This is a genomic window from Clostridium sp. Cult1 (assembly GCF_021655095.1).
Lineage (GTDB): Bacteria > Bacillota > Clostridia > Tissierellales > Tepidimicrobiaceae > Schnuerera.
This window is the reverse complement of the sequence record NZ_PPXW01000001.1, coordinates 2376104-2417353: the sequence shown is the minus strand read 5'-3', so window position 1 is coordinate 2417353 and position 41250 is coordinate 2376104. Positions and strand designations below refer to the sequence as shown.

At 32.8% G+C, this 41250-nt stretch carries 37 protein-coding genes and 1 riboswitch (1 of these 38 running past the window's edge); of the genes, 5 read left to right on the top strand and 32 right to left on the bottom strand.

Annotated features, from left to right (window positions below):
* The 12 genes from C3E89_RS12035 to C3E89_RS11980 all read right to left on the bottom strand — a co-directional run.
* Window positions 1-598: DNA glycosylase (locus C3E89_RS12035; protein WP_236913186.1), on the bottom strand; the 598-nt coding region annotated here is incomplete at its 3' end.
* 123 nt (window positions 599-721) lie between these two features.
* On the bottom strand, window positions 722-1987 hold the full coding sequence (locus tag C3E89_RS12030; RefSeq protein WP_236913185.1) for a Glu/Leu/Phe/Val family dehydrogenase: 1266 nt from the start codon (window positions 1985-1987) through the stop codon (window positions 722-724).
* Between the two features lie 160 nt (window positions 1988-2147).
* The gene (gene buk / locus C3E89_RS12025) at window positions 2148-3215 is read right to left on the bottom strand and encodes a butyrate kinase (RefSeq protein ID WP_236913184.1); all 1068 of its coding nucleotides are present in this window, start codon (window positions 3213-3215) and stop codon (window positions 2148-2150) included.
* Between the two features lie 37 nt (window positions 3216-3252).
* The gene (gene hisC / locus C3E89_RS12020; protein WP_236913183.1) at window positions 3253-4347 is read right to left on the bottom strand and encodes a histidinol-phosphate transaminase; all 1095 of its coding nucleotides are present in this window, start codon (window positions 4345-4347) and stop codon (window positions 3253-3255) included.
* Between the two features lie 44 nt (window positions 4348-4391).
* Window positions 4392-5294 carry a bifunctional enoyl-CoA hydratase/phosphate acetyltransferase gene (locus tag C3E89_RS12015; RefSeq protein ID WP_236913182.1) on the bottom strand — a complete coding sequence of 301 codons (903 nt, stop codon included), beginning with the start codon at window positions 5292-5294 and terminating at the stop codon, window positions 4392-4394.
* An 80-nt stretch (window positions 5295-5374) separates the two neighbouring features.
* Window positions 5375-5965 (bottom strand): indolepyruvate oxidoreductase subunit beta, encoded by a 591-nt coding sequence (locus C3E89_RS12010; protein WP_236913181.1) that lies wholly within the window; start codon window positions 5963-5965, stop codon window positions 5375-5377.
* Between the two features lies 1 nt (window position 5966).
* Window positions 5967-7745: an indolepyruvate ferredoxin oxidoreductase subunit alpha gene (gene iorA / locus C3E89_RS12005; protein ID WP_236913180.1), complete on the bottom strand. Its 1779-nt coding sequence runs from the start codon at window positions 7743-7745 to the stop codon at window positions 5967-5969.
* A gap of 266 nt (window positions 7746-8011) precedes the next feature.
* Window positions 8012-10069: a sigma-54 interaction domain-containing protein gene (locus C3E89_RS12000; RefSeq protein WP_236913179.1), complete on the bottom strand. Its 2058-nt coding sequence runs from the start codon at window positions 10067-10069 to the stop codon at window positions 8012-8014.
* 119 nt (window positions 10070-10188) lie between these two features.
* Window positions 10189-11400, bottom strand: coding sequence for an electron transfer flavoprotein subunit alpha (locus tag C3E89_RS11995; protein WP_236913178.1), 1212 nt, complete (start codon window positions 11398-11400; stop codon window positions 10189-10191).
* Between the two features lie 27 nt (window positions 11401-11427).
* The gene (locus tag C3E89_RS11990; protein WP_236913177.1) at window positions 11428-12219 is read right to left on the bottom strand and encodes an electron transfer flavoprotein subunit beta/FixA family protein; all 792 of its coding nucleotides are present in this window, start codon (window positions 12217-12219) and stop codon (window positions 11428-11430) included.
* Between the two features lie 21 nt (window positions 12220-12240).
* The gene (locus C3E89_RS11985) at window positions 12241-13380 is read right to left on the bottom strand and encodes an acyl-CoA dehydrogenase (RefSeq protein ID WP_236913176.1); all 1140 of its coding nucleotides are present in this window, start codon (window positions 13378-13380) and stop codon (window positions 12241-12243) included.
* Window positions 13381-13615: 235 nt separating this feature from the next.
* Window positions 13616-14263, bottom strand: coding sequence for a redox-sensing transcriptional repressor Rex (locus tag C3E89_RS11980; RefSeq protein WP_236913175.1), 648 nt, complete (start codon window positions 14261-14263; stop codon window positions 13616-13618).
* A gap of 160 nt (window positions 14264-14423) precedes the next feature.
* On the opposite strand from C3E89_RS11980, the gene C3E89_RS11975 reads away from it, so the two are divergent.
* Window positions 14424-14639 (top strand): hypothetical protein, encoded by a 216-nt coding sequence (locus tag C3E89_RS11975; protein ID WP_236913174.1) that lies wholly within the window; start codon window positions 14424-14426, stop codon window positions 14637-14639.
* A gap of 75 nt (window positions 14640-14714) precedes the next feature.
* Window positions 14715-16622 (top strand): ABC-F family ATP-binding cassette domain-containing protein, encoded by a 1908-nt coding sequence (locus tag C3E89_RS11970; RefSeq protein ID WP_236913173.1) that lies wholly within the window; start codon window positions 14715-14717, stop codon window positions 16620-16622.
* A gap of 161 nt (window positions 16623-16783) precedes the next feature.
* Here the strand turns inward: C3E89_RS11970 and tsaD are convergent, their stop codons facing one another.
* The 18 genes from tsaD to C3E89_RS11880 form a co-directional block, all read right to left on the bottom strand.
* The gene (gene tsaD, locus C3E89_RS11965; RefSeq protein WP_236913172.1) at window positions 16784-17803 is read right to left on the bottom strand and encodes a tRNA (adenosine(37)-N6)-threonylcarbamoyltransferase complex transferase subunit TsaD; all 1020 of its coding nucleotides are present in this window, start codon (window positions 17801-17803) and stop codon (window positions 16784-16786) included.
* Window positions 17804-17815: 12 nt separating this feature from the next.
* The gene (gene rimI / locus C3E89_RS11960; protein WP_236913171.1) at window positions 17816-18265 is read right to left on the bottom strand and encodes a ribosomal protein S18-alanine N-acetyltransferase; all 450 of its coding nucleotides are present in this window, start codon (window positions 18263-18265) and stop codon (window positions 17816-17818) included.
* A 2-nt stretch (window positions 18266-18267) separates the two neighbouring features.
* Window positions 18268-18966, bottom strand: a complete 699-nt coding sequence (gene tsaB / locus C3E89_RS11955) for a tRNA (adenosine(37)-N6)-threonylcarbamoyltransferase complex dimerization subunit type 1 TsaB (RefSeq protein WP_236913170.1) — start codon at window positions 18964-18966, stop codon at window positions 18268-18270.
* Window positions 18963-19424 carry a tRNA (adenosine(37)-N6)-threonylcarbamoyltransferase complex ATPase subunit type 1 TsaE gene (gene tsaE, locus C3E89_RS11950; protein WP_236913169.1) on the bottom strand — a complete coding sequence of 154 codons (462 nt, stop codon included), beginning with the start codon at window positions 19422-19424 and terminating at the stop codon, window positions 18963-18965. Before tsaE ends, tsaB begins: the two co-directional genes overlap by 4 nt.
* A 268-nt stretch (window positions 19425-19692) precedes the next feature.
* On the bottom strand, window positions 19693-20298 hold the full coding sequence (locus C3E89_RS11945) for an ECF transporter S component (protein WP_236913168.1): 606 nt from the start codon (window positions 20296-20298) through the stop codon (window positions 19693-19695).
* A 107-nt stretch (window positions 20299-20405) separates the two neighbouring features.
* Window positions 20406-20524: riboswitch (FMN riboswitch) on the bottom strand.
* A 64-nt stretch (window positions 20525-20588) separates the two neighbouring features.
* The gene (locus C3E89_RS11940) at window positions 20589-21710 is read right to left on the bottom strand and encodes an ATP-NAD kinase family protein (RefSeq protein ID WP_236913167.1); all 1122 of its coding nucleotides are present in this window, start codon (window positions 21708-21710) and stop codon (window positions 20589-20591) included.
* A gap of 4 nt (window positions 21711-21714) precedes the next feature.
* Complete coding sequence (locus C3E89_RS11935; protein ID WP_236913166.1) at window positions 21715-22875, bottom strand: amidohydrolase; 1161 nt, start codon at window positions 22873-22875, stop codon at window positions 21715-21717.
* Between the two features lie 52 nt (window positions 22876-22927).
* Complete coding sequence (locus C3E89_RS11930; protein ID WP_236913165.1) at window positions 22928-24271, bottom strand: sensor histidine kinase; 1344 nt, start codon at window positions 24269-24271, stop codon at window positions 22928-22930.
* 16 nt (window positions 24272-24287) lie between these two features.
* Entirely contained in the window at window positions 24288-26387 is a 2100-nt protein-coding gene (locus C3E89_RS11925) for a Tex family protein (RefSeq protein ID WP_236913164.1), read from the bottom strand.
* 118 nt (window positions 26388-26505) lie between these two features.
* Window positions 26506-27610 (bottom strand): peptide chain release factor 2 gene (gene prfB / locus C3E89_RS11920; RefSeq protein WP_236913163.1). Its coding sequence is split into 2 segments (ribosomal slippage): window positions 26506-27534 and window positions 27536-27610, totalling 1104 coding nucleotides; the frame shifts between segments, so codons are not numbered across the junction.
* A gap of 136 nt (window positions 27611-27746) precedes the next feature.
* Window positions 27747-30470: a preprotein translocase subunit SecA gene (gene secA / locus C3E89_RS11915; protein ID WP_236913162.1), complete on the bottom strand. Its 2724-nt coding sequence runs from the start codon at window positions 30468-30470 to the stop codon at window positions 27747-27749.
* A 95-nt stretch (window positions 30471-30565) separates the two neighbouring features.
* A complete protein-coding gene (locus C3E89_RS11910; protein ID WP_236913161.1) occupies window positions 30566-31084 on the bottom strand; it encodes a DUF5317 family protein in 519 nt (172 codons plus the stop codon).
* A gap of 82 nt (window positions 31085-31166) precedes the next feature.
* Window positions 31167-31697, bottom strand: coding sequence for a ribosome hibernation-promoting factor, HPF/YfiA family (hpf, locus tag C3E89_RS11905; protein WP_236913160.1), 531 nt, complete (start codon window positions 31695-31697; stop codon window positions 31167-31169).
* A gap of 464 nt (window positions 31698-32161) precedes the next feature.
* Window positions 32162-32632 carry a flagellar export chaperone FlgN gene (flgN, locus tag C3E89_RS11900; protein WP_236913159.1) on the bottom strand — a complete coding sequence of 157 codons (471 nt, stop codon included), beginning with the start codon at window positions 32630-32632 and terminating at the stop codon, window positions 32162-32164.
* 3 nt (window positions 32633-32635) lie between these two features.
* Window positions 32636-33031 (bottom strand): flagellar export chaperone FliS, encoded by a 396-nt coding sequence (fliS, locus tag C3E89_RS11895; protein WP_236913158.1) that lies wholly within the window; start codon window positions 33029-33031, stop codon window positions 32636-32638.
* 18 nt (window positions 33032-33049) lie between these two features.
* Window positions 33050-34672, bottom strand: a complete 1623-nt coding sequence (gene fliD, locus C3E89_RS11890; RefSeq protein WP_236913157.1) for a flagellar filament capping protein FliD — start codon at window positions 34670-34672, stop codon at window positions 33050-33052.
* Between the two features lie 11 nt (window positions 34673-34683).
* On the bottom strand, window positions 34684-35049 hold the full coding sequence (locus tag C3E89_RS11885; RefSeq protein ID WP_236913156.1) for a flagellar protein FlaG: 366 nt from the start codon (window positions 35047-35049) through the stop codon (window positions 34684-34686).
* Window positions 35050-35099: 50 nt separating this feature from the next.
* A complete protein-coding gene (locus tag C3E89_RS11880) occupies window positions 35100-35780 on the bottom strand; it encodes a TVP38/TMEM64 family protein (RefSeq protein WP_236913155.1) in 681 nt (226 codons plus the stop codon).
* Window positions 35781-35911: 131 nt separating this feature from the next.
* Here C3E89_RS11880 and C3E89_RS11875 point away from each other — a divergent pair, with 131 nt between their 5' ends.
* Complete coding sequence (locus tag C3E89_RS11875) at window positions 35912-36808, top strand: FUSC family protein (RefSeq protein ID WP_236913154.1); 897 nt, start codon at window positions 35912-35914, stop codon at window positions 36806-36808.
* Window positions 36809-36878: 70 nt separating this feature from the next.
* Here the strand turns inward: C3E89_RS11875 and C3E89_RS11870 are convergent, their stop codons facing one another.
* Together C3E89_RS11870 and C3E89_RS11865 are read right to left on the bottom strand one after the other, a co-directional pair.
* On the bottom strand, window positions 36879-38576 hold the full coding sequence (locus tag C3E89_RS11870) for a M3 family oligoendopeptidase (RefSeq protein ID WP_236913153.1): 1698 nt from the start codon (window positions 38574-38576) through the stop codon (window positions 36879-36881).
* 68 nt (window positions 38577-38644) lie between these two features.
* Window positions 38645-39574 carry a DMT family transporter gene (locus tag C3E89_RS11865; protein WP_236913152.1) on the bottom strand — a complete coding sequence of 310 codons (930 nt, stop codon included), beginning with the start codon at window positions 39572-39574 and terminating at the stop codon, window positions 38645-38647.
* 187 nt (window positions 39575-39761) lie between these two features.
* Between C3E89_RS11865 and C3E89_RS11860 the strand changes: the two genes are divergently transcribed.
* Both C3E89_RS11860 and C3E89_RS11855 read left to right on the top strand, forming a co-directional pair.
* The gene (locus C3E89_RS11860) at window positions 39762-40901 is read left to right on the top strand and encodes a DUF3798 domain-containing protein (protein ID WP_236913151.1); all 1140 of its coding nucleotides are present in this window, start codon (window positions 39762-39764) and stop codon (window positions 40899-40901) included.
* A 52-nt stretch (window positions 40902-40953) separates the two neighbouring features.
* Window positions 40954-41250 carry the 5' end (the start) of a sugar ABC transporter ATP-binding protein gene (locus C3E89_RS11855; RefSeq protein ID WP_236913150.1) on the top strand. The gene runs 1287 nt beyond the window's last position, so the window shows 297 of its 1584 coding nt (coding positions 1-297); it begins with the start codon at window positions 40954-40956; its stop codon lies off the right edge, out of view.

Genomic DNA, 41250 nt, shown 5'->3' with positions numbered 1-41250 from the left:
CTAAGTCTATTTCTTTATTTTTAATCATTTTAGAAGTATTCACAATGTATTTAGCCCTATAACCTACCTTACAATTATCTTCTAACTCCTTTTCATCTATGCTAGCTAAAATTTCTGAACTAGGGAAGGAAAAATACTCCTTTTCATTATATGAGCCTATAGATTCTCCATACTTTTGACTGATTAACTCTATGGATCTTTTTATCCTTGGTATTTGATTATTGGCGGATATTATGAAGGATATGGTTGTTTCATAAGGTTCTTGATTCAGTATCCTTATACCTTCGCCAAATTTAATAGCTTCATTAAGTATTGGGTCTTTAGATAATTCTTTTTTTATCTCTCCATAATCTCTACCTAAATCAAAATAATCATACCATATGTTTTCAAAATCTTCCATATTGGTATTAGAAAATATAATATCCTTTCCATCTCTTTTTACATTAATTACTTTGCTTTTGTGGATAGCTGTATAACTATCATCTTCCTCCACATGCCATCTAAAGGCCTGACCACATTCAAAAATATGTTTAGGTTCAAAATCCATCATGTTTTTTATTACTATTTGATTGTCTTTTTCTATTGCATTGTAATTCATCTTACTTCACCTCCGCCTTAATTATTATACCCCAAATAATTTAATTAAGACAGTGGACGAGGGGACAGGTGCTTTGTCCATAAAAAATGGGACGGCTATAACCGTCCCCACTGTCCAATTTTATTAATACCATCCTCTTAATTTCATTACGTCAGCTACTTTTTTAACTGAAATCATATAAGCAGCTTCTCTTATTGTAACGTCCTTTTCTTGTTTTAGAGCCCATATATCTTTAAAGGCATTAACCATTGCAATTTCTTGTTTTTCTTCTACTTCTTTTTCTTCCCAATAGTATCCATATAAATTTTGTACCCATTCAAAATAGGATACTGTTACTCCACCTGCATTTGTTAAAATATCTGGTGTAACAGGGATTCCTCTTCTTTCTAATACTTTATCAGCATCTGGTGTAATTGGACCATTAGCTGCTTCACATACTAGTTTAGCGTTAATCTTTTCTGCTACTTCAACTGTTACAGCATTTTCTAAAGCTGCAGGTATAAGTATATCTACATCTAATCCCCAAAATTCATCCAGAGATATTTGTTTAGCTTTTGGATACCCAACTAAATTCTTATGTTCATCCATATAAGCTTTCATATCAGCAAAGTCTAAACCATCTTCATTATATAATGCATAAGTTCCAACAGATGGTGCCCACTCACCAACTGCTACTATTGTAGCCCCTTGGCCTTGAACATTTTTCACTGTATAGCTTCCTACATTTCCAAAACCTTGTACTGCAACTTTGGCACCCTTCATTTCAATTCCAAGTTCTCTAGCTGCTTCCCTAGCAATTACTGAAACACCAAAACCTGTTGCTTCGTTTCTACCTTTTGAGCCGCCCCATTCCACTGGTTTTCCAGTAAGTACTCCAAGATTTGATCCGCCAGTTAATCTATTATATTCATCTACCATCCATGCCATAACTTGTCCATTGCTTCCTACGTCTGGAGCAGGTACATCTATTTTTTCACCTAGATATTTATAAAGCCCACGTATATAACCTCTTGAAAGCCTTTCTAATTCTCCTTTAGATAAAGTCAATGGGTCTACTGTTATTCCACCTTTTCCTCCACCATAAGGAACGCCCATTACTCCACATTTAAATGTCATCCAAACGGATAGGGCTTTTACTTCATCAGGATTTACTCCTGGATGGAACCTAATACCACCCTTACCAGGTCCTATGGCGTCATTATGTACCGCCCTATAACCTTTGAATACTTTCATAGTACCATCGTCCATCTTTACTGGTATTGAAACTTCAATCATTCTTTGAGGTTCCTTTAATATTTCATATACAGCTGGTTCTAAGCCTAAAGCATCACAAGCTGCTTTCACCTGTTTCTGAGCACTTTCCAATGGATTTAAACTTTCTTTTGACATTATACTATACCTCCCTTTATTTAGTCTGTGAAAAGGTTTTCAATTCAACCACTTTATTATGCAAATATTTTAGTTAGTTATTTTATTGCCATATCTATTTTATCATTGGGATAAAATAAGTTCAAGTAGAAACAAATATAATTAAAATTAACTTAAACTTCTATTCAATATATTCTCTAGCTTCTTCTTCCCCCTTTAATACTCGTAGTATTCCATAAGCTAAAGATTCCATTTCATTTTCACCTGGCATTATTTCAACTGGTGCAATATATTGTACCCTCTTTGTTATCCATGAAGTCATCATTTTAGAATATGCAATTCCCCCTGTTAGAATAATCAAATCCACTTTTCCTTCTACTACTGTAGCAAGCTCTCCTATCCCTTTAGCTACTTGATAAGCCATTGCTTCATAGATTAGCTTAGCTTCTTCATCTCCCTCTTCGATCATCTTTTCAACTTCCCTTGCATCTAATGTATTTAGGTAAGCTTTTAACCCTCCATTACCTCTCAACTTTCTATGCATTGTGCTTTTGTCATATTTTCCTAAATAACATAATTCTATAAGTTCCCTACATGGAACCCTACCAGCTCTCTCAGGGGAAAATGGCCCTTCATCATCAGAGATTATATCTACTATACGTCCTTTTTCATGAACATTTAAAGATATTCCCCCACCTAAATGAGCCACAACAATATTCATATCCTTATACATCCTATTATATTTCTTAGCTGCCTTTATAGCCACAGCTCTGGTATTAAGTACATGGCAAGTGCTAGTCCTTGGGATTTCTGGCATACCAGATATCCTTGCTATGTCAATTAATTCATCTGTTCTCACCGAATCGTATATATAGGCTTTAATGCCTGCAGCCTTTGCTATTGCATAAGCAATAGGTGCTCCTAAATTTGAAGCATGTTCCATAGCAGGTCTTTTCTCAAGGGTCTCAAGCATCGTCTCATTTACTATATAGGCTCCAGATTTTACTGGTGGAAGCATACCTCCTCTTCCTACAACAGCTGATAATTCATGGATATCATAACCTTCCTTTTCTAAAAAGGACATTACTAAATCCTTCCTCATCTCATACTGTTCTTGGACATTTCCAAACTTTTCAATAATTTCAATAGGATGTTCTAAGGTCTTAGTGAAAATCTCTTTTTCATCTTCATATAATGCTATTTTTGTAGAAGTTGAGCCTGGATTAATAGCCAATATCTTATAGCTCATTATTGGTCTCCTTTCTTATCTATTAGACTCCATTTAATTATTGAAGTACTTCCTTAAGTACAATTATGAATTTCTCTATTTGCTCTAATGTTCCTGTACTTACTCTTAGCCAAGTATCCCAGCCCCAAATATGACCTGCTTTTATTATTATACCTCTCTTTAATAATTCCTGAGATACTAGCTTTGAATCCCTTTTTACATTTACAAATATAAAATTAGCATTTGATTTTATATATTCAAGGCCAAGACTTTCAAAGCATTCTTCCATCATGCTTAAACATTTATAGTTTAATTCAACTGTTTTGTTAATATGCTCCTCATCCCTTAATGCTCCAATAGCTGCAGCCTGTGCAAGTCTATTTACATTGAAAGTACCTTTAATCTTACTCATTTCAGTAGCAATTTCCTTTGATGTAAGTACATAGCCTACACGTATTCCTGCAATTCCTGTTACCTTTGAGAAGGTTCGTAGTATAATAGTATTTGGTCTTTTCTTCAATATCTCCAATGTTTCAGGATAATCAGGATTCACTTTAGCAAAATCATAATATGCTTCATCAAATATTATAACTACATCATCTGGGACATTTTCCACAAGGTATTCAACTTCATCCTTTGTCATTATATTTCCTAAAGGATTGTTTGGATTACAAACATATATTAATTTAGTCTTATCGTTTATCCTTTCAATATATCCTTTAAAATCTTGTTTATAGTTATCCATAGAAACAGTTACATTTTTTCCACCCATATGTTCTACCCAGATTCCTAGAATAGTAAAGGTGGTACTTGATGTTACAAGCTCATCCCCTGGATTTATGAAAGCTTCTGCAACCATTTGTAATATTTGCTCTCCACCATTTCCTACAACAATATTCTCTACTTCTAAGCCGTGCTTACTAGCTAATTCCCTTCTTAATTCCATAGCTCCTGGATCAGGATATATATTTATATTATTTAGCTCCTTCTTAATTGCTTCAACAGCCTTTGGTGATGGCCCTAATTGATTTTCGTTGGAAGCCAGTTTTACAACTTCATCTATTCCATATTCCCGTTGGACTTCTTCTATGGGTTTTCCCGGTACATATGGCTTTAACTTGGACAATTCATTTCTAAATAGACTTTTAGTCATACTATCATTCTCCTTTATAGATTTATATTAAAAACTTATAGTCTTTAAACAGCTGCTGCTGACAATACTAAAGATAGATATTTTTCTTCTGTAGAAGCTCCTCTAGATGTTAGCACAATGGGAACTTGGGCTCCAACTATAAGTCCTGCCATTTTAGAATTTCCTGAATATATAAGGGATTTGGCTAATACATTGCCTGATGTCATATTGGGAGTAATTAATATATCTACATCCCCTGCTACAGGACTGTTAAAACCTTTTATCTCTGCTGATTGTCTATTCATAGCCAAATCATAGGATATAGGTCCTTCAATAACACAATCTTTAATTTGTCCCTTTTCGTTCATCTGCTTTAACTCATCTGCATCCACTGTCTCTTGCATTTTTGGATTAACCTTTTCTACAGCAGATAAAATACCTACTTTAGGTTTTTCATAGCCAAGAGCTGTTAAAATGCCTACTGCATTTTCTATTATCTGCTTTTTCTCTTCTTTATCTGGATACATAACCATACCTCCATCGGTAATAACCAATAGTTTATGGTAGGTTGGTACCTCTAAAATAGCAAAATGAGACATAAGGTTTCCTGTCCTAATCCCCTTCTCTTTATGAACTACAGCCTTTAAAAGATCTGCAGTTTGTATCTTCCCCTTCATTATAAAATCTGCCCTATTCATCTTTACCAATTCTACCCCTTTATAGGCAGCAGCTACTTCATCTTCTACATCTATAATGGATTCATCCTCTAGGGAATAATTTTTTGTGTCTAATATTTTCTTAATTCTATCCTTATTTCCTATTAATATAGGATCTAATATATTATCTTCTTTAGCCTTAAAGACTGCTTCCAAAGTATGTTGATCTTCAGCAACTACTACAGCAACCTTTCTCTTCTTATCAAAATTCCAAACCTTTCTTATCAATTCATCAAAATTTCTAATTACCATAACAACTCTCCCCATATGAAATTATTGTAAAAGCAATTGCTCAGCAAAAGGATATCCCTCTTACTGAACAATCTTCAAATCTAGGCATTCATCAATTCTACTGAATCCATTCCAGCGTGAAAAGCCTTTATATTTATATCTACAAATTTTTCTTTTACAGTATCTTTAATAACCTTCTCCCAATCTATATGGGTTAGATCCATAGCTTTAATTAATGCACCAAATAGTACCACATTCATAACTTTTGTATTACCTAGCTCCTCAGCAATTTTTCCTGCATTTATTACGCTAGCATTTGCTTTATTTTCAATTATATTGATTACTCCTTTTGGATAATCCTGTTTTCCTGCAAGTATTGGTGCTGAAGGTATTTCATAATCGTTTACTACAACCTTGCCATTAGGCTTTAAGTACTCTAACCACCTTAGTGCCTCCATGGATTCAAAGGAAACTAATATATCTGCTTCTCCTTTACCTATAATAGGTGAAAAAACCTTATTTCCATACCTTACCTGGGTAGAAACACTGCCTCCTCTTTGAGCCATACCGTGGATTTCAGACATTTTAACATCATATCCGGCTTCAAGGAGACCTGTTGACAATATTTTACTTGCTAAAATCGTTCCCTGTCCACCTACTCCTACTAATAATATACTTTTTACATCTGCCATCCTATTCACCTACCTTCTCTATCGCTTTAACCGGACATACTTGCATACATAATTCGCAACCTACACATTGTACATCATCAATATTTGATTTCTTATTTTCTTTATCAAAATGTATTGCTGGACATCCAGTATTAACACATATTCTACATCCAATACATTTTTCTCTATCTACTTCACATACTCCCGATAGCTGTCCAAATTCTTCTTTATCATATTCAGAATATTTCTTAAGGGCACAAGGCCATCTTGAAATAATTACTGAAGGTTCATCTAAATCAAAGGCCCAGTCGAAGGCTTCTTTCATTTCATCTACCCTTAATGGATTAACGGTTTTAATATTCTTAACCCCTAAAGCTTCAACTATTTTGGGAATATCCGCCATATCAGTAATTTCTCCTTGAAGGGTATATCCAGTACCAGGATTATCCTGATGGCCTGTCATACCAGTTACTCTATTATCCAAAATACAGGTAATGGTATTTCCCTTATTATATACCACATCTAGAAGACTAGTCATACCAGAATGGAAGAAAGTAGAATCACCAATAACGCTTACTACTCTCATTTCGTCATTATATTTGTCGATTACCCGTTTAGCACCATGGCCTAAACTGACACTCGCTCCCATACATATAGTTGTATCCATTGCGTTTAATGGAGCTGCTCCCCCTAGAGTATAGCAACCTATGTCTCCAGAGATCATAACATTCTTTCTTTTGCTCAATTGATAGAAGAATCCCCTATGAGGACAACCTGCACAAAGAGTTGGAGGTCTATTTACAACAATGGATTTATCATAATCTATAGTCTCTCTATCCTTCTCTAGTAAAGATTTTTCAACTATTTCTGGATTTAGTTCCCAAATATTAGGGATCTTATCTTTTCCTATACAATCTATACCAGCTGCTTTAATTTGTTCCTCCATGAAAGGCTCCAATTCCTCTACTACATAAAGGATTTCTACTTCTTCAGCAAACTTTCTAATTTTCTCCATTGGAAGAGGAAAAGTGAAGCCTAGCTTTAAATAGGATGCCTTATTTCCAAATATCTCCCTAGCATACTGATAAGCTACTCCTGCAGAAATTACTCCCATTTTTTTATCATTCCACTCAATATAGTTTAGATCAGTTTCATTAGAAAACTTTTCTAGTCTTTTAAGTCTTTCTTCTACTTCTACATGTAATTGTTTAGCAACTGCAGGGGCTACATAGTATTTTTGCAAATCCTTTTTATAGGGTTTTAAAGGTACTTCCTTCCTTTCTCCTACTTTCACTACTGATTTACTATGGCATATTCTAGTAGTTAGTCTCATTAAAACCAAAGTATCAAACTCTTCACTTATTTCCATGGCAGCTTTAACCATGTCCTTAGCTTCCTGACTATCACTTGGTTCTATCATAGCTACCTTTCCAAATTTAGCATAATATCTGTTATCCTGCTCATTTTGTGATGAATGAAGGCCTGGATCATCAGCAGTAATTAGTACCATTCCTCCATTTACTCCTGTATAACCGATAGTAAAAAAAGGATCAGCAGCCACATTTAATCCTACGTGTTTCATAGCAGCAAGGGATCTAGCTCCATATATGGAAGCACCTAAAGCAGATTCCAATGCAACTTTTTCATTTGGTGCCCATTCTGCAATTATTTCTTCTTTATAGGGGGCAATATTTTCTAATATTTCCGTACTTGGTGTTCCAGGATATGCAGCAGCATAATGAATCCCTGCTTCATAAGCCCCTAGGGCTATAGCTTCGTTTCCTGTTAACAGCTTTTTCATATTATTTCCTCCTCCTTCTTGATTATATTATTTACCCATTTTGAAATAACTGAATGCATATAAAATTAGTTCAAGATATAATAATTGCAAAATTTATGCCACTATTTTATATTTTCAAAATTACAATAATTATTGAAAATATGATTATATATATTGAATGGAACAAGGTAATTCGTTAAAAGTATTCCACAAGTTAAAATTTTTACAGATGAACTCATTGTCCAATTATAATAAATGGGTTAAAAGGGGTGACCTTTATACCCCTTTTAACCCATTCTTAAATACTCCAATGCCCGTATGCCTTCTTTTGTTATTACTGTCCCAGTTCTTCCCTTTGATACCTTTACCATGAATAATTTTTCAAGTTCTGCCAGCATTGTCCTTATTTCCTGCTCACTTAGAAATATTCCCTTTGATTTTGCTATTCGGTGAATACTTCTTCTTCCAAGTCTTCTATTATCTATATAAGCCTTTTGTAGTTCCTCTAATATAAAAATATATTTTCTTATATCATTGCCTGTAGTTTCAATAAATTTCATTATTATCCCGCCTTTTCCTCCTATATCTAGCTCATCCTCCATTTCTAGATCATAGCTAAAAGGCAGATCTTTAGCCTTTATTATTTTGGAATCCAAATTAACAAAATACTCAACATAATTTCTTAACTCCCTTACATTTCCTTCCCAATTATGGCTTAGTAATAACTCTTTTGCTTTTTCAGTTAAGGTGAAATTACTATTGAACTGTTTTTGTACCTCTTCTATCAGGAATAATATATCTTCTCTTCTTTCCCTTAAAGGTGGAATATTTAAGGGAAGTACATTTAATCTATAATATAGATCCTGTCTAAACTCTCCCCTTTTTACCATACTTTTTAAATCTCTATTGGTGGCAGCTACTATTCTAATATCTACATTTATTATTCTGTCACCGCCAATTCTTACTACTTCCCTTTCCTGCAAAACCCTTAGCAGTTTTACTTGAAGATTCATTGGCATCTCAGCAATTTCATCTAAAAATAGAGTTCCATTATGGGCTAATTCAAATAACCCCGGTTTTCCGCCTTTCCGAGCTCCAGTAAAGGCTCCTTCTTCATATCCAAACAATTCACTTTCCAAAAGGCTTTCAGGAAAGGCACCACAATTGACGGGGACGAATTGATATCTATTTCTCGGGGAGTTATTGTGAATTGCCTGAGCAAATAGCTCTTTTCCCGTTCCTGTTTCTCCTGTAATTAGAATTGAGGAATTAGATTTTGCCATCCTTTTAGCAATATCCTTACATTTATTGATAGCATTGCTTTTCCCTATAATATGGTTAAAATCATACCTTGCCTTATAACCTTTACCTACCAACTTTTTCCGCAACATATGCTGTTTGTTTTCCGTATCCCTATATTTTCTTATTATAGCAACGGCTCCATATAGTTTTTCTGAATGTATGAGTGGATTTACAGTTACAATAACATCTTCCCCTTTTATTTTTATAATTTTTTCTTCCACTGGTTTTAAAGATTGAAGGGTAAAATTAAAGGGAATTTGAGTGAACAGCTCTATTCCGTTTTTACTAATAACATGTTCCTCTTTTAATTCTAATATCTTTTTTGCGTGATCATTGTATAAAAATATAGTTCCATTAGTATTAATCCCAATTACTCCTGCATCGATAACTTCTAGTAGTATATCCAACTGACTTTCTCGACTATTAGATTGTCCTAAAATTTCGGCTAAACCAAAGTTAGCAGTCTTAACCTCTTTATAACTTGTACCTATATCCTTTCTATTTAGCATATACATTAGATTGAATTTCATTCCAATATCTATTATTGTGTTAAAGTCTAATAGGCTGTTTCCTATATTTATTATTTTTTTTGCCGAATTAGGTAGATAGTTAGATTGTCCCAGTATAATTATAGTCTTATCTTCAATATCCTCTTCTACTGACCAATAGGATTTCAAATCAATATGGCTTCCACCTAACTGGTAAATTACAGAAATCATTTGCTCTGTCATTTCCGAACTTTCATCAATTAATATTACTTCTGTCCCTTCTTCAATATCCATTATTTTTTCTAATCCTGATTTAGATATGGTTCTGTTGGCAAATATTAAATCCGTACCTTTTTTTATATATTCCTTTACCTTTTTAAACATATCATAAGATGGAATCAATATTACATCTGCATCTATATTCTTATGAATTTTTATATCATCTATGGTTATTTTGTTGACGATAATATTGTCTGAAAACAGACTTTTTATTTGAGCATAGTAAGCATTTATAGATTCTATGCTATAACTTATAATGGTTAGAGTTTTCTTCATATAATCTCTCCATATTCTATATTCTTTATATATTTAATTTTATAATAATTAGACTCATCATGCAATTATCTATAATTTTAAAGGATGTAGAGAATTCTCTACATCCTTTAAATATCATCCTAAACTTTTGCAATTTCCATTATATCATCTATATTATCTAATCCTTCTATCAATTCTGGTAATACTTCATATACATCGCCAACTATCCCATAATCAGCAACTTGGAATATAGGTGCGTCCTTATCCTTATTTATAGCAATAATAATCTTTGAATCCTGCATACCAGCTAAATGTTGAATTGCTCCAGATATACCACAAGCAATATATAATCCTGGTCTTACAGTTTTACCTGTTTGACCAACTTGATGGGATTGTTCTATCCAGCCTGCATCTACAGTAGCACGACTAGCCCCTACTACTCCACCTAATTTTTCTGCCAATTCCTCTATAAGTTTAAATCCTTCTGGATTTCCTAATCCTCTACCACCCGATACTATAATAGGAGCTTCTTCCAATTTTACTTGAGCTTTCTTTTCTTTAATATATTCTACAACTTTTGCCCTAATATCCTCTTCATTTAATTGAGGATCAAATACTTCAATTTCCCCTTTTCCATTCTCATCATATTTAGCTTTTTCCATAACTCCTGGCCTAACGGTGGACATCTGAGGCCTGTGGTTTGGACATATTATAGTTGCCATTAAATTCCCACCAAATGCTGGACGAGTTTGCATCAATCTTCTATTTTCTAAATCTACATCAAGTCTTGTACAATCTGCTGTAAGCCCTGTGTGTATTCTAGCTGAAATTCTCGGCCCTAAATCTCTACCTATATTAGTAGCACCAATTAACATTATTTCAGGTTTTCTTGTCCTTATTAAATCACATATCACTTTAGTATATCCATCTGTTGTATATACTTCTAAATGAGGGCTATCTGCATAGAGTACTTTATCTGCTCCATATTTCACTAATTTCTCTGCTAAATTATTAACATTTCTGCCTAATAAAATGGCTGTTAATTCCGTTCCCAATTCATCAGCAATTTTTCTACCTTCTCCAAGAAGTTCTATAGAAACATTCATCAAGTTTCCATCTCTTTGTTCTGCAAAAACCCAAACCCCTTCATATTCTTCTATATTTACTCCTTGTTTTTTCTCTTCTTCCTTTTCTATAGCTTCTACAGGGCACTCTTCAACACATGCGCCACATGCAGTACATTTTTCTGTTATAAAGGCTTTATCATCTACCATATCAATAGCTTCAAAAGGGCAAACGCTAACACATACGCCACAACCAATACATTTTTCTACCAATACTTTTACTGCCATACCTTATCCTCCTCTCAAGAATATAAATTATATGATTTTTTCCTCTTTCAATCTGACGATTAATTTTCTCGCTTGTTCCTTTGGACTGCCGTCAAGCATTTCCGATTTTCCACCTTTTCCTGGTGGAGTGAAAGATTTATTAACTTGAGTTGGTGAACCATCTAGTCCAATATTATCTTCATCTGCTTGGATGTCTTTGGCTGACAATACTTTTATCTTATTCCCTCTATAAGCTTCATAAATTCCTTTAATCGATGGATATCTAGGTTCGTTTAATTCTTTTATAGCAGTAACCAATACTGGTAATTTGGATTCAATAATAAAATATCCATCTTCAAGGGCGCGTCTTACCCTAATATTTCCTTCTTCTATATTAAGTTCTTCCACATAAGTAACCTGTGGTATCCCTAAATGTTCTGCAATTTGGGGACCTACTTGAGCTGTATCACCATCTATAGCTTGTCTTCCACAAAATATAATATCATAATTTCCAATATGCTTAATCCCTGCAGCCAATGCAGTAGATGTAGCCCAGGTATCTGAACCTGCAAAGGCTCTGTCACTTAAAAGAATTCCTTCATCTGCACCCATGGCAATTGCCTCTACTAAAGCTACTTCTGCTTGAGGAGGTCCCATACTGAGTACGGTAACTTTAACGTTTTCCTTCTCATCTTTTATTCTTAACGCTTCTTCCAAAGCATTTTTATCATCAGGATTTATAATACTTGGTACCCCTTCACGGATTAAAGTTCCTTTTACAGGGTCAATTTTAACTTCATTGGTATCCGGAACTTGTTTAATACATACTATAATATTCATCAATATTCCTCCTTCACCTTATTATCTTAGAAGGTTAGCTGCAATAACCATCTGTTGTACTTGGGAAGTACCTTCATATATTTCAGTAATCTTGGCATCCCTCATCATTCTTTCTACAGGATAGTCCCTAGTATATCCATAACCACCATGTAATTGAACACATTTAGTGGTCACATTCATAGCTGTATTGGCTGCAAACAACTTAGCCATTGCTGCTTCCTTATTATAGGGAAGTCCATTAGCCTTATTATAGGCTGCTTTATATACCAATAGTTTTGCCCCTTCTATTTCAGTAGCCATATCTGCAATCATCCATTGCAAACCTTGGAACTTAGATAAAGGTCTACCAAATTGCTGTCTCTCTTTAATATATTTAATAGTCTCTTCTAAAGCACCTTCCGCTATGCCTAAGGCCTGAGCTGCTATACCTATTCTTCCACCATCTAAAGTTGACATAGCAATTCCAAATCCTTTGCCTTCTTTTCCTAGGAGGTTTTCTTTCGGAATAATACAGTCTCTAAATATTAACTCTGCAGTAGATGAACCCCTAATCCCCATCTTATCTTCAACCTTACCTATACTAAATCCAGGAGTATCTTTCTCCACTATGAAAGCGGATATACCTCTAGTTCCTTTAGTTCTATCTGTCATAGCAAATATTATGTATATATCTGCTTCTCCTCCATTAGTTATAAATAATTTGGTTCCATTTAATATATAATTATCCCCATCCAAAATTGCTGTAGTTTGTTGTCCTGCTGCATCTGTTCCTGCATTAGGTTCAGTTAAACCAAAAGCACCTAGTTTTTCTCCTTTTGCTAAGGGTACTAAATATTTTTGTTTTTGTTCTTCTGTTCCATATTTATAAATAGGCCAACATCCTAAAGAAGTGTGGGCAGAAAGTATAACTCCTGTAGTAGCACATGCCTTCGATAACTCTTCTACAGCTATAGCGTAAGCTATTTCATCTCCCCCAGCCCCACCATATTCAACAGGAAAAGGTATGCCTAACATATGATACTTAGCCATCTTTTCTACTGTTTCTCTAGGGAATCTGCTAGATTCATCGATTTCTGCTGCTATAGGTTTAACTTCGCATTCAGCAAATTCTTTCATAACATTTCTTATCATTTCCTGCTCTTTTGATAATTTGAAATCCATATATATCCCTCCCTAATTTTAAAACTACTCCTCCATATTATTTATTATAAACCATTTTACTGATTATTTCTATAAATATTGTTAAATTTTTGACCTTCTGTTTTATAATTACAAATGCCTATAACCTCAGGTTTATCTGATGTTATAGGCATTTGTACATAAATACTGTAATAATATAATATTTTTTTTAACATCATAGGAATTTTTTGTGATAAGTTTGACGATATTTTCATTATTACTCCCTAATATAATCGGATTGATTATTTAAAAAATAAGATAAAGTGAATAAAGATTCATTTAGATGAACATTTTCCACTATTATATCATCGCTTACTTTAAGATCTGCTGGAGCAAAGTTCCATATACCCTTTATTCCACTTTTTATGTAGATATCAGCGATGTCTTGAGCACTTTCCTTAGGAGTTGTTATAATCCCTATTTCTACATTATTATCCCTTATATAGTTTTCTAATTCATCTACATCCTTGATTTCTACATCTCGAATTCGCAGCCCTATTAATTTAGGATTCTTATCGAATAATGCAAGAATTTTAAATCCTGCATCTTGAAATCCTTTGTAGTTAGCAACCGCTTGACCTAAATTACCAGCTCCTGCAATTACTGTGTTATAACCTCTGTCTAATCCCAATATTTTACCTAATTGTCCATGTAATTCCTCTACATTATATCCATATCCTTGCTGTCCAAATCCTCCAAAATTATTTAAGTCCTGTCTTATCTGAGAAGCGGTAAATCCAGTCATTTTGCTCAATTCTTGGGAAGAAATTCTATTAATTCCTCTTCTAAGTAAATCTCCTAAATATCGATAGTATTTAGGCAGTCTTCTAATCACAGTTATAGAAACTCTGTTTTCTCTGTCCATTTTTACACCCCTATCTATTCCTTATAAAATTTTGGTTGATATTATTATAACATTTACCCATTAGTTGGTCAATTATAGCACTTTTCCAACTTCTTTAGTATATGTATATTATAAAATATATTACTAATAATATTATTATAATAACCAAAAGGAGGATTTTATGGCCAGCAAAGAACAATTAAGAAAAATAGCTATCTACTGCGATTCCTATAATCCAAAAAAAGACGACTCCTTGAATATGACTTCTCAAGTATATGAGGAAAAATATGAAAGTTGCGAGAATTGTTCCCATTTTACAAAAGAAGGGAAATGTGATGTAGATTTAATAGATAAAGTTCTTACAAGTTTAGCTATGGAACAGGATTTAAAATCCTAATGAAGCCCTGTACTTTAAAAGGGCTATTTTTTTTGGTAAAATATAAGTATAGTATGTAGAAAGTAGGAGATTAATATGATAGTTCTTTCGTGTAACAATATTTCAAAAACTTATGTAGTAGATAAAATATTAGAAGATATTAGCTTCACAATAGAAAATGGACAAAAAATCGGCCTTATAGGTCTTAATGGTTCAGGAAAAACTACTCTTTTTAATATATTAGTTGGGGATATCCCCAAAGATCAAGGAGATATTTATGTTCAAAAAGATCTAAATATTGGATACTTAAGACAACACGCAGATATGAACAGTAGCAAAACCCTTTTTCAAGAATGCCTTCAGGTATTTGACCCTCTTATTCAAATGGAGAAAAATTTGAGAAACCTAGAACATGAAATTAGTCACGAAAGTGCAAAGGGTGAATCGGAAAAATTGAACCAACTTATGACCCAATACTCTAATATATTGGAAGAATTTAATAATCTAAATGGTTATGGTTATGAAAGTGAAATTAAAGGTGTTTTAAAAGGCCTTGGTTTTAAGGATGAAGAATTCGATAAAAATGTAAAAGTATTAAGTGGAGGCCAAAAAGCAAGGCTTTCATTAGCTAAACTATTATTAGAAAAACCAGATATCCTATTATTAGACGAGCCTACCAACCATTTAGATATAGATGCTATAAGATGGTTAGAATCATATCTTTTAGAGTATAAAGGTGCTGCCCTAATAATATCCCATGATAGATATTTTCTAGATAATGTAGTAACTAAAATATTCCATTTAGAAAATTTAAGGTTAAAAACCTATAATACTAATTACTCAAGGTTTATGGAAGAAAGGAAAAAGGAACTAGAGTTACTCAAAAAAAATTATGAAAATCAGCAAAAGGAAATTAAAAGACAGGAAGAGATTATTAGACGATTTTATAACTATGGAGGTCAAAGATATATAAGACAAGCCCAAAGTAGACAAAAATTATTAGATAGAATGAAAATCATAGATAAACCAATGGATTCTAAAAAAGTAAAATTTACCTTTGAACCTAAGATAAAAAGTGGTAAAGAAGTATTGAGGGTTGAACAGCTAGGAAAATCCTTTGAAGAATTTAAGTTATTAGAGGATATAAACTTTACCATCTATAGAGGAGAAAAAGTTGGACTAATAGGTCCTAATGGAATAGGAAAAACTACTTTATTTAAAATGATATTAGGCCATATCCCCTATGATACAGGAAGTATTACTTTAGGCCACCAAGTTCATACAGGTTATTTTGATCAGGAACAAACTAAATTGAATTTAAACAAGACTATAATCGATGAAATCTGGGATGATAATCCTAAATTTGACCATTACCAGATACGGTCTATTCTTAGTCGTTTTCTATTTATAGGAGATGATATATTTAAAGAAATAGAAGAATTGAGTGGTGGAGAAAGAGGAAGATTAGCACTTTTAAAAATGATGTTATCTAAGGCAAATTTTCTTTTAATGGATGAGCCTACTAACCATTTAGATATCTACTCAAAGGAAGTATTAGAAGATGCTATTAAAGATTATGAGGGAACTCTTTTGGTAATATCTCATGATAGATATTTTTTAAATAAGGTTACAGACAAAATATTAGAATTAACAGAAGAAGGAATTACTGAATACCTAGGAAATTACGACTATTATTTGGAGAAAAAAAATGAAATAGTATACGAGGAAGATAAAGACTATAGAACAAAAACCCAAATCAAGCTGGAAAGAAAAAAAGAAAAAGAAAAATTGGCTATAGAAAAGAGAAGAAAAAAGGAAATATTAACATTAGAAAATTTAATTGAAGAAAAAGAAAAGAAAATTGAAGAATTAGATAGACTATTGTGTAAACCTGAATTATATGAAGAACCAGACAAAATTGTCCAATTAACTAAGGATAGGGACAATCTTCAAACGGACTTAGACTCCCTTTATGAAAAATGGATAATAATGACAGAAAATTAGTTTTCCCATTTTATCCCCATCTTATTCACAGAATCCACAAGATTATCCACATAAACTTGTCCCAATTTAAGTGGTTTGGACAAGTATTTCCACATTATCCACAGACTTTTTTTGTATAACCATGCCAATTTGTGAAGATAATGTGGGAATATTGTTGATAATTATCCTTTTAGCTCTAAATTTGGCACCACATTCAGATATAAGTCAGATACATATCCTTTAATATAGTTGAAATAAGCAGCAGAACCTATCATTGCAGCATTATCAGTGCACAATATTCTAGAAGGATATAGTATTTCTAAACCTTCCTCATATCCTCTTTTTTTCATCAAATCTCTCAACCCTTCATTGGCTGCTACTCCTCCCGCCATTACTATCTTTTGAGATTTTCTCTCTTTAGCAAGCCTTATGGTCTTTTCTACAAGGACTTCTATTACTGCTTGTTGAAAACTTGCTGCCACATCCTTTACTATTATTTCTTCTCCTTTTTGTTTGGATTGATTAAGATAATTTAATACAGCAGTCTTTAAACCACTAAAGCTAAAATCATAACTATTATGATCAAGATATACCCTTGGAAAATCTATTGCATCAGGATTACCTTCCTTAGATAATTTATCTATTAATGGCCCTCCTGGGTAGGATAATCCAAGTGCCCTTGCTACCTTATCAAAAGCTTCTCCTGCTGCATCATCTCTTGTTCTACCTATTAATTCATACTGGGTGTAGTCTTCAGCTTGAACAAGATAAGTATGTCCCCCTGAAACTATCAAACAGGTAAAGGGAGGTTCTAAGCCTTTGTGGTCTATATAATTAGCACAAATATGCCCTTCTATATGGTTAACTCCTACTAGGGGTTTGTTTAAAGCATAAGCTATAGCCTTAGCACTAGATATGCCTACAAGTAGAGCACCTACTAAACCAGGACCATGGGTTACTCCTATTAAATCAATATCATTAAAGGTAACTTGAGCTTCATCTAAAGCCTGCTGGATGATCAAATTCATATTTTCAATATGCTTTCTCGAAGCTACTTCCGGTACTACTCCACCAAATTTTTTATGAATTTCTATTTGAGAAGAGATAATATTAGACAAAACTTCCCTACCATCTTTAATTACAGCACAGGAAGTTTCATCACAGGAAGTCTCTATAGCTAATGTTAGAATATCTTTCTTCATATTTTCACCTCATTAAAATTGAATGCTTTTCCACATTATAATCGCATCTTCATTATTATCTTGATAATATTTTGGTCTAATTCCATATTCCTTAAATCCATATTTTTTATAAAGGGATTTTGCTACTTCGTTAGACTTTCTAACTTCTAAGGTCATAGCCCTTATATTTCTATCTATACATAATTGTATAAGGCCTTCTAGAAGCTTATTTCCTATACCTAATCCTCTATATTCTTTATCTACTGCAATATTAGTAATATGGCCTTCGTCTAATATGAGCCATATGCCACCATAGCCTGCAATATCTCCATCTACTAGGGCTACTATATATTTTGCTAATAGATTCTTTGTTAGTTCTAATAAAAAGGCCTCCCTTGACCATGGAGGAGTAAAAGCTTTCTTCTCGATTTCCATTACTCGATCTAAATCTTCTTCTCTCATCTCTCGAATGGATATATCCATAATTAACTTTCCCTCTTTCTTAACTCTCTCTGAGCTTGAGATTCCCTTAAATAATCTGGAACAAGATTATAATAATTATATTGATTTTCTTCATGCCTATTTAATAAAGCAAGCTCTGCTATACTGGCTGCCTTACAGCTATTTAAGCTAATAGGTGATATCTTTACTTTGTCTTTTAAACTATTCTCTATCTTTTCTTTATAAAGCAATGCCCCATTACCATTTACCATTATATTATTATAATCTTTGTCAAGTAATTCTAGTAGTTCTTCTATTTCCATTATAGAAGGTTCCAATATATTTTTAAGCCTTCCCTTTTCCCATTTATATATACCTGTATAAACTCTATTTCTCCTAGCATCTATCATAGGTACAATTATGCCATCAAAGGTTAGGTTAAAAGCCAATCCTTCCAATGTGGAAATTCCTATAATAGGCTTGTTAAAAACATGGGCAAAGGATTTTACAGTAGCTATACCGATTCTAAGACCTGTAAAGGAACCGGGTCCTATGGCTACCCCGTATAGATCTATATCTGATACTTGTATATTCAAACTATCTAATACTTCTTTAATCATAGGTACTAGATTTTCAGAATGGGTCATATCCTGGTTCAAAGAATATTCTCCTAATAAATTTTCATCATCTAAAACGGCACAAGTTGTCATCATAGTAGATGTATCTAACCCTAATACTTTCAATTTATATTCAACTCCTTAACTATTTTCTCATACCTTTTCCCTTTTCCTGATAGAGTAACAATCCTTTCATCTAGTTTTTTACCTTTCTTAATATTAATATTTATCCTATTTTCTGGCAAAATATCTTCTATTTTATCTCCCCATTCTACTATGGTAACACCATCAGAATAAAAATAGTCTTCATAGCCTAAATCCAATAAGTCTTCTTCCCCTTCCAATCTGTATACATCAAAATGGTATAGCCAAACTCTACCCTTATATTCATTGATTAAAGTAAAAGTAGGGCTAGTAATATAATCGGAAATCTCCAATCCAATACCAATAGATTTGGTTAAAGTAGTCTTACCTGCACCTAAATCTCCAGTTAAAGAAAGTAAATCTCCACCTTCCAAAAGACTTCCTAGTTTTTGGCCAAACTCTTCCGTTTCTTTTAATCCTTTCAATACTATTTTAACCATCTAATCAACCTTCCTATTCTGTAAACTACCTATTATTATAACACGGGGATATTTAATTCACAATTCACAATTTTTTGGGTCTAGTTCTAAGGTTGGAATTCTTTTGTTTAATCCCATTGATAGTGATTAACTAATTTATAACTTAAGATGATTGACAATTAAAAAAGAGATTCTTCATTTTCGTTTAGGATGAAGCTTGTAATTCTAAACGAAGTGAAGAATCTATCCCATCAATTATCAACTATGCATTATGAATTGATTAAAGTTATTATTTATGCAATAGAGGCGATACTCTTTTATACATTAATAATGTTACCAAAGTAACTATAATACCTTTAAATAAGTTAAATGGTACTACTGCATATAGAATTAAAGTTTTAAAGTCTACCACATATTTGTTTACTGCAGAACCCATGGCCACAATTTTATCTATAGGTAGTCCAAATAGCTTTGCATAGAAAGGAATCATAAAATAGTAATTAATTAGAGATATGGATATAGTCATAACTAGTACTCCAGCAGCCATTCCTATTATTGCATTTTTAAAGGTTTTATCTCTGTAGTAAAATAGACCAGCAATATAGACATAAATACTACCTACGATGAAATTAGCTAGTTCTCCTACACCGCCAGTTCCAGAACCTTCAATTAGTAAATTTAGCAAATTCTTAACTAGCTGGACTAATACTCCTGCCATCGGTCCTAAAGCAAAGGAACCTATTAAAGCTGGTACATCTGAAATATCAAATTTTAAAAAGGTTGGTGTGAACCATAGGGGAAAATCTAGTAACATCAATATAAGTGCAATTACTGATAAAACTGAAATCTTTACCATGGTCTTAGTGTTTAGATTTTCCTTTTTTAATGTGTACATAAAAACCCCTCCATATTATTATTTCTTCAGGGAGGTCAATAAAATAAGCCCCGAAATACTTCGGGGCGTAGGTAACAGACATAACAGATTAAACTTTAAGTATAATCTATAATCTTCTTCCATCCAGACTTTAACTGTCGGCCTTGGAGTTTCACCAAGTCAACCAATAATTTGGCTCGCGGGCTTTACCGCCGGTGAGGAATTGCGCCTCGCCCTGAAGATATTTATTTAACTACATTTAGTATAATATAATGTTTATCAATTGTCAATAGTTTTCAATTGTCAATTGATTAAAGTCCTTTTACCATGTGTATTGCTTCTTCTGTATAGCTGGTTCGAACTTTCATATAGCCATTAAACATGCTATTTACTTCATCGTCTCCTGTATCCACTAATAGAGGCCTTCCCTCTAGAGACATAAGCTTCTGTTTTGAAGCAATAATTATTATATTTTCCTTACCTACCTTTTTTACTACTTGGCCACTAATCTGTTGATTACCTCTTCCAAATATATAACCTTGGCCACCGATTACTGTAACTATTATTTTGGCTTTATTGCCTTCTATATATTTCAATATTTCTTTTTCATTAACATCAGAGGCTACCAGTTCTCTGTTCTTAACTATATCTATACCTAAAAGAGTATTAGGTAATCCCAATTTTTCCATTATAGGTCTAGTAGAGGTACCTGACCCTATTATATATATTACATCTTCCTCCATTTGCTCAATAATTTTATCCGATATTCCATCTAACGCTGCTTCCTCTCCAACTATTCCACCAGATTTTTGGTTTTGAACTAATTCTGGTTCAAAAGGGACTTTCATATAGCCATATAGTTTTGCAGTAACCTGCCCTTGTCTAAAGGCCTCTTCATCAATATCCATAACTTCCATTTCTTTTACTTTCATTTCTTCACCTTGAAGATATTTTAATGCAACCTCCCCTGCAGACCTAGGATGATTAGCATAAACTCCAGAATGGATTTTCACCCCTGCAGGAATGCCTATAACTGGAACTTTATCTCCTATTGCATTAAAGATATTTCTTGCTGTTCCGTCTCCTCCTGCAAATAATAGGAGATCTATTCCTTGCTGTACCATCTCTACTGCTACTTTTTCCGTATCTTCAGAAAGGTATTTATCCTTTACTTCTCCTACTACTTCAGGATTAAATCCTAATTCTATAGCTTCTTCTTCTCCCATATTCCCAGGGCCTGTCAATAATGTAATTTGATCCTTAATAGGAATTAATATTTCTAGAGCCTTTTTGGCTTTCTTGGGAGATTCAGGAAGGGCTCCTAACTCAATTGCCTTCTCTAAAACTTCTTCTCCATCAGTACCTTTCAATCCTACCTTGCCACCCATGCCTGCAATAGGATTTACTATAAATCCTAGTTTCAAAATCTTCACCTCTCTACTTTTTATAGATGATCTCTCCATTTATAATGGTCATATAGGTATTACAATCAATATCCTTAATAGGATTACTATCATATATCACTATATCTGCATCTTTTCCTACTTCTATACTACCCACCCTATCATCAATTCCAACAATTTCTGCAGCATTTATTGTTATAGCTTTTAAGGCTTCCATTTCATCTAAACCAGATTTATGTGCTAGTCCTGCACATATTGGAAGGTATTGTAGCGGTATAACTGGAGAATCTGTAGTTATAGCTACCTTTACCCCTGCCTCATGAAGAATCCTAGGGGTGTCAAAGGTAAGGTTTTTCAATTCAAATTTTGATCTATTTGATAAAGTCGGCCCTACAATAGCTCCTTTTCCTTCCTCCGCTAAATAATCTGCTATCAAATGGCCTTCAGTACAATGGTCCAATGTAATATCTACGTCAAATTCCTTTGCAATTCTTAAAGCTGTAAAAATATCATCGGCTCTATGGGCATGGGCCTTTAGAGGAATTTCCTTTTTTAATACTTTAGCTAAAGCTTCCATTTTCATATCGAATTCTGGCATTTTAGATGGATCCTCCTTTGCCAGCTCCTTCTTCTCTAAATAATTCTTAGCCTTAAATAGATTTTCTCTAAGTATGGCAGCAGTAGCCATTCTTGTTATTGGAGATTTTTTTTGAGATTCATATACTCTTTTTGGATTTTCACCAAAAGCTATCTTCATAGCTATAGGCTCCCTAATTATCATATCGTCTACTCTTTTACCATATGTCTTCAAGGCTACCGCCATTCCACCAATTACATTAGCAGAACCTGGTCCAGTTACTGCAGCAGTTACTCCTCCTATGTAGGCTTCCTTAAAGGATATATCCATAGGATTTATACCATCTATTGCTCTTAAATGGGGAGTTACTGGATCTACCATTTCATTTCCATCACTACCTTCAAAGCCTATTCCTTCTTCCCACATACCTAAATGACTATGAGCTTCCACAAATCCTGGCAATACCATTCTTCCTTCAGCATCGACTACTTTAGCATCTAATGGTGCCACTAAATCTTTACCTACTTCGAAAATCTTTCCATCTTTAATTAAAATACAGCCATTTTCAATAACTTCTCCTGTCATAGTAAATATCTTTCCGTTTTTTATAAATATCATATAATCCCCCCTAAATTATTTCGTTACTCTAAATATTATTATAACTCTATTATTAAATATGGGCAATATTATCTTTGACTCTCAAAGCAGGTAGATAGATGACAAATTTAGTTCCTTTACCTACCTTGCTCTCCACATATACCTTACCATTATGCTTTTCAAAAGTCTTCTTAGCAATACTTAATCCTAAACCTGTTCCTTGAGAACCCTTAGTAGTAAAATAAGGTTTAAATATTTTATTCATAGTCCCTTCATCCATGCCTTTTCCTGTATCGGAGATTTCCAATACTATATGGTCTTCTTCATCGTAGGTCTTTACGGTTAATGTCCCCTTATTCTCCATGGCATCTATTCCATTTAATATTATATTTATAATAGAATGTCTTATATCATATTCATTAGCGTAAATATAACTGTTAGAATTTAAATCTACCACCAATTCCATCTTATTAGAATTTCCATTAGATAATCTAAACTTATGCTTTACCATCTCTAAGGAATTATTTATTATATAGTCGAAATGATACACATCCTTTAACGAATTATAACTTCCTCTTACATGGTTTTTTATCCTATCGGTAATACTTTTACCATCTAATGCAGTCTTACTTATTGTTTCAAGGCATTTCTTAACTTCTTCTGGATCTTCAAGAAATAAAGAAAGCTGAGCATAACCTAATATGGTTACCAATAGATTGTTAATATCATGTACGGTTCCCTCCATTAACTCCCCTAATGTTTTTAAATATTCACTTCTAACAATTTCCTTTTCATATCTATTATCAGCAGCATGATATTCAGCTAATAAAATTAAGGATTCATGCATTAATTGATCTGGAGTGAAATACTCAAAATTATCGGTCCTGTCAATTAAAATAATATCATGATTGTTTAGCATATGATTAATATAATTTCCATTAATTTCATCTATTATATACTTTAGAACAAATCCAGATTCCTCTTCCTTGTTAATTGTTTTAAAAGTTTCATAAATGTATTCTATTTTATTATTTTCTAATGAATTCCAAGAGGAATCTACAGTTATGTATACAAGTTTTTTATTAGAACCCCTTTTATCTAACAAGTTTATACCATTTTTTATTCCATTTATCAATCTATCTAAATCCATATTATCTTTTACCTTGAAATTTTCTCCACATATGAATATAATCCTATCCTTTTTTATATAATGGTTTAAATCGAACTCACAAATTTCTTGTAGGTGGTCTATACATTCTTCTTTTTCTCTAGAACATATATAGATTATCCCTCCACCATTGCTAAAATAGCTTTCCATATGCTCTTTTAATAAATTTCTTCCTTCATCCTGGTAATTAGAGCTTACTATACCAATGAACGTATTTTTGTTATTGATCATCCTTCCAACATCCCACATTTACATCACCCCGAATTTAAACATCCTTTATACTAAGACTAATCCTCCCTCTATCTATATCTACTCCCAAAATCCTAACCTTTACAATATCTCCAACCTTAACTACCTCCTTTGGATGCTTAATATATTTATTAGATAGATGAGATATATGAATCAATCCGTCCTGCTTCACTCCAATATCTACAAAAGCACCGAAATCCACAACATTTCGTACAGTACCAGTTAAAATCATATCCTCTTTTAAATCTTCCATCTTCAATACATCTGTTCTAAGAATAGGCTTAGGCATCTCTTCTCTTGGATCCCTACCTGGTTTCTTAAGCTCTCCAATTATGTCCTTTAATGTTAAAGGACCTACATCAAGTTCTTGAGAAAGAGATTCTATATTACTTTCATCTATATTGTTACCAAGTAGTTTTTCTGCAATAGAATAGGACTCTGGATGAACCGCTGTATTATCCAGCGGATTACTTCCTCCCGGGATTCTTAAAAAACCTGCACATTGAGTGAAGGTCTTAGGACCCAGCCCTTTTACCTTTAATAATTCTTCCCTATTACTAAACTTCCCCTTTTCTTCCCTATATTTAATTAAGTTCAAAGCAACCCTAGATGAAATACCTGATACATACCTTAATAAAGATGGACTTGCAGTATTTAAATCTACCCCTACTGTATTAACACAATCCTCTACTACTCCCTCTAGAGCTTGATTCAATTTCCCTTGATTTAAATCATGTTGATATTGACCTACTCCTATATGTTTTGGCTCTATTTTTACTAATTCTGCTAGAGGATCCTGTAGTCTTCTTCCTATGGATATAGCTCCTCTAATGGATACGTCTAAATCTGGGAACTCCTCTTGTCCTACTTCTGAAGCTGAATATACAGAAGCTCCCGCTTCGTTTACTATGATATAGGAAATATCTTTATCTACTTCTTTAATCATTTCTACAACTATCATTTCAGTTTCTCTGGAAGCTGTACCATTCCCTATGGCAATTATATCCACATTATACTTAAGGATTAGGTCTTTCATCTCCTTCTTTGCCTTCTCCACCTGATTCTGAGGCTCTGTAGGATATACAGTTGTAAAAGCTAATAACTTTCCAGTATCATCCATCACTGCCACTTTACAACCAGTCCTAAAGGCTGGATCAATTCCCATAACCGTCTTTCCTTTAACTGGAGGTTGCATTAACAAAGGCTTCAAATTTAGAGCAAATACTTTAATAGCTTCCTCTTCTGCCCTTTCAGTTAGATTGCTTCTTATCTCTCTTTCTATAGAGGGAAATATTAACCTTTTATAACTGTCTTCAATACTTAATTCTAGAAACTCCTTTGTTTCAATAGAATTTTGATTAATTACTTTAGACTTAATTTTAGAAAGTATTTCTTCATCAGGGAATATCAAATTTACCTTGAGAACCTTTTCCTTTTCGCCTCTGTTTATAGCAAGTATTCTATGATTTGGTATGGTTTTAATAGGTTCTTTATAATCATAGTACATTTCATATACGGTTTTTTCCTGTTTTTCTACTCCTTCTGTTTGTATAACCCCCTTATTATTAGCCATCTTCCTTATTATTGCTCTATACTCTGCATTATCAGATATAATTTCTGCAATAATATCCATAGCTCCAGCTAATGCTTCTTCTTCTGTATTCACTCCCTTTTCTTCATCTAGATAGGACTTTGCTATTTCTTCTAATTGTCCTTTTTCAATCCTTTGCTCTAATATAATATTGGATAGTCCCTCAAGTCCCTTTTCTTTAGCAATAGTAGCTCTAGTCCTTCTTTTTGGTCTATAAGGTCGATATAAATCCTCCACTCTCTGAAGGGTATCAGATTTTAATATATCCATCTTTAAATCTTCCGTTAATTTCCCTTGTTCTTCAATTAGTCTTATTACCTCTTCTTGTCTTCCTTTCAAATTTCTCAAATAATTTAATCTATCAAAAAGTTCTCTTAAAACTGTGTCTTTTAAATTCCCTGTCTGTTCTTTTCGATATCTAGCAATAAAAGGTATAGTATTTCCTTCATCTATCAAATTTATAGTATTAGTAACTTGGAATGGTTTTAGCTGAAATTCTTCCACTAGTATTTTAACTATATCCATCTTTTTCTCCTTTCTTATTTATTGGTTTACTGTAAAAATATTTACTAATCCATATTATACTATTCAACATAAAAATTAAAATTCCTACCTATTTCTTAAAAAAAATAGCCTTCCTAATTTAGAAGGCCTTTTGTTTTAGATATTCATTTATAAAAATATCAATATCTCCATCTATAACCCTATCTATATCTCCCATTTCTACCTCTGTTCTATGGTCCTTTACTAGACTGTAGGGATGGAATATATAAGATCGAATCTGTGAACCCCAAGCTATTTGGGTATATTTCCCTTGTAGATCTTCTATTTTTTCCTTTTGCTCCTCTTCTTTCAATTGTATAAGCTTGGCTTTTAACATCTTCATAGCAGTTAATCTATTGCTGTGCTGAGACCTTTCATTTTGACACTGAACTGTAATCCCAGTAGGTATATGGGTTATCCTAACGGCTGAATCCGTTGTATTAACATGTTGACCGCCAGCTCCACTCGCTCTATAGGTGTCAATTTTTAAATCTGATTCATTTATTTCTATATCTATATCATCATCTAATTCAGGATAGATGTCTATACTTGCAAAAGAGGTATGCCTTCTATTAGAAGAATCAAAGGGTGATATTCGCACCAATCTATGAACTCCCTTTTCTGATTTCAAATAACCATAAGCATTAAATCCTTTTATAAGCATAGTTACAGATTTAATTCCACCCTCAGTATCTGAAAGTATATCAAGTATTTCTGCTTGGAAACCTTTTTGTTCAGCCCATCTTTTATACATCCTTAATAGCATTTCAGCCCAATCCTGAGCCTCTAACCCACCTGCTCCAGAATGGATAGAAAGGATAGCATTATTTTTATCATATTCTCCATTTAATAAAGTAGAAAGTTTAAATTTCTCTGCATCATGGGAGACCTTCTCAAAATTCTCCTTTATTTCCTTATATACTTGATAGTCTTCTTCTTCAAGAGATAGTTCTATTAAGATTTCTAAGTCCTCAATCTTATTCAACAAATCTTCGTATTCACTAACTTGGCCTTTTAAATTACTTATCTTTTGCATTATTTTCTGAGCATTCTCTGAATCCTGCCAAAAATCCTCTGCAAAAGATTTTTTTTCTAGTTTTTCAATCTCCTCTTTTAAGCCTTCAATGTCAAAGTGAAACACCTAATTCTTCTATCATCTGCTTAATTGTTTCTACTCTTTCCTTATATAAATATATTCCCTCCATATTTGCTCCTTTCATATTTTAATTCACATCTCAAAAATTTTGACAATCCACAATTATTAGGGTGATTCTTTAAGGTTTTATGCCCAACAAAGTTCCCCTAACAATTGCGTATTATTCATCTTACATTGTGAATTAATTAAGCTCCACAGCATTTCTTATATTTTTTCCCACTTCCACAAGGACAAGGATCGTTTCTTCCTATTTTTTTCTTCTTAACAACAGGTTGTTGAACTTTATTTCCAGTATTTAATGGTTCTGCTACTCTTTTTCTTTCCATTTTTTCAGGTGATTCAACATGGTATAGATATCTTACTGTATCTTCTTGTATATTGTGGTTCATCTCTTCAAACATGTCAAACCCTTCGTTTTGATATGCTCTAACTGGATCTTCTTGTCCATAAGCCCTAAGCCCAATTCCTTGTCTTAGCTGATCCATAGCATCTATATGATCCATCCATTTACTATCTACAACCTGTAATAATATAACCCTTTCTATTTCTCTAAATAATTCTTCCCCAATTTCTTCTTCTTTTTCTTTATACCTGTCTTCGCCAATATTATATAATATTTCTATTAGTTTTTCCTTATCTAAGGATTCTATATCCTCAATCTTCAAACCACCTTTAGGCAAAAATACATTTTCCAAATGGTTTTCTAATCCATTCATATCCCATTCTTCAGGATATTTACTTTGACTGGTGTAGATTTCTACTGCCTCTTCTATTATATTTCTTACCATTCCTAAAATATGGTCCCTTAGATTTTCTCCTTCTAATACCTTTCTTCTTTCACCATAGATAACCTCTCTTTGTTTATTCATAACATCATCATATTGCAACACATGCTTTCTTATGGCAAAGTTATTGCTTTCTACTTTTCTTTGGGCATTCTCTATGGATTTGGTCAATATCTTATGCTCCAATGGTTCATCATCGGGCATATTTAACCCGTCTACCATATCCTTCATTCTTTCTCCACCAAACAGTCTCATCAAATCGTCTTCTAAAGATATATAAAATCTAGATGATCCTGGGTCTCCTTGTCTCCCAGAGCGGCCACGGAGCTGATTATCTATTCTTCTAGATTCATGCCTTTCTGTACCGATAATATGGAGACCACCAGCCTTTATTACTTTCTCAGCCTCTTTCTCAGTATTTTCCTTATGCTTATCATAGAGCTGCCTATATTCCTCTCTAGCCTTTATAGTTTCTTCATCAGATATTTCTACAAAACTATCTACTCTAGAGATGACTTCATCAGAATATCCTCTTTTTTTCAATTCTAATTTTGCTAAATACTCTGGGTTTCCACCTAGTACAATATCTGTTCCTCTTCCTGCCATATTAGTTGCTATAGTTATGGCTCCAAATCTTCCTGCTTGGGCTACTATTTCCGCTTCTCTTTCATGATGTTTAGCATTTAATACTTCGTGGGGTATTCCTTCTTTTTTTAACATCTTACTCAATATCTCAGATTTTTCAATGGAAATGGTACCAACTAAAATAGGCTGCCCTAAACTGTGTTTTTCTTTAATCTCTTCTACTATAGCTTTAAATTTTGCTTCCTCACTTTTATATACTACATCAGGAAAATCCTGACGTATTACTGGTTCATTGGTTGGAATTTCTACTACGTCCATACCATATATTTCTCTGAATTCTGCTTCCTCTGTTTTAGCAGTTCCTGTCATACCTGCTAATTTTTCATACATTCTAAAATAGTTTTGGAATGTAATAGTAGCTAAAGTCTTAGATTCAGATTTTACATTCAATTTTTCCTTAGCTTCTATGGCTTGGTGTAAACCTTCACTATATCTTCTACCATACATAAGCCTTCCAGTAAACTCATCTACTATTAAGACTTCTCCATCTTTCACCACATAATCTATATCCCTTTTCATAATATTTCTTGCTTTCAATGCTTGGTTTATATGGTGAGCTATTTCCATATTATTTGGATCTGCCAAATTTTCTAACCCAAAATAACTTTCCGCCTTTAATGTTCCCTTTTCAGTTAAGGTACAGGTTCTAGCTTTTTCATCTATTAGAAAATCTACTGTTTCCTCTTTTATCTCCCTATCAAAGGGATCTTTTCTTTCTTCTTTAGGATCTATGATTCTACCAGTCAAAGTCATGACAAAGGCATCAGCTGCTTGATATAATTTAGTAGATTGTTCGCCTTGTCCAGAGATTATCAATGGTGTCCTGGCCTCATCGATTAAAATACTATCTACCTCGTCTACTATAGAATAGTACAATTTCCTTTGTACCATCTCCTCCTTATAGATAACCATATTATCCCTTAAATAGTCGAATCCAAATTCATTATTAGTTCCATAGGTAATATCACAGTTATAAGCAGCTTTCCTTTCAGTATTATTCATGCCATGAACAATACAACCTACAGTTAAGCCTAAAAATTCATATACTTTTCCCATCCACTGTCTATCTCTTTTTGCTAAATAGTCGTTAACAGTTACTATATGAACCCCTTTTCCTGTAAGCCCATTTAAATATGCTGGTAAAGTAGCTACCAAGGTTTTACCTTCCCCTGTCTTCATCTCTGCAATCCTTCCCTGATGAAGAATTATACCACCCATCAATTGTACTCTAAAATGTTTCATGCCTAGTACTCTATGGGAAGCTTCCCTAACTACTGCATAAGCTTCTGGCAAAATATCGTCTAAAGTTTCTCCTTTGTTTATCCTTTCTTTAAACTCAATGGTTTTATTATGAAGCTCTTCATCTGACAACCTTTGCATATCATTGTCTAAAGCTTCAATCTTATCTACTAATGGTTCTATACGCTTTAATTCTCTATCACTATAGGAACCAAAAATTTTATTTAAAAAGCTTTTCATACTTTTACCGCCTTTCAATATTGACTAATCTACATCAATATATTTTATCATTTATTAATATTCCAAACAAGGTAAAAAGTTTGGTTGCAATCTATCTAAAGTCTATATCCGCTCATAAAATTGTCTTCCGTTAACATTATTTCTTGAATTAAGGCAAATATTCCAAAACTTATAATTAAATCCCCTATACTAATGACTTTAGGTAATGGATATGGCTCAGAAAATAAAATTGTATCAGCTAGAACTGGCAATTTAATCTGGTCCACAATGGAGTTACTTACAAGATTTGGTATTTGCCAATTATTTGTAACTAATACTATGAAATTCAATATATAACCTAATAATATTGCCCAAAGAGATCTAAACTTTAAGTTTGAAACTATGCCTACTAAAATTAAGACATAGGAAACAATCTGTATTTGCTTATTATATATCAAAATTCTATTTAGATTATCTATATCATTCACTTCAGATAAAAAAGCCAATATGTATTGGATTAAGATTCCTAAAATGAATATCCACATGGTTTTATGATTTATGGATTTAAATCTTCTAAGCTTACCACCTCTAATCAATCCAAGGATTATAGAAATTAGTATTGCTTCTATAAACATACAATTATCACCCTTTCATCCCATTAAAATAAAATTGCAGGATATATTATCCTGCAATTTTAAATCTATCTCAATTATACTATTAAAACTCTGGTTCAATCAACCCATAGTTTCCATCTTTTCTTTTATATAATACATTCAAATCGTCAGACTCTGCATTCATAAATACGAAAAAGTTATGTCTAAGTAATTCCATCTGTAATATTGCTTCCTCTACATTCATTGGTTTCATATCAAATCTCTTTGTCCTAACAACTCTTGGCCTATCCCCTTCTTCTTCATTTAAAGGTGTAATATTTTCAAATCTTATGGTCTCTCCATTATTGTAACGTCTTTGAAGTTTAGTTTTATATTTTCTTATTTGACGCTCTAATACATCTACAGCTTTGTCGATAGAAGCATACATATCATCACTTGATTCTTCTGCCCTAAGTATGGTTCCAGGTAGGTTTATGGTAACTTCTATAATCTTTCTATTTCTTTCTACGCTATAAGTAACATTACCTTCTGCATCCTTTTGAAAATACTTGTCTAATTTCCCTAATTTCTTATCCGTTACATCCTTTAACGCTTCTGTAACCTCCATGTTTTTTCCAACAAAATTTAGTTTCATAAACCCCAGCTCCTTTCATATAAGCGAATGCTTATATCCTTTATTATTATAATATACCCAGATAACATATATATGTAAACATAAAAATAGATTTATTCTATATTAAAAGTTTATTCATCAATATTGAATAATTATTTATTAAATATTAAACAATTTATTGTTGATACACTGTGGACAAAACTATAGTCTGGTTGTGGATAATGTGGATTGTTTTGTGGGTAACTGTTTTTTACAAACTTTCCCTGTGGACTAATCTCTTGATAAAATATGAATAAGTTTTTTATTCTATTTTTTTCTACTTTTTATCTTATTATTAGAAAATTATTTACTTTATATTTATTATTATTCTTGTACAATTACATTTCTTATCTACAAGATATTGTGAGTTGTCATAATAGTAAAAGCTATTTTTCAAATAATAATTTGCCAATTATATTCATAAAAAAAGAAATAGGTTATTATTCCTATTTCTTTTCATCGATCAATATACTTCCTGTTACGGATGGATTGTATCCCTTATATGCTTTTTTACCTTTCTTTAACTTTCTAAGCTCTATTTTAGTTTCTTCAAACCTTTCCTTCATAGCTTGAGTATTTTTCTCATCTAACAATGAAATAGCTATAAGAGTTGAAGATACTTCCTTTACTGCCTCTTTCAATTGTCTTAGATTAGGATATTGTTCTATACTTAACTCATCTATGCTTTCAATGGAATCTTCTTTCTTTATCTGAGAAAAAATAGTTATAAAGGACAGGTCTAATTCATCGATTTTTTTCATAAGATTATCCTTCTTATCCATTATATTATTTAGACTATCCATTTCTTCTCTTTCTATTTCTTCTATTTGTTCTTTAGTAATATTATACATTTGATTTAATAATCGATTTTTCTCCTTTGTTATGGATATGAGTTCATCGATCTTTTCAGTTATCATAAATTACACCTGCCTATTTTGGTAAACCCTCTTTTTGACTTCCTTCATAGCTTCTTTCCATGTGTCTCTCATTTCTGTTAATATTTCCAAGGCTTCTTCTATAGGTTTAATCTCCTTGTTAATATTTGCATCTATTAAATTGTTCACTATAAAGTCGTATAATCTTTTAAAATTATTAGATATTTCATATTCCATATTTAGCGATGAACTTAATTCAATTATAATATCCTGTGCTCTAATCAACGCCTGGTGAGCCTTCTCTACCTGATTATTTTCTATATTGTATTTAGCTATATTCATAAATTTAATTCCACCATCATATAACATAAGAGTTAATTCTTCTGGAGTAGCAGTAAATACTGTATTCTGTTTATACTGATTTAAGGCGTTATATGTCATCTTCCCCATCCTTTCATTTTATCCCGAAAACTGCTGCATCAGCCACATACTCTGTTGATTCATCCTAGATATGGCCCTTTCCATTGCAGCAAACTTTGCATAATAACTATTCTCTTTTCTAAATAGCATATCGTTTAAATCGTCTATCCTTCTACTATATTGTAATACATCTTTATCTAATAAACTAATACTACTATATTCAGTCACAAACTCTAATAAAATATTGGATTTAACATTTCTATATAGATCTGCATTATCTCCTGTACCAGATTTCTTAATTATCTCTTCCATACCAGTCATTAGATTATCATATACTCTGGTGACAATGCCTCCCATTTCACCTTCTTGAATTATATTACCATTATCATCTTTTTTCTCTGGTACATTTTCCTTAAATAAAAACTCCATTACCCCATCTGGATCCCTGGCTATAGCTTCTTTTAATTTTTCTTCATCTATTACCAGTTTACCACCTGCAGAACCTCTTGCGTATTTTTCTGTAGATATGCCTATTTCGGTAATAAGTTTAAAAGAACCATCGAATTCATCAGACTTCTTATATAGATCTTGTCTTACACTAAGCATAGTTCTTCCTATAATATCATCATTTCTAAGAAGACCTGATTTAGCCTTTTCTTCCCAAAGTTCAATATCCTCTTTTTCCATGGCCTTTTTCTGCTCCGATGTTAGAGGCTGATAATCCCTATAAACCTTTTCTCCTAGTAATCTATTAGTCTTATCAACCAGTTCATTATATTCATTTACGAATTGTTCTATTTTTTCGTATACTGCATCTACATCTGTGGCTACGTTTATGGTGAAATCACCTATACCGGTAAGGTCCATAGTGATTCCGTTGATGGTAATGCGGTTGGTAGAAGAAGATATATTATCTGCACCATTAAAACTAATTTCGGCGTCTTTACCCAAGAACTCTTCTCCTATTATACTACTACCATTCTTGCCCCTTTCTCCATCAGTTAATTTTAATGCATTAATAAAGTCTGCTCCTACATCATCAGCAGTTATTTCTATCTTGACATCTTTCCCTGTTCCTGTGGTTTGCAAGAAAAATCTATCGATACCCGCATCATAAGAAGCTCGAACTCCTATATCTTCAATTGAGTTTATAGCCTTTACTACATCACTCATGGTGATATCTTTATCTCCGGTTTTATTAACAGTCACAACTTTGCCGTTAATAGTAAATGAAATACTTTCTTTCCCTGTTAGTATCTCGCTACCACCAATTTTATCACCACTAGCCAAACTAACTCCCTCAGCTAACTGAGTTACTTTCACCTTATATGTGCCATCTAATGCCTTTCCTGTACTGGATACTGTTGCTACACTTTCATTGGATGATGTAGCCTTTTTAATCCAATTTAAGTTTTGATATGAATTAGGTAGGAAGCTTCCAGTTCTACTAACTGTAGTTAGACCAAACATCTTTCTAGTATTTAAAATAAAGTTGGCAAAATCTTTGTTTAGACTATTATACGCTTCCTGACGCCATAATACAGTCTGCCTGTCCTGTTCTACTCTATCCACTTTTACCCTTTCTGCTTTCATCAGGTTTTGGATCATCTCTTCAGTGTCTATCCCTGATGCTAGTCCTGTTATCCTCATAGTATTATACATAGTATCACCACCTATACCCTTTCATCTACTATTATCCCAGATATTTCCCATATAGCAGCTACTAAATCCAGTATCTTTTCTGGAGGTATTTCTCTAATTATTTCATCCGTTGTTACATCTATAATCTTCACCATTATCTGTTTAGTTTTTTCATGGATTGAAAACTCAAACCTTCTATCGAAGGCAACAAATTGTTCATTGGCTGACTCTATAGATTTTATTAATTCTTCTTCTGTATATCGTTTTTCTTCTCTTTGCCGTCTTACTCTATCAACTGCTATATCCTTTGTCCCAACTTTCCTTACATTGGAACCATTTCTATTTACTTCATTATAATTAATAGAATCTATCGTATTAGCAACCCCTTTAACTTGCATACTTATGGCCCCCTTAATATATTCTACAATCTATATCGACAAGTCTTAATTCATTCTTTAACATTAAATTTACTTTTTCTTTGCCATAGGAAAATCAATACTACATATATTCCTTTAATTAATCCAGCAACCAAAACTTGTAATGGATTACGCCCTATATTTATTGCCTTAACGAAAAAATAGGAATTTATAGCTTGACTAGGTGCTAAACCTAAAAAAGTGCCCAAAATATAATCTCCTAAGGAAACAGAAGTAATACCAGATACATAGTTTGCAATACCAAAGGGGATAAAAGGCATACTTCTCATAAAAAAAATATAACTTAAACCATATTTTTCAATCCGAGTAGAAACTTCATCTAAATCTACCTTTCTCTCTTTTCTATAATATATTTTGTTTATAATCTTAATAATATCTTCTTTAAACATTCTTGCTATAAAAAAAGATAATATAGCAGCCATAAGTCCCCCGATTATAATATAGATAAACCCTTTTAATCCAAAGAAGAATGCAGCTAATGGAGAAAACCAGGATAAAGGAACAAAAAACACCATTAATAATCCTATAAATACAGCAAAAATAAGTCCAAATCTATCCCTTTCTTTTTCTGATAATAAAATATTCAATAGGCTGTCCTTATCAAATATATTTAAATTCTTTACTAAATAGATAAATATTAATATTAATACAAGTATCAATCCTATCTTTAGATATCTTTTATTGCTTTCCATCTTAATCTACTCCTTACCCTGTTATTATAATATATTTAGATTACTATTGCCATTTTTAGGGTAAAATATTAATGGCTTGTCCCACTAGCTTTTGATTGGTATAATATCTATATTAGAAAAAGGTGATTCATATGAAATTGAAAAAGATTGGGATGAGGACCATCAAAACTGCCTTAGCAGTATCCCTTACCATATTAATTTCGCAAAGATTTAATTTTAAAAGTCCTTTTTTTGCAGGTATTGCTGCAATAATCGCCATGCAAACTTCAGTATCCGAATCCTTTACTATGGGGAAAAATAGAATGTACGGAACTATATTAGGTGGTACAGTTGCGTTGCTTTTTTCCTATTTTGCTCCTGAGAATGTCTTCTCAATAGGAATAGGAGTGTTGATCATAATCTATGCTTGCACTCTATTTGGTTGGGAAAAATCAGTGCAGCTGTCAACTATAGTGTTTTTATCTATTATCCTAAATTATGAAGAAGGAAGTAGGCTTAGCTATGCCCTTTATAGAACTCTAGACACTTTAATTGGATTGATCATTGGAACCTTAATAAACTATTTTATTTTACCTCCTAAAGCGGAAGATAAGATGGAAGAAACCATTCACAATATGTATCTAGAATTTAAAGCTATTATAGAATCAATTATATGGCATGATGGAAGTAGTTCTTTGGAAAATTTAAAAAATTATTTAACAGATGTAGAAAAAAATTACAATCTCCTTAAAAAAGATATCAAATTAAATCTATGCAAGACTGAGGATTGTTATAATTATGACTGGATGTTTAATACCTTTGAAACTATTTATAACCATTTAACCATCATCTTTGCCATAGAAAAAGTTCCCCAATTAACTGAAGGGAATAAAAATACTTTGGAAAATATATTTGGTAAGGAAATACTCATTCCATCTAGCGAAAATTTAGATGAAATGGATTTGGTCTATAATTATCATTTGGAAAAACTTTTAAAAGGATTAAATTCTATACAAGAAACCTTGTCTAAAGCCCAATCTATAAATTAATAATCAAAAACAAACCCTTTCCTTTTGTAGGAAACTAATGTCATCCCAACTCAAGGAAAGGGCTAATTATTTAAAATTTACTATCGTCTACTGAATCTAGCCATTCCTTTATAGGTCCTACTACTTCCTTAATAGTTCCGTCTATAAACGGATTCTTTAATCCGGCTAATTCCACCAATTCTAAGAAAGGTTTACTACCTCCCGCTTTACAAAGTCTTATATAATCTTCCCAAGCTTTTTCCCTATTTTCATTCATCTTAATCCAAAATTGGAAGGCACATACTTGGGCTAAAGTATAGTCTATATAATAAAAGGGATTCCCAAATATATGGCCCTGTCTAAACCAATATCCTCCCCTATTTAGAAGATCATTATCTTCATAATCCCTAAAAGGTAAGTATTTTTTCTCTATCTCTCTCCATTTTGACTTTCTCTCTTCAGGAGTAGCTTCTGGGTTCTCATATACAAAATGTTGGAACTCGTCTACAGTGACACCATAAGGAATAAAATTAACAGCTCCACTTAAATGACTAAACTTATATTTATCCACTTCTTCCTTAAAAAATAATTCCATCCAAGGCCAAGTTATAAACTCCATACTCATAGAATGGATTTCACAAGCTTCTAATGTAGGGAAATTGTACTCTGGCACTTGAAAATCTCTACTTAAATAGGATTGGAATGCATGGCCAGCCTCATGGGTCAATACATCTACGTCTCCACTAGTGCCGTTGAAATTAGAAAATATAAATGGAGATTTATAATCAGGAATATAAGTACAGTATCCCCCACTCATCTTACCCTTTTTACTGACTAAGTCAAGAAGCTCCCTCTCTACCATAAAACTAAAGAATTCATCAGTCTCTGGAGATAATTCTCTATACATTCTCTTACCATTTTCTAATATCCAATCTGGATCTCCTTTGGGAGTTGCATTTCCAGTTAAGTACTCTAAAGGTTCATCATAATATTTTAGCTCTTCTAATCCTAGTCTTTTTCTCTGTCTATCCTTTATTTCCACTACTAGAGGAACTAAGTCTTCATATACTTGTTTTCTATAATTGGCCACCATCTCTGCATCATAGTCAGATCTGGACATACGAGCATAGCCCATTTCTACATAGTTTTCATAGCCTAGCTTCTTAGCCATAGATGTCCTTACCTTTACCATTTCATCATATATCTCATCAAATTGGGATTCATTTTCTGTAAAAAATCCAATATAAGCTTCATAAGCGGCTTTTCTTATTTTTCTATCTTTAGATTGCATAAAAGGAATCATTTGACTTAAATTCCTAGTCTCTCCTTGAAACTCTATTTTAGCTGAAGCTATAAGCTTATCATATTGGGTAACTAGTTTATTCTCCTTAACTAAATCCTCAATAATTTTTTCTGAAAAGGTTTTTAATTGTAATTCTGCTAAGGTAAAAATTTGTTTGCCCCAAACCTTCTCTAATTCATCTCTAAATTTAGAGTTTACTAAGGCTTCATAGAATTTTGACACAATATTTTGATATATGGGCATATTTTCATCTAAAAAATCCTGCTCTTTTGAATAGAATTCATCTAATGTATTAATAGAATGGCGAATGTAGACTAAATTCCCCATTGTCTCAACTTTGGATCTGATTTTGTTAATATGAGCCATTATCTCGTTCTGTTCTTCGAAGGTTTCTGCATTATTGAACTTTTCTAATAGTTCTTCAAAATCTTTCCCAATGGCCTTTATATCCGGTCTTTTATACTCATAATCCTTAAATTTTAACAATAATATCCCTCCCAATCTCTATTTAATATAATTTTATCAGAAACTTGATGAAAAGCCATCCCTTATTTTTATGATTTAATATCTTTTCTATTATCCATATTTAATATTCCAATACCTAATACCACCAGTAATAATCCTATAGCCAAATTCACTGTAAAATATTCTCCCTTTACAAATAATGCGGAGAAAATTGAGCCAAATATAGGAATGAAAAGCCTATATATACTAACCTTTCCTGGAGAATTGTATTTTAAAACCATATACCAAAGAGTAAAAGCTGCCGCTGATATAAAAGCAGCATATAATAATAAAGTGACGCTACTTAAATTAAAATTAATATTATTCCCTCTTAAACCTATTTTCCCAATCAACAATAGCAATAAGGACCCTGTAAACATTTGTCCTCCAGAGCTTAAGAATGGACTCATATCCCTTGGCATAGTTTTTACATATATGGTAGCAATGGCACTTAATATAGAAGAGATTATTAAAAATCCTTCTCCAGTAACTTTAAAGGTTAAATCGAAATCTTTCCCTAAGTTAACAAACACTACTCCACCAAACCCAAGTAACAAGCTAATTACCCTTTTAAAATCCAATCTATCTTCTTGATAAATAAAATGAGCCATAACTACAACAAAAAATGTACTTCCTGACTGAAGTATAGCACTTTTTATTCCTGTAGTATTTGCCACTCCAATATAGAAAAAGAAATACTGTATAGATGTTTGCAATAATCCTAATATGATTATGGATTTTATATAATCTTTTCTAATGGAAACTCTTTCTTTATATAAAACTCTATGAAATAAAAATACCATAATTGAAGCAATAAAAAATCTTAATCCAGCAAAATAGATCTTACCAAATATATCGGAAGTTTCAATTTCAAATAGTTCATATCCTATCTTGACTACTGGAAAAGCACTTCCCCATAAAGCCATACATATTAAAGATATAATAAGTATATTAAGTTTTTTAGTAAAAAATTTTTCCATTTGTTCTCCTTTCTATGTCCTATAATTATGTCCAATAACCAATTACCCATTTTATCAACTTTTAATAACTTTTTTGTTAAACCATAAAAGAATATTTTAAATTACAAAAGCATAGTATTAATAAACAATTATTTTAAACATCATTATGCCTAAAGAATTAGATTAATAGTAAAAAGGAGGGAAAATTTTGAGAAAAAGAATTTTGGCTTTTATTTTAATCGGTTTGTTAGTTACAACTATTGCTGGTTGTAGTAAGGAAGATACTACAACTGGAGGAAAAAGCGGAGGTGAAGATTTAGGATTTAAAATTGGACTAGTTACCGGTACTGTATCCCAAGGGGAAGAGGAATTCCGTGCAGCCGAAAATGCAGTAGCTACATATGGTAGTAATGTAATAAAACATGTTACCTATCCTGATAAATTTACTCAAGAACAGGAAACTACAATAGCACAAATTACTGGTTTAGCTGCTGATCCTGATGTTAAGGCTATAATCGTTCTCCAAGCCGTACCAGGCACTGCTGCAGCCTTCGACAAGATTAAAGAAACTAGGGATGATATAGTATTCATTGCTGGAGTTCCTCATGAAGACCCTGAAACCATCGCCCCAAGAGCAGATATTATTTTAGAAACAGATAATATTAAACGGGGAGAGACAATTGTTGAATTGGCTAAGGAAATGGGTGCAAAGACCTTTGTCCATTATTCCTTTCCAAGGCATATGTCCTATGAGCTACTTGCTCAAAGAAGGGATGTAATGAAAGAAACTGCTAAAAAACTAGGTTTAGAATTCGTTGAAGTAGATGCACCAGATCCAACTGGGGATGCAGGTATTCCAGGAGCTCAACAATTCATGATTGAAGATGTTCCAAGACAAGTTGATAAATATGGTGAAGATACTGCCTTCTTCAATACTAACTGCTCAATGCAAGAACCATTAATAAAATCTGTAATAAATACAGGTGCCATCTATCCAGAACAATGCTGTCCAAGTCCATACCATGCATATCCAGGTGCTTTAGGGATTGAAATACCTGAGGATAAAGCTGGAGATGTAACGTATATGCTAGAACAGACCCATGCAAAAATTGAAGAATCAGGAGCCTCTGGAAGATTTGCTACTTGGAAGGTACCTGCTAATATGGCTATGGTAGAAGCTGCTGTAGAATATGCTGTATCCTATGGTAAAGGGGAAATAGAAAAATTTGATAAAAACAAAATGGTAGATATATTAAAAGTTGTTACTAAGGATGATAATGTTCCAGTAAGTGAACTTGATGGAACTCCAAATTTCCTAATGTTTGTAGCTGGATCGGAAATATTTTAAATAGAGAGGTCGTTTTGACGACCTCCTTCTTCTTAAACTAAGGAGGGATTAAATGGAATTACTCCATATGGAAAATATTATAAAACAATATGGCGAAAATCGGGTTTTAAATAATGTTTCCCTATCCATTAAAGAAGGAGAAATACATGGGCTTGTAGGAGAAAATGGAGCTGGAAAATCAACTTTGATGAATATACTCTTTGGAATGCCAGTTATCCATTCTACCGGAGGATTTGAAGGCAATATTTTTATCCATGGTAAACCCTTTTCTCCAAAATCTCCTGAAGATGCTATGAAAGCCGGTATAGGTATGGTTCACCAAGAATTTATGCTAATTCCAGGGTTTACT

Bases quoted from the DNA above. Each gene is read 5' to 3' on its own strand.
- fliS (WP_236913158.1), bottom strand. From the start codon at position 33,031: ATGACATATAACGCCTTAAATCAGTATAAACAGAATACAGTATTTACT.
- C3E89_RS11910 (WP_236913161.1), bottom strand. From the start codon at position 31,084: ATGTTTATAGAAGCAATACTAATTTCTATAATCCTTGGATTGATTAGA.
- C3E89_RS11990 (WP_236913177.1), bottom strand. From the start codon at position 12,219: ATGAATATTATAGTATGTATTAAACAAGTTCCGGATACCAATGAAGTT.
- C3E89_RS11930 (WP_236913165.1), bottom strand. From the start codon at position 24,271: ATGTGGGATGTTGGAAGGATGATCAATAACAAAAATACGTTCATTGGT.
- C3E89_RS12010 (WP_236913181.1), bottom strand. From the start codon at position 5,965: ATGGCAGATGTAAAAAGTATATTATTAGTAGGAGTAGGTGGACAGGGA.
- fliD (WP_236913157.1), bottom strand. From the start codon at position 34,672: ATGTATAATACTATGAGGATAACAGGACTAGCATCAGGGATAGACACT.
- C3E89_RS11880 (WP_236913155.1), bottom strand. From the start codon at position 35,780: ATGGAAAGCAATAAAAGATATCTAAAGATAGGATTGATACTTGTATTA.
- C3E89_RS12015 (WP_236913182.1), bottom strand. From the start codon at position 5,294: ATGGTAATTAGAAATTTTGATGAATTGATAAGAAAGGTTTGGAATTTT.
- C3E89_RS11975 (WP_236913174.1), top strand. From the start codon at position 14,424: ATGGCCAGCAAAGAACAATTAAGAAAAATAGCTATCTACTGCGATTCC.
- C3E89_RS12030 (WP_236913185.1), bottom strand. From the start codon at position 1,987: ATGTCAAAAGAAAGTTTAAATCCATTGGAAAGTGCTCAGAAACAGGTG.
- buk (WP_236913184.1), bottom strand. From the start codon at position 3,215: ATGAGCTATAAGATATTGGCTATTAATCCAGGCTCAACTTCTACAAAA.
- hpf (WP_236913160.1), bottom strand. From the start codon at position 31,697: ATGAAACTAAATTTTGTTGGAAAAAACATGGAGGTTACAGAAGCGTTA.
- C3E89_RS11985 (WP_236913176.1), bottom strand. From the start codon at position 13,380: ATGGATTTCAAATTATCAAAAGAGCAGGAAATGATAAGAAATGTTATG.
- tsaD (WP_236913172.1), bottom strand. From the start codon at position 17,803: ATGAAGAAAGATATTCTAACATTAGCTATAGAGACTTCCTGTGATGAA.
- C3E89_RS11865 (WP_236913152.1), bottom strand. From the start codon at position 39,574: ATGGAAAAATTTTTTACTAAAAAACTTAATATACTTATTATATCTTTA.
- C3E89_RS11970 (WP_236913173.1), top strand. From the start codon at position 14,715: ATGATAGTTCTTTCGTGTAACAATATTTCAAAAACTTATGTAGTAGAT.
- C3E89_RS11995 (WP_236913178.1), bottom strand. From the start codon at position 11,400: ATGGCAGTAAAAGTATTGGTAGAAAAATGTATTGGTTGTGGCGTATGT.
- C3E89_RS11885 (WP_236913156.1), bottom strand. From the start codon at position 35,049: ATGCAAGTTAAAGGGGTTGCTAATACGATAGATTCTATTAATTATAAT.
- C3E89_RS12000 (WP_236913179.1), bottom strand. From the start codon at position 10,069: ATGAAGAAAACTCTAACCATTATAAGTTATAGCATAGAATCTATAAAT.
- secA (WP_236913162.1), bottom strand. From the start codon at position 30,470: ATGAAAAGCTTTTTAAATAAAATTTTTGGTTCCTATAGTGATAGAGAA.
- C3E89_RS11875 (WP_236913154.1), top strand. From the start codon at position 35,912: ATGAAATTGAAAAAGATTGGGATGAGGACCATCAAAACTGCCTTAGCA.
- C3E89_RS11925 (WP_236913164.1), bottom strand. From the start codon at position 26,387: ATGGATATAGTTAAAATACTAGTGGAAGAATTTCAGCTAAAACCATTC.
- rimI (WP_236913171.1), bottom strand. From the start codon at position 18,265: ATGGATATATCCATTCGAGAGATGAGAGAAGAAGATTTAGATCGAGTA.
- C3E89_RS11980 (WP_236913175.1), bottom strand. From the start codon at position 14,263: ATGGACAGAGAAAACAGAGTTTCTATAACTGTGATTAGAAGACTGCCT.
- tsaE (WP_236913169.1), bottom strand. From the start codon at position 19,424: ATGGTTAAAATAGTATTGAAAGGATTAAAAGAAACGGAAGAGTTTGGC.
- C3E89_RS11945 (WP_236913168.1), bottom strand. From the start codon at position 20,298: ATGTACACATTAAAAAAGGAAAATCTAAACACTAAGACCATGGTAAAG.
- hisC (WP_236913183.1), bottom strand. From the start codon at position 4,347: ATGACTAAAAGTCTATTTAGAAATGAATTGTCCAAGTTAAAGCCATAT.
- flgN (WP_236913159.1), bottom strand. From the start codon at position 32,632: ATGATAACTGAAAAGATCGATGAACTCATATCCATAACAAAGGAGAAA.
- iorA (WP_236913180.1), bottom strand. From the start codon at position 7,745: ATGAAAAAGCTGTTAACAGGAAACGAAGCTATAGCCCTAGGGGCTTAT.
- C3E89_RS11935 (WP_236913166.1), bottom strand. From the start codon at position 22,875: ATGATATTTATAAAAAACGGAAAGATATTTACTATGACAGGAGAAGTT.